This window comes from Paraburkholderia sp. RCC_158 (genome assembly GCF_041355255.1).
Taxonomy (GTDB): domain Bacteria; phylum Pseudomonadota; class Gammaproteobacteria; order Burkholderiales; family Burkholderiaceae; genus Paraburkholderia; species Paraburkholderia graminis.
On the sequence record NZ_JBFUPM010000002.1, the window covers coordinates 1 to 55010 of the forward strand.

The following is a 55010-nucleotide window of genomic DNA, read 5'->3' on the forward strand; positions in this document are numbered from 1 at the left end:
GGCGCGAACGGCGCGGGCAAGACCACGACGATGAAGGCGATCACGGGTCTCAAGCCTTACGCAGCAGGCGACATCGAGTATATGGGCCAGTCGATCAAGGGCGTGCCGCCGCACGAGCTTTTGAAGCGCGGCCTCGCGATGGTGCCGGAAGGCCGCGGCATTTTCGCGCGCATGTCGATTGTCGAGAACATGCAGATGGGCGCTTATCTGCGCACCGACACCGACGGCATCAAGGCCGACGTCGATCGCATGTTCGGCTTTTTCCCGCGTCTCAAAGAGCGCGCCACGCAATACGCGGGCACGCTGTCGGGCGGCGAACAGCAGATGCTGGCGATGGCGCGCGCGATCATCTCGCGTCCCAAGCTGCTGCTGCTCGACGAGCCGTCGATGGGTCTGTCGCCGATCATGGTCGAGAAGATCTTCGAAGTGGTGCGCGCGATTTCGGGTGAAGGCATGACCGTGCTGCTGGTCGAGCAGAACGCCCGTCTCGCGTTGCAGGCCGCGAATCGCGGCTATGTGATGGACTCGGGTCTCGTCACGATGTCGGGGGATGCGAAGCAGATGCTGGACGATCCGAAGGTGCGGGCGGCTTATCTGGGTGAATGAGCTGGGTGAATGAGCTGGGTGAATGAGTTGGGCGAATAAGCCTCGCAAACTAAAGCCTCAATAACAAAGGCCGCATGCGTAACTAACGCATGCGGCCTTTGTCTTTGCGCGGCGCGGCGCGGCGCAGCACAGCGCACCACGAAGCACTCACCCCCGCGAAGAATCCGCCAGCTCGCCAAGACGTTTGCCGAAACTCACGACTTCATCCGCGCGATAACCGAGCGCCTCATAAAACGCGCGCACGTCGTTCTTCGCGGACAGCACTTGCAGATTCAGCTTCGGGCAGCCCAGCGCGGTCAGCGCCGCTTCGACGTGCGCGACCAGACGCGAGCCGATGCCATGCCGCCGCAACGACTCATCGACGGCGAGCGAGTAGAGCCAGCCGCGATGGCCGTCGTAGCCGCCCATCACCGTGCCGACCACGCGTTCACCCAGCACGGCCACGAAGAACAATTCGGGCTGCGTCGCGAGCTTGTTTGCGATCGACAGACGCGGGTTGCGTTGCGGCTTCGTCGCGTCCCGGTACTCGGGAAACGCCTGTTGCCACAACGCGATCACGGCGTCGGTGTCGCGTGCGTCGAAACGGCGGATCGAAAGCGCGGCGATTGTGCTCATCATGCGTGGCCCGCTTCGATTACAGCGTGTCGAGGATCGAACGCAGCATCGCCATCATCTGGTCGATCTCTTCGTTCGTGACGTTCAGCGCCGGCATGAAGCGCAGCAGGTTCGGACGCGCCGCGTTCAGCAGCAGGCCATCGGGCTGCATGTCGCGCGCCTTTTCGACGATCTGGTTACCGATGTCCTTGCCGAGCAGCAGCGCGCGCAGCAGACCTTCGCCGCGCTCGCCCTTGAAGCCGCGCTCTTCCGACAACTCCAGCAGCTTCGCGCGCAGATAGTCGCCGCGCGCGCGCACGCCTTCGAGGAAACCCGGCGCGGTCAGTTGCGAGATCACCGAATAGCCGACGGCCGTCATCAACGGATTGCCGTTGTAGGTGCCGCCCTGATCGCCCGCTTCGAAGATCGCAACTTCGGCTTTCGAAAGCAGCGCAGCCAGCGGCACGCCGCCGCCGATACCCTTGCCGAGCGTCATGATGTCCGGCTCGATGCCCGACAGCTCATACGCGAACAGCGTGCCGGCGCGACCGCAGCCGCTTTGCACTTCGTCGACGATCAGCAGCAGGTTGTGCTTGCGGGTCAGCTCGCGCAGTTGCTGCATGAATTCGCGCGTGGCGGGAATCACGCCGCCTTCGCCCTGAATGGGTTCGAGCATCACCGCGACCGTCTTCGCGTTGATCAGTTTTTCCACTGACGCGATGTCGTTCAGATCCGCTTTCGGGAAGCCCGGCACTTGCGGCGCGTAGATCGTGTCCCAGCCCGGCTTGCCGCTCGCCGACATGGTGGCGAGCGTGCGGCCGTGGAAGCTGTGATCGAACGTGATGATTTCGAACGCGCCGTCCTTGTTCTTTTTGCCCCACTTGCGCGCGAGCTTGATCGCGCCTTCGTTCGCTTCCGCGCCGCTGTTCGCGAAGAACACCTTGTCGAAGCAGCTATGTTGCGTGAGCAGGCCGGCGAGCTTCGCCATCGGCTCGTTATAGAAAGCCGGCGACGGATTGATGAGCAGTTGCGCCTGCTTGTTCAACGCTTCGATCATGCCTTCGTTGCAGTGCCCGAGCGAGTTCACGGCCCAGCCCTGAATGAAGTCGAGATAGCGCTTGCCGTTGTTGTCGTAGATCCACGAGCCCTTGCCGTGCGTGAAAACGATGTCGGGCCGGTTCGTGATGTACATCAGCGACTCGATCGGATACTCATTGAAGTTCATGACGGCAGGCTCCAGGCAGCGGGTAACAAGTGGGTAAGGGAAAAACAAAAAAGCCACGGCATGCCGTGGCTTTCATGATTCGAACAGCTTGCGCTCTGTTGTAGCGCGAATCCGTGATGAAGCCGGCGGCGTCCCTAGGGAAGCGGCGAGCGGCGACGTCGAAGTTCGGACTGGATGCGGTTCATGCGCGAAAGAATACGACAAGGCAAGCGCCGGTGTAAACCATGAATTTGCAGACAGCGCGTCGCGTCGGCGTTTTGCTTAGACGGCGTTGGCGAGATCCGCCGCGCTCGTGAACGAATCCGCGTAGAACTCGTCTTCGGGCAGGCGATGATGTTGCGTGAAATCGCGCTGCGCCGATTCGACCATGACCGGCGCGCCGCACGCATACACCTGATACGCGGACAGATCGGGCAGATCCTCGATCACCGCGCGATGCACGAAGCCGACGCGGCCGGTCCACGCATCGCTCGCGTCCGGCTCCGACAGCACCGGCACGAACTTGAAATTCGGAATCTCGCGCGCCCATTGCTCGGCAAGCTCGAGCAGATACAGGTCTTTCTTGCGACGCGCGCCCCAGTACAGCGTCATCGGGCGATCCAGGTTCTTGAACACCGCATGTTCGACGATGGCCTTCAGCGGTGCGAAGCCCGTGCCCGACGCGAGCAGCACGATCGGCTTGTCCGATTCTTCGCGCAGGAAGAACGTGCCGAGCGGCGCTTCGAAGCGCAGAATGTCGCGCTCTTTCATCGTGTTGAATACGTGATCCGTGAAGGCGCCGCCGGGCATGTGGCGGATATGCAGCTCGATCGGGCCTTCGGCGTGCGGCGCGTTCGCCATCGAATAGCTGCGGCGCTTGCCGTCCTTCAGAATGAACTCGAGGTACTGGCCAGCCAGATACTGAAGGCGTTCGTTCGCGGGAAGTTGCAGCTTGAGCACGACGACGTCGTCGGCCTTGCGCTCGATCGCGTTCACGCGGCACGGCAGCTTTTTGACCTGCACGTCGCCCACGCCGGCCACTTCGCGGATGTCGATTTCCAGATCCGAGCACGCCGTCGCGCAGCAGAAGAGCGCCATGCCGCGAGTCTTTTCATCGTTCGACAACGCCGACGACGAGTGCGCGCGCTGCTCGACCTGGCCGTTCACCACGGCGCCCTTGCACGAACCGCATGCGCCGTTCTTGCAGCCGTACGGCAGACCGATGCCCTGACGCAAGGCCGCGGTCAACACCGGTTCGTCCTGTTCTACCTGAAACTGCCGGCCGCTTTGCCGGAGCGTGACGTTAAATGCCATATGTGTTCGGAAATGGAAAGTCGGTAATCGTTAATAAGTCACGGCGAGGCTACGGCGAAGCTACAGCGAGGAGCAGCAAGGGCTGCGCCCACTGCCGCCCGATGCGCGCGGCGCGTGGCGGCTACAATGCCTGCACCATGAAAGCGACACGAAACTTCCGCCGTCCGCGCGTGTTGATCGTAGGTTGCGGCGATGTCGGCATGCGCTGCGTGCCTCTGCTGCTGCCGCACGCTCACGTCTTCGCGCTCACCAGCCACGCCGGGCGCTGCGCCGAATTGCGCGCCGCGGGCGTCTCGCCGCTGGTCGGCGATCTCGACGAGCGCCGCAGTCTGAAACGGCTCGCGGGTCTCGCGCCGACCGTGCTGCATCTCGCACCCCCGCAGAAAACCGGCGACGACGACCGCCGCACCCGCGCGTTGCTTGCAACCTTGAGCATGCGCCGCGACTTTGCTTTGGCACGCGCAACACGCTATGCAACGTCCGCGCCGATCGGGCGCATGCGCCGCGCTCGCGCCTCGTGGGCAACAGCAGGCACAGCGGCAGAACCAGCCAATATTGTACCCGACGGCCTTCGCCGGACCGCGGCTTCGCGCGCGCCCGTGCGCTTGGTCTATGCGAGCACGACGGGCGTCTATGGCGATTGCGGCGGCGCGTGGATCGACGAAACGCGCAGCGTCGAACCGGCCAATGCGCGCGCGAAGCGCCGCGTGTCCGCCGAGCGCCAGTTGCGGCGCGCAACCGCGCGCGGCTCGATTGCCGCGAGCATCGCGCGCATTCCCGGCATCTATGCGGGCAATCGCCTGCCGCTCGCGCGGCTCGAAAAACGCACGCCCGCGCTCGTCGCTACTGACGACGTCTACACGAACCACATTCACGCCGACGACCTCGCCGCGATTCTCGTGCGTCTCGCGACACACGGCCGGCCCGCGCGCGTGATCCACGCGTCCGACGACTCATCGCTGAAAATGGGCGAGTACTTCGATCTTGTTGCGGATGCATTCGGTTTGGCTCGCCCGCCGCGCATCACGCGGGAGCAAGCCGAAGCGCAGATCGAGCCGACCTTGCTGTCGTTCATGCGCGAGTCGAGGCGGCTCGTGAATCGCCGTCTGAAAGAGGAACTGGGCGTGCGTTTGCGCTATCCGAGCGTCGAGGATTTTTTGCGGGAAGCGGGGCGTGGCGAGCAGCGCTCGAAGTGATGAACGACGCCAAACTGTGAAGCGCGATAGCCACGTCGCGTGGCCGCGGACAACAGAGAACCCGGCGCGACCGTTGCGCGCCATGCGCCGCTCGCTTCGCCGTTCAGGTCAGCGCGGGCAGCGCCTCCAGCAGCAAAAAGCACAGCATTGCGCCGACCAACGCGCCGATCAGATTGGGATCGTACTTGTGCCGCCGCCGCATCACTATCAGCAATCCGCCGATCAGCAGCACCCCGAGACACACAAACGCCACCATCACATATGAGTTCATGATTCCGTTATGGACGATCATGGCGCCTCCTTGAACTCTTTGTAGTCTTTGTTTAGACGAGTATAGGGCGAGCCATGAGCAACCGCATGCTGCGGCGCAGCGTTCAACGCATGCAGGGCGCGAGCGAATGTGCGTCCGCGCGCATCGAATGTCCTGCGTCGTCAGAGAGTTGCGTGCGCTGTAGCGGCGCTGTTGTCGTTTACCCAGTCCGTGAAGATCCCAACAACTTCAGCTCGGTTTCGTCGAGCCATTGCCACGCGCCGGGCGCAAGCGTCGCGGGCAACGCAAGGCCGCCAACGCGCTCGCGATGCAGCGCTTCGCAACGGTTGCCCGCCGCGGCGATCATCCGCTTGACCTGGTGATACTTGCCTTCCATCACGGTAAGCGCGAGCGAGCGCTCGCCGCGCGCCTGAGCGTCGATCGCGGCCACCGCTTTCGACTCGCCGTGCAACAGCACGCCATCGCGCAACGCACTCAACTGCTGGTCGTCGATAGCATGGCGCGTGGTCGCGACGTACACCTTCGGCACCTTGCGTTTCGGCGACGTGAACATGTGCACGAACTTGCCGTCGTCGGAGAGCAGCAGCAGGCCGGTCGTGTCCTGATCGAGCCGGCCCACGCATTGCACGCCGCGCTCGGCGAATTGCGGCGGCAGCAGACTGAACACGCTCAAATGATGCTGCGGATCGCGCGAGCATTCATAGCCCGCCGGCTTGTTGAGCAGCAGATACGCATGCTCGCGATACGGCCACGGCACACCGTCGACGCTGAAGCTGAACGACGCGTCGTCGGTTGCAAAGTCCGCATCCGGGTCCGTGCATACGATGCCGCCAATCGCGACGCGAGCGTCCGCAATCAGCGCGCGGCATTGACGGCGCGAGCCGAAGCCTTGGGAGAAAAGAATGCTTTCGAGATTCATGGCGAGCGAAGAATAACACCGCAAGAAGCGGGGCGTGCCGCGCGGCGATCGCGGCCACGATGGTCACTTCCTAATCCGTTGCAGGAGCCATCGATGCACGCCACGCCGTCCTCATCCCGTGTCGCTTTGCCGGCCGCTTTTCAGCGGCTTGCATGGTCGAATCTCGTGGCGCAATCGGCCGAGCAGATCAGCCTTGCCGCCGCGCCGCTCGTCGCAGTGTTCGCACTCGGCGCCGACGCGCGCGGCACCGGCCTGTTGCAGACAGCGCAGACGTTGCCGTTCCTGTTGCTGTCGATTCCGCTCGGCGTCTGGGCCGACCGCCGCTCGCGCCGCACGTTGATGGCGCTCGCCGAAAGCCTGCGTGTCGTCGCGATGCTGTTCGTTCTCATGCTTCTGCTGACTCATGCACTCAATCTTCCCTTGCTCGGCGCGCTCGGTTTCATTGCCGCGACGGGCACGGTCGCCTACAACGTTGCCGCGCCGTCACTGGTGCCGTCGATCGTCTCGCGCGAAGCGTATGCGAGCGCCAATGGACGCCTCGAACTGGCGCGCAGCGTTGCGTATTCGGCGGGACCGGCGCTCGGCGGGTTGCTCGTCGGCTGGATCGGCGCGGGCTGGGCATACGGCTGCGCGGCGGGCTTGTCGGCGCTGGCCGTGGCTTTGCTCGCGGGATTGCGCGAACCGCCTCGCGCGCCAGTGCCCGCGCGTCACTTCATGCACGAACTGCGCGACGGCACGCGCTTCGTTTGGCGCGATGCGTTACTGCTTCCGATGCTCGCAACCGCGGTCTTTTTCAACCTCGGCTTCTTCGTGCTGCAAGCGGTGTACGTGCCGTATGCGGTGCATCGGCTCGGGCTCAGTGCGTCGGCGGTTGGCATCACGCTTGGCGCGTATGGCGTCGGCATGGTGTGCGGCGCGCTGGCCGCGCCCGCCATCGCGCGACGCCTCGCGTTCGGGCGCGTGCTGATGATCGGGCCGTCGTGCGGACTGCTGGCTTCGCTCGTGATGGTGGCGACGCTCGTCGCGCCGTCGTTCTGGCTCGCGCTGCTCAGCTTCTTCCTGCTCGGCGTTGGGCCGATCCTCTGGGTGGTCGGCTCGACCACGCTGCGTCAGGCCATCACGCCGCAACGGATGATGGGCCGCGTCTCGGCGCTCAACAGCACGGCCACCTACGGCGCGCGGCCTGCGGGCGCATTGCTGGGTGCGTTGATCAGCGCGCATTGGAGCGTGGACGCGTGCCTCGTCGTAGCGGCAGTGGCGTTTCTCGTGCAGGCGTCGATCATTGCGATGTCGCCTGCCGCGCGGCTCGCCCGCATTCCCGAACAGCAACATGCCGCCGCTTGCTGAAGATCAATTCCATTGCGTGCAGGACGCCAGGGCAAACCCGTAAAAATGAAAATGAATGTTTTTCTAGGCCGATTCCATGTAAATATACTTTCATGCATTCCGCTTACACCACTAAAAACTCGCTGTTGCAAAGACACTACCGCGCTGCATCGCCCGCATGATTCATCAATCGTCCGTTGCATCCAGTCAGGCCGAGCAGGCTATCGCCGCGCGCATCGCGGCAGCCATGCCCACGCTCACGCCGATTCATCGGCGCATGGGCGAGTACGTGCTGGCCAATCTGTTTCGCGCGGCCACCATGCGGATCGACGAGCTTGCGAGCGTGGTCGGCGCGTCGGTTGCAACGGCGAATCGCTTCGCGCGCGCGCTCGGCTTCGACGGCTATCCGCAGTTTCGTGAGGCGCTCGTGCGCGGATTCGAGGCGACGCTCGCGCCGGTCGAGCGGCTACGCAGCGCGCAAGAGTCGCTCGCCGCGGGCGACGATGTCGTCGACGCTTCGCTCGAACAGGCGGCCAGCAATCTGCATTTGACGCGCACCGCGATCGACAGCGCCGCCGCCGAAGCCGTCGTCGAAGCCATTCTCGCGGCGCGCCGCGTGTTCGTGCTCGGCGCGGGCACGAGCGCGTTTCTCGCCGGGCTGATGGAGCACAACCTGATGGCCTATCACGACAACGTGCAGTCGCTCGCGTTCATCGGCGGACCGTCGCATGCCGCGCGGCGTCTGTTCAATTGCGATAAAGGCGACCTGGTGATCGGCATCGCCTTCCCGCGTTATGTCGACGACACCATCGAACTCGCGCGCCGTGCGGCGACGCGCGGGGCACGCGTGCTTGCGCTCACCGACGGTCCGCGCTCGCCGCTCGCGCAATTCGCCGACCTGTCGTTGTATGTGCGTTCCGAACGCCGGCTTGCGGCGAACGCGGACGCGGCCGTTCTCGCGGTGATCGAAGCGCTGTGCGACGCGGTTGCGTATCGCGCCAAACGCTCGGTGAAGGCGGCCGCCGAAGTCACCGAATTCGTCCTGCCGTGGCTTACCGATCCGCTCTCCGCGTCGGCGTCGGCGAGTACGGTCGCGCAGGCGGCCGGCGCTGCTGTCGCAAAACATCGCACTGCCAAAGCCCAACCCAAACTCAAACGATGAACACCAACGCAGTCATTGCCATTCACGGCGGAGCGGGCACGATCCTGCGCGCGTCGCTCACGCCGAGCGCCGAAGCCGAATATCACGCGGCGCTGCACGCGGTGCTGAGCGCCGGTCAACGCGTACTCGCGGACGGCGGCAGCGCGCTCGACGCGGTGAGCGAAGCGGTGCGGCTGCTCGAAGACTGTCCGCTGTTCAACGCGGGCCGTGGCGCTGTGTACACCGCGGCGGGCACGCACGAACTCGACGCGGCGATCATGGACGGCAGCACGCTCGAAGCCGGCGCGGTCTGCTGCGTGAAGCGCGTGCGCAATCCGGTTCTGGCGGCGCGCAGTGTGCTCGAGCGTAGCGAACATGTGCTTTTCACCGGCGAAGGCGCCGAAAGTTTCGCCGCCGCGCAGGGACTCGAATTCGTCGAGCCTGCGTACTTCGATACCGAGGCGCGTCATCGTCAATGGCTGCTTGCGCGCGATCAGCAACGTGCGATGCTCGACCACGACGGCGCGAGTCTCGCTGCTTCGTCGTCGTCATCGTCAACGGCTGCTCAGGAGCCCACGCCGCACGAACCGATCGATCCGAACCGCAAGTTCGGTACTGTCGGCGCGGTCGCGCTCGACCGGCACGGCCACGTGGCCGCGGCGACATCGACGGGCGGCGTCACCAATAAACAGTTGGGACGCGTGGGCGATACGCCGCTGATCGGCGCGGGCTGTTATGCGGACGACGCGACCTGCGCGGTCTCGACAACCGGCTCGGGGGAAATGTTCATGCGCATGGTCGCCGCCTACGACGTCGCCGCGCAAATGGCCTATCGCAACGTGTCGTTGCACGACGCCGCGCACGACGTTGTGATGAACCGCCTGCCGAAGATCGACGGCCGCGGCGGCCTGATCGCCGTCGACGCGCGCGGCAACATTGCGCTGCCGTTCAATACCGAGGGCATGTACCGCGGTTTCGCGCGCGTCGGCGAAACGCCGGTGACGGCGATCTACCGTTAGTTCGTCATCCAGAATAATATTGCAGAACCGCCCGCGCGTTCGAATTTAAAGGAACCACCGTGCCGACTTCATCGCACACCGCCAGCCCGCTTATTGAACCCTTGCCGCCGCAGCGCGTGCTGTCGGTCGACAACCTGTCGGTTGCGTTTCGCAGCGGCGAGACCACGTTTAACGCGGTGCGCGATCTGTCGTTCACGGTCGAGCGCGGCGAGACGCTCGCGATCGTCGGCGAATCGGGGTCCGGCAAATCGGTGACATCGCTCGCGTTGATGCGGCTGATCGAGCACGGCGGTGGGCGCCTTGCCGGCGGCAGCATCATGTTCCGGCGCCGCGACGGCAACGTGCTCGACCTCGCGAAAGCGTCGTCGGGCACGATGCGTTCGATTCGCGGCGCCGACATCGCGATGATCTTTCAGGAGCCGATGACGTCGCTCAATCCGGTCTTCACGGTGGGCGATCAGATCAGCGAGGCCATTTCGCTGCATCAAGGCAAGAGCCGTTCCGCGGCCTTCGCCGAGACGTTGCGCCTGCTCGAACTCGTGCGCATTCCCGAGGCGCGGCGCGTGGCCGCGCGCTTTCCGCATCAACTGTCGGGCGGCATGCGCCAGCGCGTGATGATCGCGATGGCGCTGTCGTGCAAGCCCGCGTTGCTGATCGCCGACGAACCCACCACCGCGCTCGACGTGACCATTCAGGCGCAGATTCTGCAACTGATCCGCGGCTTGCAGGACGAGATGAACATGGGCGTGATCTTCATCACGCACGACATGGGCGTGGTCGCGGAAGTCGCAGACCGCGTGCTCGTGATGTATCGCGGAGAAAAAGTGGAAGAGGGCGCGTCGGATACGATTTTTGCCGCTCCGTCGCATGCTTATACGAAGGCGCTGCTCGCGGCCGTGCCGCGTCTCGGCGCAATGCAAGGCACCGATCAGCCCGCGAAGTTTCCGATTCTGACCGTCGAGCAGGCGAGCTTGAGCGGCGCCGATGAACCCGTGCGCCCCGCGGCCGCCGTCGCGAAAGAAGAGCAGCCGCGCGTCGATGAAAGCACGCCGCCTATTCTGCGTGTGCGCGATCTCGTCACGCGCTTTCCGGTGCGAAGCGGTCTCTTTGGCCGCCTGACCGGCCGCGTGCATGCCGTCGAAAAAGTCAGCTTCGATTTGCGGCCGGGCGAGACGCTCGCGCTCGTCGGCGAGTCGGGCTGCGGCAAGTCGACCACGGGCCGCTCGTTGTTGCGACTGGTGCAAAGCCAAAGCGGCTCAATCGAATTCAACGGCCGCGAAATCAGTTCGCTGACCGGCGCGTCACTACAGGCATTACGCCGCGACATCCAGTTCATTTTTCAGGACCCGTTCGCGTCGCTCAATCCGCGGCTCACGGTCGGCTTTTCGATCATGGAGCCGCTGCTCGTGCACGGCGTCGCGCAAGGTGCCGAGGCGCAAGCGCGAGTCGCGTGGCTGCTCGAAAAAGTCGGCTTGCCGCCCGAGGCCGCGCGCCGCTATCCGCATGAATTCTCCGGCGGTCAGCGGCAACGCATTGCAATTGCGCGCGCGCTCGCATTGAATCCGAAAGTCGTGATCGCAGACGAATCCGTTTCCGCGCTCGATGTCTCCGTGCAGGCGCAGATCGTCAATCTGATGCTCGATTTGCAGCGCGAACTGGGCGTCGCGTATCTGTTCATTTCGCACGACATGGCGGTGGTCGAGCGCGTCAGTCATCGCGTGGCCGTGATGTATCTCGGACAGATCGTCGAAATCGGGCCGCGTCGTGCGGTGTTCGAGGCGCCGCAGCATCCGTACACGAGAAAGCTGATGGGCGCGGTGCCGGTTGCCGATCCGGCGCGCCGTCACGCGAAACGCATGCTCGCCGCCGACGAAATCCCGAGCCCGATCCGCGCATTGAACGATGAGCCCGTGGTAGCGCCGCTTATCGCGGTCGGGCCCGATCACTTCGTCGCGCAGCATCGCGTGGGCGGTGCGTATTGAACGAGTCATCAAAGCCGAACGATTAAAGCAGCAAAGCAAAAAGCAAAGCAAAAAAGCCTCGGCGCAACACGCCGAAGCAAGTCGTCAAACACAACCTAAACCGTTTCAACTCGCAGCCTGGAGCCAACTCATGAACCTGCTGGTCCCGTCTTCTCCGTTTCGTTTGCGCGCGCTGCTCGGCGGCGGCGCAGTAGTGTTCGCCATGCTCGCGGGCAACGCCGCGCACGCCGAAACGACTGCAGTGATGGCCGTCGCCACGAACTTCACGACGCTTGATCCCTACGATGCCAACGACACGCTCTCGCAAGCCGTCGCGAAGTCGTTCTATCAGGGCCTCTTCGGCTTCGACAAGGACATGAAGCTCGTCAACGTGCTCGCCGACAGCTATGAAGCGAGCCCCGATGCGCGCGTCTACACGTTCAAGCTGCGTCATGGCGTCAAGTTCCAGGACGGCACGGACTTCAACGCCAACGCTGTCAAGGCGAACTTCGACCGCGTGACCGATCCGGCGAACAAGCTCAAGCGCTACAACATGTTCAACCGTATCGAGAAGACCGAAGTGGTCGATCCGTACACGGTGAAGATCACGCTGAAGGCGCCGTTCTCGGCATTCGTGAACGTGCTCGCGCATCCGTCGGCGGTGATGATTTCGCCTGACGCGCTGAAGAAATACGGCAAGGACATCGCGTTCCATCCGGTCGGCACAGGTCCGTTCGAATTCGTGAAGTGGGACCCGGCAGGCGACCTGACGGTGAAGAAGTTTGCCGGCTACTGGAAGAAGGGCTACCCGAAGATCGACGCGATCGACTGGAAGCCGGTGGTCGACAACAACACGCGCGCCGCGCTGATGCGCACCGGCGAAGCGGACTTCGCGTTTCAGGTGCCGTTCGAGCAGGCTGCGCAATTGCAGTCGAGCCCGAAGGTCGATCTGATCGCATCGCCTTCGATCATTCAGCGCTATATCAGCCTGAACCTGAATCAGAAGCCGTTCGATAACCCGAAGGTGCGCGAGGCGCTCAACTACGCGGTCAACAAGGAAGCGCTGACGAAGGTCGTGTTCGCCGGTTATGCAACGCCGGCTGACGGCGTGGTGCCGCAGGGCGTCGACTATGCGGTGAAGCTCGGGCCGTGGCCGTACGATCCGGCGAAGGCGCGCGCGTTGCTGAAGGAAGCCGGCTATCCGAACGGCTTCGAAACTACGCTGTGGTCCGCGTATAACTACTCGACGGCGCAGAAGGTCATTCAGTTCGTGCAGCAGCAACTCGCGCAGGTCGGCATCAAGGCGCAGGTCGAAGCGCTTGAAGCCGGTCAGCGCGTCGCCCGAGTCGAAAGCGCGCAGGACGCCGCCACTGCGCCGGTGCGCATGTATTACGCGGGCTGGTCGTCGTCGACGGGCGAAGCCGACTGGGCGATCACGCCGCTGCTCGCAACGGTCTCGTTCCCGCCGAAGATGATGAACACGGCGTACTACAAGAACGATACCGTCGACAACGATCTGAAGCAGGCGCTCGAAACCACCGACCGCGCGCAGAAGGCCGCGCTCTACACGGACGCGCAAAAGCGCATCTGGGCCGACGCGCCGTGGATTTTCCTTGTCAAGGAAAAGGTCGTGTATGCGCGCAGCAAGCGTCTGTCGGGTGCGTATGTCGCGCCGGACGGTTCGTTTAACTTCGACGAAATCGCCATCAAGTGACGAGCCGGGCGCGCGGCGCTGCACGTCGATCAGGACGCTTCAGGACGCGCGGCGCCGCGCGCTCGCGTGTGCAGTACATGGTATTTCGTTGCCCGAATCATTGCCGGATTGAGCTTCAATGCTGAATTTCATCGTCAAACGTCTCTTTGGTCTGCTGCCGACGCTCGCGATCGTCGCGGTGCTGGTCTTTCTGTTCGTGCATCTGCTGCCGGGCGATCCAGCGCGGCTCGCGGCCGGTCCCGATGCCGACGAAGCGACCGTCGCTCTCGTGCGCGCCGACCTCGGGCTCGACAAGCCGATGCCGCAGCAATTCGCGCGCTTCTTCGTGAAGATCGCGCACGGCGACTTCGGCATTTCCACACGCAGCAAGCGGCCCGTGAGCGAGGAGATCGCCGAGCGCTTCATGCCGACGCTGCTGCTCACGCTCGCGAGCATGGTGTGGGCGGTGGTGCTGGGCATGGGCATCGGCATCGTGTCGGCGGTGTGGCGTAACCGTTGGCCGGACCGGCTCGGCATGACGCTTGCCGTGTCCGGCATTTCGTTTCCTGCCTTCGCGCTCGGCATGCTGCTGATGGAAATCTTCTCGGTGAAGCTCGGCTGGCTGCCTATCGTCGGCGATGGTTCGTGGCAGAGCTACATCCTCCCTTCGCTGACGCTCGGCGCGGCCGTCGCGGCAGTGATGGCGCGCTTCACGCGCGCGTCGTTCGTCGAAGTGATGAACGAAGACTTCGTGCGCACCGCGCGCGCGAAGGGCGTGCCCGAGCGGCTCGTGATCGTCAAGCACTGCCTGCGCAACGCGATGATTCCCGTCGTCACGATGATGGGCCTTCAGTTCGGCTTTCTGCTCGGCGGCTCGATTGTCGTCGAGGTCGTGTTCAACTGGCCGGGCCTCGGGCGCCTGCTGGTGGATGCGGTGTCGATGCGCGACTATCCGGTGATTCAGGCGGAGGTGCTGTTGTTCTCGCTCGAATTCATCATCATCAACCTGGTCGTGGACGTGCTGTACGCCGTGATCAATCCGACTATCCGTTTCAAGTGAGGCCCGCATGAGCACGACAGCCACCGAGCCGAATGCGGCCAAACCTACGAGCGCCGAGCGCACGATCCGCACGCCGTGGAGCGAATTCTGGCGCAAGTTCCGCAAGCAGCATGTGGCGCTCGCCGCCGGCATTTTCGTGCTGCTGCTGGTCGTGGTCGCGATTGCCGCGCCGCATATCGTGCCCTACGACCCGGAGAATTTCTTCGATTACGACGCGTTGAACGCGGGGCCTTCCGCTGCGCACTGGTTCGGCGTCGATTCACTGGGCCGCGATATTTTCAGCCGCATTCTCGCGGGCTCGCGCATCTCGCTCGAAGCAGGCTTTCTTTCCGTTGCGATAGGCGCGGTGATCGGCACGTTCTTCGGGCTGCTCGCCGGTTACTACGAAGGCTGGTGGGATCGCATCACGATGCGCGTGGCCGATGTGCTGTTCGCTTTCCCCGGCATTCTGCTCGCGATCGGCGTGGTCGCGATTCTCGGCAACGGCATGGTCAACGTGATCTGCGCGGTGGCGATCTTCAGCATTCCGGCGTTCGCGCGGCTCGTGCGCGGCAATACGCTAATGCTTAAGCAGCTCACGTATATCGAAGCGGCGCGCAGTATCGGCGCGTCGGACTGGACCATCATCGTGCGTCATATCTTGCCGGGCACGATCTCGTCGGTCGTCGTGTACTTCACGATGCGTATCGGCACGTCGATCATCACGGCCGCGAGCCTGTCGTTTCTCGGACTCGGCGCGCAGCCGCCGACGCCCGAGTGGGGCGCGATGCTCAACGAAGCGCGCGCCGATATGGTGACCGCACCGCATATCGCGCTGTTCCCGAGCCTCGCGATTTTCCTCACCGTGCTGGCGTTCAACCTGCTCGGCGACGGTTTGCGCGATGCGCTCGATCCGAAACTCGATCGCGCATGAGTTCGATGCAATCGCAACCTTCGCAGGCTGATAACAACGCGCCGCATATCGGCACATTGCCGAGCGGTGCGCTGGGCACGATCGCCGATGTAGAGGGCGTCACCGTCGGACATTGCACGCTCGCTGAAGGCGCGCTGCAAACCGGCGTGACCGTGATTCGTCCGCATGCGGGCGATCCGTTTATCGACAAGGTGCCCGCGGCTGTGTCGGTGATCAACGGTTTTGGCAAGAGCATCGGGCTCGTGCAGATCGACGAACTCGGCACGCTCGAAACGCCGATTGCGTTGACCAACACGTTCGGCGTGGCCGCGGTGGCGCAGGCGCAGATTCGCGCGGCGATTAACGCGAGCCCAGGCATTGGGCGCGAGTGGCCGACCGTCAATCCGCTGGTGTTCGAATGCAACGACGGATATCTCAACGATATTCAGGCGCTTGCGATCGGCGAACAGCATTTCAACGATGCGTACGCGGCAGCCGGAACTAAGGTGGCACGCGGCTCGGTCGGCGCGGGCCGCGGCATGTCGTGCTTCGATCTGAAGGGCGGCATCGGCACTGCATCGCGCGTGGTGAGCGTTGCGGGGCGAGAGTACGTCGTCGGTGCGCTCGCGCTCGCTAACTTTGGACGTTTGCCGATGCTGGTTGTCGACGGCCATCCTGTCGGGCGCATCCTGGCTGAACGCGCAGCGAAAGCGAAAGCGAAAGCCGATGCCGATGCAACAAAGCCCGAGCAAGGCTCGATCATCATGATCGTCGCCACCGATGCACCGCTCGACGCGCGTCAACTCAAGCGCCTTTCGTTGCGCGCGGCAGCGGGCCTCGCGCGGACGGGTTCGGTGTATGGCCACGGCAGCGGCGACTTAGCGCTCGCCTTTTCGACGGCCTACACGGTGCCGCATCTCGCGCAATACATTGCGCTGCCGCCGCTCGTCGCCGATCAATGCATGGACCCGCTTTTTCGCGCCTGCGCCGACAGCGTCGAGCAGGCGATTCTCGACGCGTTGTGGAGCGCGCAATCCGTCACCGGCCGCGATGGCCATCGACGTCTATCGCTGCGCGAGAGCGTCCCCGACCTCGCTCATTTACTCAAGCAAAGTCCCTGATGAAAGTCCTTATTTCCGCCGACATCGAAGGCATAGCCGGCGTATTTCACCCCGAGCAAACGCGTGCGGGCAACGGCGAATATGAGGCCGCGCGCCGCTGGATGACGCTCGAAGCGAACGCCGCAATCGAAGGCGCCTTTGCGGGCGGCGCGACGCAAGTGTGGGTCAACGACTCGCACGGCGGCTTTCGCAATCTGCTACCCGATCTGCTCGACGCGCGCGCCCAGGTGGTGCTCGGCAAACCGCGCACGCTCGGCATGATGGCGGGCCTCGAATATGGCGCGTCGCTGGTCTTCATGATCGGCTATCACGCGATGTCGCAAACGCGCGGCATCCTTGCGCACACCATCAACAGCTTTGCGTTCGCACGCGTTTCGCTGAACGGCGTGGAGGTGGGCGAGGCCGGGTTGTACGGTGCGCTCGCTGAAGAATATGGCGCACAGGTAGCGCTTTTATCGGGCGACGACGTATTCGCCGAGGAAACCGCGCCGCGTTTTCCAGGCGCGCGTTTTGTCGTGACGAAGAGCGCGACGGGGCACGCGAGCGGCGTCACGCAATCGCCGGCAAACGCTCGTGCGGCGATAGAGAGCGCGGCGCGCGAGGTCGTGCAGCAGCATCTCGCCGAAGGACGCGCGCCGCATGCAACGCGCGCCGCCGCAGCAAAACCCGTCGAGTGCGAACTGCGCGTGCAGACCAGCGCGCTCGCCGATCTCTTCTGTCAGTGGCCGACCATGACGCGCGTCGATGCGGTCACGCTGCGCTTTAGCGCGGCGTCGGCGGAACATGTGGTGCGCATGCTCAACTGCCTGTCCGCGATGTCGTTCATGCTGCGGTAGCGAGTGTGTTGCGGGCCTACGCCTACTGCTGCCGGCTCAATTCGCGCGCGGCGCGGTCGATCACGTCCGCAATCGCGCCCGCATGCGACACCGGCGCGAGATGGCTCGACGCAATCGGCACGATCTTCGCGCCCATCCGCTCGGCCATGAATCGCTCGACGTCCGGCGACACGGCGCGGTCTTTCGTCGTCAGCACGTACCACGAAGGCTTCTCTTTCCACGCGACCTGACTGACCGTTTCGCCGAAAGCCGTCGCGGCGATCGGCACCTGCGCCGCGGACAGCACGCGCGTCACGTTCTCGGGGACGTCGGCGGCAAAATCCGCGTGATACTTGCTGCGATCGAGCCACAGAAAGCCGCTTGCATCCTTCGTGATGCCTGCGCCCGCCGGCATCGGCGCGGCGCGCTTCAGCAGGTCCGTCGTCGACTCGTGCAGATCCGGCGCAACGGCCGCCACGTAGACGAGTCCCGCGACGTTCGGCGCATTCGCGCCCGCTTCGGTAATCACGACGCCGCCCCACGAGTGACCGACGAGTATCGTCGGCCCTTGCTGGCGAGCCAGCACGCGGCGTGTCGCGGCGACGTCGTCGGCGAGCGAGGTCAGCGGGTTCTGCACCGAGCTTACGTGATAGCCCTTTTGCTGCAGCTTCGCGACCACGCCGTTCCAGCTCGAACCGTCGACGAATGCGCCGTGGACCAGCACGACGTTGCGCACGGGACCGGTCATGGGCGCGGCGGCGGGCGGTGCGGCGGCGGCTTTGGCGTGCGGTGTGCTCGGCGCGCCTGAAGCGGGGGCGGGCACTGCGGCGGCGCTGGCTTCGGCGGCAGGCGCCTGGCCGGGCATCTGATCCCGTACCGCAGGCGCGGAAGATTCGGCAGCCGGGCCCGGCATGGGCAGCACGCCCGGTGCGGCAGACGTTGCAGGCTCGGGCGCCGGAGCCGGCGTGTAAGTCTGCGCGAACGCGCCGCGGCTCGCAAAACAAAGACACAAGACGGCAGCGCAAACGAGGCGTTTTTTGGGCGACATGCTGAATCTCCGGAGAGGGCCAACCCGACTACGGCAACATACCGAACCGGCGCCGCAGTGACAATCACATTCGGCGGGGGCAAGTGCGGCGCGGCACGAAGCGCGGGTTGACACCAGTATTTGGGCAATATCGGCCGGGGTAAAATTTTCGGTTCTGCCGGGGCGGGCCACAAGTCTGCTGTCGGGCGATCGAAATCCATACACTGGGGCGCAATTTGAACAATGCACTACAGCAAGAGGGCCTGAAGCGCGGGCTCAAGAATCGCCATATTCAACTCATTGCGCTCGGCGGCGCGATCGGCACGGGCCTTTTTCTCGGCTCGGCGAGCGTGTTGCAGGCCGCCGGCCCGTCGATGATTCTCGGCTACGCCATCGGCGGAATCATCGCGTTCATGATCATGCGGCAGTTGGGCGAGATGGTTGCGCAGGAACCGGTGGCGGGCTCGTTCAGCCACTTCGCGTACAAGTATTGGGGCGACTTTCCCGGCTTCCTGTCGGGCTGGAATTACTGGGTGTTGTACGTGCTCGTCAGCATGGCTGAGCTGACGGCGGTCGGCACCTATGTCCACTACTGGTGGCCCAGTGTGCCGACGTGGGTATCGGCGCTCGTCTGCTTTGCCGGCATCAACGCGATCAATCTCGCGAACGTGAAGGCGTACGGCGAAACCGAGTTCTGGTTTGCGATCGTCAAGGTCGTGGCCGTGATCGGCATGATCCTGTTCGGCGGCTACCTGCTTATTTCCGGCCACGGCGGACCGCAGGCGTCGATCACGAATCTCTGGAGCCACGGCGGATTTTTCCCGCATGGTTTTCATGGCCTCTTCACGATGCTCGCGGTCATCATGTTTTCGTTCGGCGGACTGGAGTTGATCGGCATTACCGCAGCCGAGGCCGACGAGCCGCAAAAGAGCATTCCGAAGGCCGTGAATCAGGTCATCTACCGGATTCTGATTTTCTACATCTGCTCGCTTGCCGTGCTGCTTTCGCTGTATCCGTGGAACGAAGTCGCGGCCGGCGGCAGCCCGTTCGTGATGATCTTTTCGCAGATCGGTTCGACGTTGACCGCCAACGTGCTCAACGTCGTGGTGCTGACCGCGGCGCTGTCCGTGTACAACAGCGGCGTGTATGCGAATAGCCGCATGCTGTACGGTCTCGCGGAACAGGGCAATGCGCCGCGCGCGCTGATGAAGGTCGACCGGCGCGGCGTGCCGTATATGGCGATCGGCCTGTCGGCGCTCGCCACGTTCACGTGCGTGATCGTCAACTATCTGATTCCCGCGGAAGCGCTCGGCCTCTTGATGGCGCTCGTGGTTGCCGCGCTGGTGCTGAACTGGGCGCTGATCAGCCTGACGCATCTGAAGTCGCGCCGGGCGATGGTTGCCGCGGGCGAGACGCTCGTCTTCAAGTCGTTCTGGTTTCCGGTGAGCAACTGGATCTGCCTCGCGTTCATGGCGCTGATCCTCGTGATTCTCGCGATGACGCCCGGTTTGTCCGTGTCCGTGTGGCTCGTGCCGGTGTGGCTCGTGGTGATGTGGGCGGGTTATGAGTTCAAGCGCAGGCGCGCGGCGGCGCATGGGAGTGCTGCGCGGGTGGTTGGGCGGCAGAGTTGACGATCAGATGGCGCGACGGGTTGCTGTCGCGCTGCTTGCGTTGGTGGTGGCGCGCTCGGTTCGTTTTTCGAAGCGAATCGGGCGGGCGCAAACCGCGCGACAAGATTGCGAAACCAAAAACGAAAAACCCGCGAAGCGTTCAGCCGGCGCGGGTTTTCTTTGTGTTGCTTGGGTATTGCTTGGAAACTTGATGGTGCCCAGGGCCGGAATCGAACCGGCACGCCTTGCGGCGGGGGATTTTGAGTCCCCTGCGTCTACCAATTTCACCACCTGGGCAGATCTTGCGGCACACGCGTTAAAAACTCTCGCGCGGCGAAGACGCAGATTATGGCCGAAAATCCGCCGACGGGCAAGCCGCCGCCATTCGCCAGTCGTTCAGACAGTGCGCGAAAACCGTTCGAGCGTCTGCTGGCCGAGATAGTGGTCGAACACCATCGCGATGTTGCGCACGAGCATGCGTCCGGCCGTCCGCACTTCGAGCTTGCCGTCCGTGACCGACACGAGGCCGTCCTGCTCGAAGCCGCGCAAGCGTTCGAATTCGGGCTCGAACGTATCGGCGAAGCGGATACCGTACATCGCTTCGAATTCGTCGAAGCGCAGTTCCAGATTGCACATCAACTGGGTGATGATGTCGCGCCGCAAACGGTCGTCGGCGGTGAGGCGCACGCCGCGCGTGATCGCGAGTCGGCCCGCGTCGATCGCGGCGCCATACGCCGGCAGATCTTTTGCGTTTTGCGCGTAGACGTCGCCGACCTTGCCGATCGACGACGCGCCGAAGCCGATCAGATCGCATTCGGCGCGCGTGCTGTAGCCCTGGAAATTGCGGTGCAAGGTCCGCTGTGCCTGGGCGCGCGCGAGTTCGTCGGTGGGCAGCGCGAAATGATCCATGCCGATGTACACGTAGCCGGCCGCGGTCAGACGCTCCACCACGCGTTGCAGGATAGCGAGACGCTCGGCAGGCGAGGGCAGCGCCGCGGCGTCCATCTGACGCTGCATCTTGAAGAGCTTCGGCATATGCGCGTACGCGAACACCGACAGGCGATCGGGCGCGAGCTCGATCATCGTGTCGAGCGTGCGGCTGAAGCTCGACACCGTTTGATGCGGCAGTCCGTAGATCAGATCGACGCCGATCGAATGAAAGCCCACGTGCCGCGCAGCCTGCATGACCGACGCGGTCATATCGAGCGGCTGGATGCGGTTGATCGCCTGCTGCACGAGCGGATCGAAATCCTGCACGCCGAGACTCAGCCGATTAAAGCCGAGCTTGCGCAGATGCACGATCGTATCCGGCGAGGCCTCGCGCGGATCGACTTCGATCGAATATTCGGCTTCGCTGTCGGGCAGCAAGGTAAAGTGGTCGCGGGCCGCGCTCATCAATTCGGCGAGTTCGTCGTTCGACATGAAGGTCGGCGTGCCGCCGCCCAGATGTAATTGCGACACCGGCCGGCGCGTGTCGAAACACGCTGCCTGCAAGGCGATTTCGCGCTTCAACTGGTCCAGATACGGGCGCGCGCGCCCGCGGTTTTTCGTTGCGATCTTGTTGCAGCCGCAATAGAAACAGACGGTGTCGCAGAACGGGATATGGAAGTACAGCGAGAGGTCCGCGGCGGACGCGCCGGGATCGGCTGCCGCGCGCAGATAGTCGGCGGAGTTGAAGTCGTCGCGGAACTGAAGGGCCGTTGGATAGGACGTATAGCGTGGGCCGTTCGCGCTGTATTTGGCGAGCAGGTCGGGGCGAAAGAGCGAATTGGCGTTGGTCATGAGTGGCTCGTGTTCGACGGCCGCGATAAGAGGCGGGAGTCGCGCCGGTTGCGCATGGTTTTTTGCGGACCGCGTGGAAACTGCGTGCGACGTACTCGGGCGCCTCGTGAGCGTGGCCTTTATTTAGATCCTTAAGATCGTTCAGATCCTCAGATCGAGAGCCAGTGTAGGGGAGCCGCCTCGCGCGCGATTGTGTAAAAAGGTCGCACGCGACACGGTGGCACAATGCGGGACTGGCGCTGCGGCGCCGTTGCTCGAATCCAGGAATTTTCGTCGTGAACGATGTATATGGGCGCGTTGCAAAACGCGAGTCTCTGACCGATCATGCGTGCCGGCCCGATTGCGGCGCGTGCTGCATCGCGCCGTCGATTTCGAGCCCGATTCCGGGCATGCCGAACGGTAAGCCGGCAGGCGTGCGTTGCGTGCAGCTTGCCGACGATTTGCGTTGCGCTATCTTCGGACGGCCCGAGCGCCCCGCGTGCTGTTCGGGATTGCAGCCGCAAGCGGAGATGTGCGCAGACGATCGAGGGCAAGCGCTTTTGTGGCTCACGCAACTGGAGGCGCAGACGCAGCCCGCGCGTTGAATCAAACAAGTGCGATGAAACAAGTGCTTTGACAGAGGGCTAAGCCCTCAACTGTGGTCGATTGGAGAAACCGTATGGCTCGATTGGTTGCGCCGGCCCGGCGCCGTTTTTTATTCGCCGCGCTGGCAGGCGCGAGCGCGCTTGGCGCCGTCTCGCTCGCGGCGTGCGCGACGTCGACTTTTCCGTTCATTCCGTCGCATTACACGTTCTCGCAGCAGCAGGTGCAGGACGCCGTGCAGCGGAAATTTCCGTATCAGCGCACGGTTTCCCAGGTGTTCGACGTCGCGTTGAGCCATCCGGTGGTCGGCTTGCTGCCGGACGCAAACCGCGTGTCGGTGAAGCTCGACGCGCACCTGGCGAGCCCCTTCATGCCGCAGCCGGTCGACGGTGTTTTCACACTGTCGAGCGAACTCGCGTACGATGCCGCGAGCCGGTCCGTCGTGCTTAAATCGCCGAACGTCGACAACGTCAGCGTGAGCGGCCAGGCGCAGGCGTACACGCAACAGATCAATGCTGCCGCCGCCGTCCTCGCGACGCAGTTGCTGAGCAACTACCCGATCTACACGTTCAAGCCGGAACAGTTGCAATTTGCCGGAGTGAACTACGAACCCGGTACAATCACGATCCTTACAAACGGTATACGCGTGCAAATCGTCGAGAAATGACGCTGTGCGCGGCCGGCAGGGCCGCGCGTCGCCGTGCTGCTCCTGCCAGTTCCGGCAATCGACAATCAATAGCGATGAGGGGCACGGATGGACTGGTTATTGGCTTGCAAGGCGTTGATTCTGGGCATCGTCGAAGGTCTGACGGAGTTTTTGCCGGTGTCGAGCACCGGGCATCTGATCGTCGCGGGCAGTCTGCTCAACTTCACCGACGAACACGCGAAGACCTTCGACGTCGTGATTCAACTCGGCGCGATTCTCGCGGTGTGCTGGGAGTTTCGCCGGCGCATCGCCAGCGTCGTGACCGGCTTGCCGAGCTGTCCTGAGGCGCGGCGCTTCACGCTCAATGTAATCATCGCAACCATTCCGGCGATCGTGCTCGGACTGCTGCTCGAAAAGTCGATCAAGGCGGCGCTCTTTTCGCCGGTGCCGGTCGCGTTCGCGCTTGTCGTCGGCGGCGTCGTCATCTTGTGGGCCGAGGCTCGGCAGCGCGGGCAAGGCGGCGAAGGCAAGGCCGCCCGCGTGCACGACGTGGACGACATGACGCCAATGGACGCGCTGAAAGTTGGCCTGGCCCAATGCTTCGCGCTCATTCCCGGCACGTCGCGCTCGGGGTCGACGATCATCGGCGGGATGCTGTTTGGTCTCGACCGCCGCGTGGCGACGGAGTTTTCGTTTTTCCTCGCGATCCCGATCATGTTCGGCGCGACGGCCTACGAGTTGTACAAGGACTGGCATCTGTTGTCCGTCGACGCGCTCGGCATCTTCGCGCTCGGTTTCGTGGCCGCGTTTGTCAGCGCGTTTCTGTGCGTGCGCTGGCTGCTTCGCTATATTGCCGGGCACGATTTCACGGCGTTCGCGTGGTATCGCATCGGCTTCGGATTGCTGATTCTGCTGGTCGGCTATAGCGGCGCGTTGAGCTGGACGGATTGACGCCGGCGCGCTCTTTTGCGCGAGACAAAAAAGAAGGTCCGCCAATTATGTTGGCGGACCTTTTTTATTGGCCGAGGCCGATGTCCAGGCCGTGAGCGCTTTCGCCTTTACGCGATCTCGCGCTTGCGGAACACGAGATCCCACACGCCGTGGCCGAGCCGCAGACCGCGCCGCTCGAACTTCGTCACCGGACGATAGTCAGGCCGCGGCGCATAGCCGTCGACGGTATTCTGCAACGACGGCTCGGCGCTCAGCACTTCGAGCATTTGTTCGGCGTAGTTTTGCCAGTCGGTCGCGCAATGCAGATAGGCGCCGGGCTTTAGCCGCGAGGCGAGCAGGGCGACGAACTTCGGCTGAATCAGGCGGCGCTTGTGATGGCGCGCCTTGTGCCACGGGTCGGGAAAGAAAATATGCACGCCGTCGAGGCTATCGGGCGCGATCATCTGTTCGAGCACCTCGACGGCGTCGTGCTGAATGATGCGGATGTTGGTGAGCGACTGCTCGCCCATCAGCTTCAGCAACGCGCCGACGCCCGGCTCATGCACTTCGACGCCGAGAAAATCGTCGGCCGGACGGTGTGCGGCGATCTCCGCCGTCGTCGCGCCCATGCCGAAGCCGATCTCGAGCACGCGCGGCGCTTCACGACCGAACACGCTGTTCCAGTCTGGCTGCTGCGGCGCGAACGGCACGACGAAGCGCGGACCGAGTTCGTCCATCGCGCGGCGCTGGCCGGTCGACACGCGGCCCGCGCGCGTGACGAAGCTGCGGATGCGTCGGCGGTGCAGGGTTTCGTCTTGCGGAGCGTTGGCGTCGGCGTTGGCCTCGGTCTCGGCTTGGTGCGCGTCGGTGTCGCTGGAGGGTGTCGGGAGTTCGTCGGGCAAGCCGGCGTCGTGGGTATCGTGGATCATGGTCGATGCTGCTACAAGGTGAAGGTCGCGGTTGGCGTGGGCATGGGGCATCGGGCGCTTGGGCGCTTTGTGACGCCGCCGCGGCGCGTAGGCCGCGTCGGCGGCATATTGTGCGCGCCGATTGCCGCGTCGGCTGCCATGCGATCGCGCCGGGTTGCCGCGCCGGCCAGCCGTCGCTATAAAAAAGCCGCCTTCGTCGAGGCGGCTCGTGCTTGATTTCCGCCGAAGGCTCGGCAGTCAGGTGGAGCGGGCGTTGCAAGTGCGCGTAAGGTAGCACAACGCAAAAGGGCGCGTCCAGACAGAGTCCACTTGGCAGCAACGGCGAACCGGGCGACATTACGTTTCGATAACGGAAGTCACCGGTTATGTGATTTAATCGTTCTGTAAGCCATTTCTTCTTTCCAACGATTAATTCACGCGAATATCCGTTATGAGTCAGCACTCACACAATCACCGCGAAGCAAAAGCAGCGAAAACCGGCTGGATTGCAATTGGGCCGAACCGAGTTCCGGCTACTTCACGCAATGCGCTTCGTAAAGCGATGCAGATTGAACGCGTGCCGCTAACGCAATTCAACGACCTGTTGTGGCTGATGGCGCAGGAGTCGGGCGGCGCGGTCAATCTGCGCAATTCGAAATCGGGCGCGCGTGGGCTTTTTCAATTGCTGCCGTCGCAATATGAATTGAATCCGGACGGCCTCGAATCATTCGGCGATGCCGTGGAAGAATGCCGCGGCGGTATTCGATATATTCTCGGCCGCTATCACCATGCGGCGTCCGCACGGTTGGTGTGGCAAGCGAATCACTGGATTTGAAGTTTTGGGGAATGCAGATACTTTCCACGGAACAGCGGCAACGATTGGGCAATTGCCGGAAAGTATCTGGAGCGGGCGATGGGAATCGAACCCACGGCTCTAGCTTGGGAAGCTAGGGTATTACCATTATACGACGCCCGCAGAGCGCGCTATTTTACTCGCGAAAGGGCAGCAAGCGCAAATTGCGCCGCTGCCTTGTTTAGCTCATGGGCCGCGCGAGCGCGCCTCAGATCACGAAGTAAGTGAGCTGAACCGCAGCACGCGTGACCACCATCAACAGAACCTGCACGATCACGAACAGCAGAATCGGCGAGAGGTCGATGCCGCCCAGTTGCGGGATCACTCGCCGCAGCGGGTTCAGAAACGGCGCGGTCAACTGGTACAGAATCGGCATGGCCGGCGAACGCGGATTGAGCCAGGACAGGAGCGCCATCAGAATCGTCAGCCAGATGATCAGGTTCAGCGCCCACTTGATCAGCGTCAGCACCGCGACGATCAGCAGCGTGGGCAGCAGCGTGAGCGGATCGGCGCCGGTCAGCACCACCATCAACACCACGTAGATGATTGCCGCGATCAGCGCTGCGACGAGACTCGCCCAGTCGACGTTGCGCGTGGTCGGCAGAATCCGCCGCAGCGGCAGAACGATCCAGTTGGTGGCTTGCAGCACGGCGTTCGTGACCGGGTTGTACGGCGGCATGCGCACGACCTGCAGCCACGCGCGCAGCAGCAGCGCCGCGCCGAACAACGTGAAGAGGGTATTGAGCAGAAAACGGGCGATATCGCCAAACATCTCGTGTCCTTATGCTTCTGATGGCAGCCGTTCAACGGCCTGGGCGCCGGCGCTTCGGTGGGGCGCACGGCGGTTTGTCATGTCGCATGCGCCGCCGATGCGGCCGCATGCATTGTGCAACCTTGCTGACGCAGCGATGCGGAACACGGTTGCCTCGACGTAAGCGCAACGACTGGCCGCACGAATCGGCCGCCAGCAGTGCCGCTCCGGCTCCGCGTCACGCGTCCGCGTCACTACACCGAAACCTTGATCTCGCTGATGAAAATCGCGCCGTTGCCGCCGTCGGTGTAATTCGGAATGTCGGCGAGAAGCCGCTCCGACGCCGGCTTGAAGACCTTGTAGAAATCCTCGGTGCTGTCGAACAGGAAATGGCCCGCGGCCACATACGGCGGCGGCGTGCCCGGCGGCCCGGCGTTGATGCCCACGTCGACGGACCAGCCCTTCAGCGACGGGCCGAACAGCTCCGCCGCAAGCGGCATGTGCGTGGCGCAGTAATACTCCACGTCGAAGTGGCCGTTTTCCCGGTACGGATAGAGGATGCTGACCTTGATCATTGTGCGTTCTCGTCTGTTGGTCCCGAAGCGAGGCGCCGGCGGATTGCGCGCGGCGCCGGACGTCACATTATCACGGCTTACTTGACGCTTGCACCTGCTGCCGCCTGATTGAGTGACCGTCCCAACGATTCTTCGACGGCGTCCGAGATGGCGTCGATCGCGGCGGGCGGCGTGGCGCGGCGTTGCGCCAGCGCGACCGCGCGCCGCGACAGCAAGCCGTACAGCGCGGCATGGTCGCCGCCGAGGCTCTCGAACAGCGCCAACTGTTTCTGCACGACCCCGGTGTCGCCACGCGATATGGGTCCGGCGAGCGCGTTCGACAGCCCCTTGTCGCGTGCGGTTTCGATGGTGCCCGCGAGCATCGGCAAGAGCGCACGCAACGCGTCGTCTTCGGCGAAACCGAGCGTGCGCCACAGCGCGACGCATTCGGCAAGGCTGCACAGCGCGAAGCTCGCCGCGTAGTGCGCGGCGCCGTGGTACAGCATGCGGCTGCCTGGCGGAATCGACAGCGGATGGCAGCGCAGCGCGAGGGCCAACGCGGTGAGCGTGTCCTTCAAGGCGCCGTCGGCCTCGATTGTTATGGAACAGCCGGCGATACGGTCGACGTCGCTCGCCTCGCCGCCAAAAAGATACAGCGGATGAAACCCGCCGATCGACGCCCCCTGGTCGCGCGCGGGCGCCAGCAGCTCGACCGGCGATGCGCCGCTGCAATGCACGAGCGCCTTGCCGCCGGCTTTGTCTCGGTCCTGGTCCTGGCCCTGTTCCGGGTCAAAACGCAGTATGTGCGCTGACGTACCGATGCTGTCGTCCGGAACGGCTAAAAAGACGACGTCGGCGTTGTCGATGACCTGCTGAGGGTCGTCGAGCGCCAAGCAGCCAGGAATCTGGCTGGCGAGCCGGGCGGCGGATGCCGCGGTACGGCTTGCCACCGCCGTCACGGGATAGCCCGCGTGGGAAAAACCGAGCGCGAGGCAACGCGCGAGCCGGCCCGCGCCGATAAAACCGAGGCGGGGCAGAGGACGGGACTGGGACATGTCGGCGGGCTCCAGACGGGGCTTGGACGGGAAAGCAGCAGTATCGCGCATCGGCCGGCGGGTGGAGCAAGCAGGTGGAGCAACTCGCGACGACTGTCGTCAGATGAGTTTGCCGGCGATATGACGCGCACAGCCGGTCATGGCGGCGCGCCGGCCCCGCGGGCTTGAAAACTGCTCACAATTTCCGCATGGCCGATGTGGCCGTGGCTGTTTCATGGGTACGCGCTTAGCAATGTTGCAATCGAACTCGGGGAGGTCACGATGAGCATTTTTTCTTACCGGAAGCATCTGCGGTTTCTGACGCATGCGCAGCGGCGTCGCTGGTGGGACCAGAAAAAACGTCTGAGTCCGCGCGTGCGGATCAGCGTCGCATACGTTCCGCCGAATGTGTCCCGCGAATTTGCCTACGTGAAAGTCGGCTGACGCCGCACCCAACCTCGGACAAGACAATGCCCGGCCTGCGCGCCGGGCTTTTTATTGCCTGTTGCGCGCCGCCCTCGGTATTAAAGCTAATTTGTAATTAAAGATTACCGGGGTGACGTCCGTTGAACCGGCATGCGCCTGTGGAAACCGTTCGCCGCGTGCGCGACACGCGCAATCGCTTGATTCTGCACGGCCTTCCCGCATATCCAACTGCGCCGCCGACGCGACGGCAATGCAATTTCTTTTCGCCTATTGCAATTTGCAACAAATGCGAACAGCGTCGCGCGGGCTTTTTAGATAAATTGATTTCGTAGCATGCAAGGCATGCGCAGTCGGCGACCTTGAGTGGGCCGCGCCAGGAGAACAAAGTGAAAAAGATCGTCCCGTTTGTTGTTGCTGCCGCACTCGGCGTGGGGCTTGCCTCCGTCGCGCAAGCGCACGTCTCTGTCGGTATCGGTATCGGGGTACCGGTCGCGCCGGCGTACCCGGTCTACGCGGCGCCTCCGCCGGTGTACTACCCGCCGCCGCCGCCCGTCGTCTATGCTCCGCCCGTTGTCTATGCGCCGCCGCCGGTGGTGGTCGGCGGATACGGTGGATACTATGGTTATGGCCGACCGTATTATCGCCACGGCTACTACCGCGGTGGATATGGCTACGGACACGGCTACTATCGGCGCTAAGCGAATCGGCTAGCGGGCTGAAGCCCGATGAACGGCGTAACGCCGGCTTGATTGCCGGGTTACGCCGTTTTGTTTTTTGACTAACTTTCGACGTGTTTTTTCATTGCCTCGCGCGAATGTTCGCCGGCGTTCCAAAGCGGCGGCGAAGCTGGGAGAATGGCCGTCTCGCCACCGCTCAGGAATCTCCGCCGATGCAGCCGAAGCAGCCACTCCCCGCTCCCACATTCGACGACGTACTCGACGCCGCCGCGCGCCTCGAAGGCGTCGCGCACCGCACGCCGGTCTTGACCTCGAGCACCTTCAACGAGCGCACCGGCGCGTCGGTGTTTTTCAAGTGCGAGAACTTTCAGCGGATGGGCGCGTTCAAGTTTCGCGGCGCCTATAACGCGATCTCTCATTTCGACGCCGAGCAGCGCAAGGCCGGCGTGCTGACCTACTCGTCCGGCAATCATGCGCAGGCCATCGCGTTGTCGGCGCGCCTCGCGGGCATCCGCGCGACGATCATCATGCCGCACGACGCGCCCGCCGCCAAAGTTGCCGCGACCAAGGGCTACGGCGGCGAAGTCATCACCTACGACCGCTACAAGGAAAACCGCGAGGAGATCGGCCGGCGGCTTGCCGAGGAGCGCGGCATGACGCTGATTCCGCCGTACGATCATCCGCATGTGATCGCGGGGCAGGGCACGGCGGCCAAGGAACTGATCGACGAAACCGGCCCGCTCGACCTGTTGTTCGTCTGCCTGGGCGGCGGCGGGCTGATTGGCGGCAGCGCGTTGTCGGCGGCGGCACTGAGCCCGGAGTGCGCGGTGATCGGCATCGAGCCGCAAGCAGGCAATGACGGTCAGCAATCGCTCGCGCGCGGCGAGGTCGTGCATATCGACACGCCGCGAACCATCGCCGATGGCGCCGCGTCCACCCATCTTGGCGACTACACGTTCGCGATTATCCGCAAGCTGGTCGCGCGCATCGAAACGGTCACCGACGAGCAATTGATCGAGACGATGCGCTTTTTCGCTCAGCGCATGAAGATCGTGGTCGAGCCGACCGGCTGCCTCGCGGCGGCGGCAGTGCTCAACGGCGTCGTGCCCGTGAAGGGTAAGCGGGTGGGCGTGATCGTGAGCGGCGGCAACGTCGACCTTGAGAAGCTCGCGCAGTATCTGGCGTGATCGCTTGATCGCCCGGCGGCGCCCGCCCGCCGTTGATGTTTGCGAAAACGGCCTCGCCTCGTTGCCGGCGCGCGCCGTTTTTTATCCGCTCGCTGCTTGCGCAACGGGCGAGTGCTGCGCCGTTTGCAATATCAGATCGCGATAGCCGTTCACGATCACGCTATATGAGAAGTACGCGAACAGCAGCGCGGACAGCACATGGCAGGCGCGCAGCAAACCGGTGCCGGCGCGTTTGCGGCCGTGACTGCCCAGACCGCAAATAAACACGGTCCAGCACAAGCCGCCCAGAAAGAAGCCGCCCAGGAACACTGGCGCGGTGGCCGCACTGGTCGCGCCGGCCTTGGCAATCAACGCGCCGCCGACTGCGGCGAACCACAGAATCGCCGACGGCGACGACACGGCGAGCAACACGCCGCGCAAGAAGCCGCGCCACGCCGAAAGATGCGGCGCGTTGACATCGGCCTCGCCGGCGACCGGCGGCGCCGACGCCGGGAACATCGCTTCGCGCGCCATCTTCCATGTGAGAAACAGCAGGATGGCCGCGCCGCCTATCCACACGACCCACCGCACCGACTCGAACTGCAGCAGCGCTGCCATGCCGGCGAGCGCGAGGGCCGCGTAAATCAGATCGCCGACACACGACCCGAGGCCGAGCCAGAAGCCGGGTTTGAAACCGTGCGACAGCGCCAGAGAAATCATCGCGACGTTCACGAGGCCGATGTCGAGACACAGCGACAACGACAGGAAAAACCCGTCGGACATCATCGAAAAGGCATGCATCCGCAGTAACTGCTCCATCGATCTCGTTAGTAGGTTGTTCGGTTATGCGGGGCGGCGCTCAGAGGCCCAGCTCGTTCCACAAACTGTCGATGCGCTGCTTGACCGCCGCGTCCATCTCGATCGGGCGGCCCCATTCGCGATCCGTTTCGCCGGGCCATTTGTTGGTCGCGTCGAGTCCCATCTTCGAGCCGAGTCCAGCGACCGGCGACGCGAAGTCCAGATAGTCGATCGGCGTGCGATCCACGAGCACGGTATCGCGCGTCGGGTCCACGCGCGTCGTGATCGCCCAGATCACTTCCTTCCAGTCGCGGATGTTGACGTCTTCGTCGACGACAACGATGAACTTCGTGTACATGAACTGCCGCAGGAAGCTCCAGACGCCGAACATCACGCGCTTGGCGTGGCCCGCGTAGCTCTTCTTCATCTGCACGATGGCCATGCGGTAGCTGCAGCCTTCGGGCGGCAGGTAGAAGTCGGTGATCTCGGCGAACTGCTTTTGCAGCAGCGGCACGAACACCTCGTTGAGCGCGACGCCGAGCACGGCCGGTTCGTCGGGCGGTTTGCCGGTGTACGTGGAGTGGTAGATCGCGTCGCGGCGCATCGTGATGCGCTCGACGGTAAACACGGGGAACCACTCCTGTTCGTTGTAGTAGCCGGTGTGGTCGCCGTAGGGGCCTTCCAGCGCGTGCTCGTAAGCCGCCGACGCGCCCTTCACTGGCCGCGGCGGCGCGCCAGCAGGAGCAGGCGAGGGCGCGCCTTCCTGCGGGTGGATGAAGCCTTCCAGCACGATCTCCGCGCGCGCGGGGACCTGCAGGCCATCAACGCCGGGCGTGAGGCACCTGGCGAGCTCGGTTCGTCCGCCGCGCAGCAGGCCGGCGAACTGATATTCGGAGAGCGTGTCCGGCACTGGCGTGACTGCGCCGAGGATAGTGGCCGGGTCCGCGCCGAGCACGACGGCGACCGGATACGGCTTGCCCGGGTTCTTCAGCGCGAACTCGCGAAAATCGAGCGCGCCGCCGCGATGCGCGAGCCAGCGCATGATCAGCTTGTTGCGTCCGATTAGCTGCTGGCGATAGATGCCGAGGTTTTGTCGGCTCTTGTTCGGGCCTCTCGTGACGGTCAGGCCCCAGGTGATCAGCGGGCCGGCGTCGCCTGGCCAGCAGGTCTGAATCGGGAGTTTTCCGAGGTCGATGTCATTGCCTTCCCACACGATTTCCTGGCAGGGCGGCGCGCTCACGGTTTTCGGCGCCATGTCCCAGACCGCCTTCGCCAGCGAGAACAGCTTGCCCGCGTCCTTCAGCCCTTTTGGCGGCTCCGGTTCCTTCAGCGCCGACAGCAAGCGGCCGACGTCGCGCAGCGATTCGAGCGCCGCGCCATCGCCTTCGCCGGCCTGCGCGTCGACGCCCATGCCGAGCGCGACGCGCCGCGGCGTGCCGAACAGGTTGCCTAGCACCGGGAACGCATGCGCCCCCTTGTTCTCAAACAGCAAGGCTGGCCCGCCGGCTCTCAGAACGCGGTCGCACAGTTCGGTCGTTTCCAGGACCGGCGATACCTTTTGCGGAATGCGGCGCAGTTCGCCGATCGTCTCGAGACGGCCGATGAAGTCGCGCAAGTCTTTGTATTTCATCTTTGCGGTTCAGTGCCGCGAACGGCGAAAAAAGGGAACGGCTGGAACGGCGTGACGCTATTGGCGGCGCCGAGGCGATTGTCGATTTTACCTGCGTTGGTTAGCGCACGTAGATCGGCCGAACGTCATAAGACTCGCGGACGCGGCAAAATCGCCCGAAAAGCGCTTCGCGCGGTGGTTCGCGGGCTCCGAAGGGCCGTCGTTATTACAATTAGTTATACATTTGCCTGTTTGTAGTGTTGACGATCTATAAAACCGTGCCCTAGAATCCGTCCACATTGGTTGCAGGGCGTGGAGTTTTTTACCGCCGCCCCCGGTCCCATCTGACGCAACGCGTCACCGCTTACCGAAGCCCTGCACGGTATTCGTCGGTCTTATTGATGTCCTCGCCAGCGCCATCTGACGCTGGTTTTTCGCGTGGGAGCCACCGCCCGCATGCTTTGCAGCCTGCCGCGGACCGCTTTCAAGATGGCTCCCCACAACGGTATTTGCCGTTTTCCCGACGTCGCTGCTGCCCTAACCAGACAGAGCGCGCGATGTCTTGACTCTGCGAATGTGTGTTGCCGCCTGTTTGTTCAGCGGAATTCGCGGATCATGCAACATGGGAGATCTGAATGAACGCCTGGTTATCGTGGCGTCCTGATGAACGTATCGCGCAGATCGTGCGCGGTGCCGTGCGTCGTGGGACGCAATTGAGTCATCACCTGTTCAGCATTGTCGGCGGCATGGCCGTCGTGCTGGCAATCGCGCTGTGGCTGATGCCGACGTGGCGCGGCACGCTCGCGGCCAAACTGATGCCGGTCCTCTCGGCCGCTGTCCAGGCCGGACCCGCGCGTCTGCTGCAGGGCAATCCGCTGCCGGCTTTCGGGCCGCCGGGGCGCACGTCGTCAGACGAAACGCTGTCTTCGAACACGAACACGAACGCCGCCGACGCGGCCAACGGCAACGGCGCCAGCAACGCCGGCGTGGCCGTCAGCAATACCAGCTACGACGGCGCGTTCGACGGCACCGGCTCGGCCGGCGGCATGGGGATCGCGGCGCTCAACGGCCTCGATCCGCGCACGATGCAAAGCGTCACCGCGCTTGCCCGGCTGATTCCGGCGCAACGCGTTTCCGCCGACGCCCGCGATGACCGCGTGCTGGTCTCGTCGCGTGAACAGGCGCTCGTCGCGTCATACCTTGCCCGGCGCTACCGTGTCGCTCAGGAGCCCGTCAGCGAGCTCGTGAAGGCCGCCTTCGACACCGGCCGCGAAGTCGGTCTCGACCCGCTGCTGCTGCTGTCGGTGATGGCGATCGAATCCGGCTTCAATCCTTACGCCGAGAGCGGCGTGGGCGCGCAGGGTCTGATGCAGGTCATGTCCAAGGTTCATTCGGACAAATTCCAGTATTTCGGCGGCGAGAGCGCGGCGCTCGAACCGGTCGCGAACATCAAGGTCGGCGCGCTGGTGCTGAAGGACTGCATCGCGCGCGGCGGTTCGTTGCCGGGCGGTCTGCGTCTCTATGTCGGCTCGACCTCGCCGGACGACGGCGGCTACGGCGCCAAGGTGATGGCCGAGCGCGGGCGTCTGCGCGACGTCGCGCGTGGCCGCAAGGTGCCGATCAATGCGCCGCAGGCTCCGGTAATCACGGCGTCGAACAATGCGTCGGCTTCTTCTGCGCCGGCTGCTGCGAATAGCAACAATGGCAAGCGCGTGCAGGTGACGCTCGAAGGAAGCCATCCTTTGAGCGCTGCTACGCCGCCGGGCAAGACGCCGGGTTCGTCGGAGCAGGACGATGCCAGCGTGAATGCGCCTAAGCATGTGGCTTCGAATGCGGAGCTGGGTGCGTGAGGGGTTGACGGCTTAAGTAGCTCTCGGCGAAAGCTGAGGGCAGAAAAAAGGACACTTGCGAGTGTCCTTTTTTGCGTTTGGAGGGCTGGTTGTGGGGTTGGCGGTTAGATGGCTGCTGCCACTGGCCTCGCAACTACGCGACCGACGCGCCTACATCAGCCGCCACATCTCGCTACTTTCGCCCAAAAAGCCCCGCAAGGCGCTCGACCGCTTCCTCGAGCTTCGGATACGCGGTCGCATACGACAGCCGGATATATTGCTTCGGCGCATGCGTGCCGAAGTCCATCCCCGGCACCAGCACGACGCCTGCGTCGTGCAGCATCGCCTTGGTGAGCGCCGAACTGTCGCCGGCGGCAGGGTGATTGACGGTCCCGCAGTCGGCGTACACGTAGAACGCGCCGTCGGGCATGACCGGCACCGTGAAGCCGAGCGATTGCAAGGCCGGCGCGATGAAATCGCGGCGTCGCTTGAACTCCAGACGGCGCGCTTCGTAAGTCGCGATGGTTTGCGGTTCGAAGCACGCGAGCGCCGCGTGCTGCGCCAACGCCGACGCGCAGATGAAAAGGTTCTGCGCCAACTTCTCGAACGCGCTCACCATGCCCGGCGGGACCACGAGCCAGCCGAGGCGCCAGCCTGTCATGTTGAAGTACTTGGAGAAGCTGTTGACGGTGATCACATCCTCGCCGTATGACAGCGCGGAGATTGGCTTCGCGTCGTAGCTCAAGCCCTGGTAGATTTCGTCGACGATCGTGAAGCCGCCGCGCGTGCGCACCGCCTTGACAATGCGCTCGAGTTCGGCCGGTTCGATCGAAGTGCCGGTCGGATTGGACGGCGACGCGAGCAGCACGCCGCGCGTGCGCTCGTTCCACAGCCGTTCGACGTCGGCGGCGGTCAACTGGAAGCGTTCGGCAGGGCCGCTCGGCACCATCACCGGCTTGCCTTCGGCGGCGATCACGAAATGGCGGTTGCACGGGTAGCAGGGGTCGGGCATCAGCACTTCGTCGTCGCGATCGACCAGGGCCGCGCACGCCAGCAGCAACGCCGCCGACGCGCCCGCGGTCACCACGATTCGCGCAGGATCGACGTTGACGCCGTAGACCTCCGCGTAGTGGGCCGAAATCGCTTCACGCAGTGTGTGCAGGCCGAGCGCGCTGGTGTATTGCGTGACGCCGCGGCGCAGCGCGTTCGCGGCTGCCTCGATGACCGGTTCCGGCGCGGTGAAGTCCGGTTCGCCGATCCCCATGTGAATGATGTCGCGCCCCTCGCGCTCGAGAAGCGCGGCCTCTTTGGCCAGCTCCATCACGTAGAAAGGCTGAATGGAGTCGACGCGTGCGGCGAGCCGCATAAGAGGTTCGGTCACGGAGTTCATTCGATTAAATCCAGTTCAAAAGCAGAAACCGGACGGCGCCTTGCGCGTTGACACATGCGCACGGCGGCGTCCTTACAGCGATTCGTTCCAATCCGGCCGATGCGCGGCTGCGGCAGCGGCGTTGCGCACCTGAGCCCGCCGCACTCTGACGCCTAGCGCTTGCGAGCCGCTTCGATCTCCGCCGCGCGCAGCTTGGCAGCCAGCTTGTCCAGCACGCCGTTCACGTACTTGTAGCCGTCCACGCCGCCAAACGTCTTGGCGAGCTCGACGGCTTCGTTGATCACCACGCGATAAGGAATGTCGACGTGATTCTTCAGCTCGAATGCGGCGACCAGCAGCACCGCGCGTTCGACCGGCGACAACTGCTCGATCGGACGGTCGAGACACGGAGCGATGTCGGCCGACAGCGCCTCCGAATCGCGGATCACGCCATGCAGAATCGCGTCCAGATGCTCATGATCCGCTTTGTCGAAGCCCTGCGCGCCGCGCAGTTGCGCGTCGATCTCACCGCCGGGCGAACCCGACAGCAGCCACTGATAAAGCCCCTGCGTGGCCAGTTCGCGGGAGCGTCGGCGTGCGCTCTTCATGCCTCTTCCTCTTCTTCGTCTTCTTCTTCGTCGTCGCCGCCCAACTGTTCGAGCGCGACCGCCAGATTCGCCATTTCGACGGCGACGCGCGCCGCGTCACGGCCCTTTTCGGTCATGCGGGCGACCGCCTGTTCGTCGTTTTCCGTGGTCAGCACGGCGTTGGCGACAGGGATGCCGAAGTCGAGGCCGATGCGCGTGATGCCCGCGCCGCTTTCGTTCGACACCAGTTCGAAGTGATACGTCTCGCCGCGAATGACCGCGCCGAGCGCGATCAGCGCGTCGAACTGCGCGCTCTCGGCGAGCTTCTGAAGCGCGAGCGGGATTTCGAGCGCGCCCGGCACCGTGACGAGCAGCACGTCTTCGCCCGTCACGCCGAGGCGCTCCAGTTCCTCGATGCACGAGTCCGCGAGGCCGTTGCAGACCGGTTCGTTAAAACGCGCCTGGACGATGCCGATGCGCAGTCCGTCGCCGTCGAGGTTCGGTTGGTATTGTCCGATTTCCATGTGAATTCCGTAGTGTTTGAGTGGGCGCGAGGCGCGTGAATGGCCGGATCAGCCTTGTTGCGGAGTCTCTGCGATACCGCCGGGCATGGGTACGAAACCGGTGACTTCGAGACCGTACCCCGACATGCTGCCCAGCTTGCGCGGGTTCGACAGCACCTGCATCTTGCCGACGCCGAGCTCGCGCAAAATCTGCGCGCCGATGCCGTATGTCTTGAAGTCGACTGGCCGCCGTTTGAGCGCGTCTGCTTTTTCCTTCGAATCGAACGCCTTGAACACGTCGATCAAATGCTCTTTCGAGTCGCCGCAATTGAGCAGCACGATCACGCCGAGTTCGCGCGAGGCGATCTCTTTCATGGCTGCGTCGAGTGTCCAGGAATGCGTGGATTCGCCGACTTCGAGCAGATCGAGCACCGAAAGCGGCTCATGCACGCGCACGGGCGTGTTCTGCTCGGGCGTCGGCGTGCCGCGCACGAGCGCGATGTGCGGCTGGCCGCTCGGCTGGTCCAGATACATGACCGCGCGAAACGCGCCGTGCGCCGTCTGCATGGTGCGCTCGCAAATGCGCTCGACGATCGACTCCGTGCGGCTGCGATAGTGAATCAGATCCGCGATCGTGCCGACTTTCAGGTTGTGCTGTTTTGCGAACTCCATCAGGTCGGGCAGGCGCGCCATTGTGCCGTCGTCGTTAATGACTTCGCAGATCACGGCGGCCGGCGTGAGACCGGCCAGCGCGGTCAGGTCGCAGCCAGCTTCCGTGTGGCCCGCGCGCACCAGCACGCCGCCCGGCTGGGCCATGATCGGGAACACGTGGCCCGGCTGCACGATGTGCTCGGCCTTCGCGTCCGGCGCGACGGCCGCGGCGATGGTGCGGGCGCGGTCGGCGGCCGAAATGCCGGTCGTCACGCCTTCCGCCGCCTCGATGCTCACGGTGAACGCGGTGCCGTACTGCGTGCCGTTGCGATACGTCATGAGCGGCAGATTGAGCGACTTGCAGCGTTCCTGCGTGAGCGTCAGACAGATCAGGCCGCGGCCGTAGCGGGCCATGAAATTGATCGCTTCCGGCGTGACGAATTCAGCGGCGAGCACGAGGTCGCCCTCGTTTTCGCGATCTTCTTCGTCGACGAGGATCACCATACGGCCGGCTTTGAGTTCGGCGATGATCTCTGGAGTGGAGGCGAGCGTCATGGTGGCGAGTTTTTCGGGAAAGCGCGTATTTTACGCCACGCGCGGTCCCAAGTCGCCTCCGCCGGATGGCATAGGCCGTTTGGCCGACTGGCGATGCGGCGTCGACAGTTGTTATGCTCGGCGAAACGATGGAAGACCGTCCTGGGGACCCTCTTTAGCGAGGCATACGTAGGTGCCAACGCTGAAAGGTTCACCATCCGCCAAATAATCGGTCTAGCGCCGACATGATTTCGTCTTGCCGATGTACGAGCGAGCTAACTGGCTTGGTCAGCGCGCTCCGTGGGACTGCAGCGAGTGTCGGCGTATCGAGCATGCACTCAATACCCTCGATGATGAACACGGGGATCAGATCCGGCGGAAGCGGTACCGGGGCAATCCGGTCCAAGCGGCGTAGCGGGACGACCACGCGGGTCGCCAATCCAGACAGATGATTTCCCTGGACCTCGACGACATATGGCGTACCCAAGTGTCCACTCGGGTTTGAGAAGACGTCGAAGCGGGCCATCAGAACGTCCGGTACTGCGCAAGCGGGAGGCCGTCGCGCTCGACCATGTCGTTATAAGCCTGAATAAAGTCCGCAAATTTGATCGCCCACTGGCGGTCCTTTTCGGCCTGTACCGCCTGCCGGATGGCTCGCTCGCATGTCTGCGAAAAGTTGATGCCCAGTTCCTTGGCGTCCTTGTAGACGTCTTCGGGGAGGCTGATGTTGGTGGCTCGGCGCGGGCTGGTGTCCGTTGTCATGTGTCGCATGTCGGTCCCTCTCATGTGGGAGTTTATGCGCATTGTAGCCCACACGAACGTGTTGTGCTCCCGGTGCTCATGCCGACTTGGCCAAGGTCCGCCGCGTAGCAACCAGCAGCCCTTCTTTCATCGCGACTTTGCACTGCACCAAAGTTAGTGGCCGAGCGGGTGAACAAAGGCTGGCGACGAACTTTTGAGCCTCGTGGGGCTAGAAAGCCGTATGGCTGCGCGAAGCCAACGTCGTGCTCGCCGGCCGTGCTCATCGTGATCCATGACGCCACTGCCACTTACTTCGGCGCGTTCAACATCCGCTCCACATACCGCGCAATCAGATCGATTTCCAGATTCACCGGCGTACCTTCACGCAGATGCTTGAGCGCGGTGACTTCCACCGTGTGGGGAATGAGATTGATCGAGAACTCGCAGCCATCGTCGCGATCTTTAACCGAGTTGACGGTCAGGCTCACGCCGTTGACAGTGATAGAACCCTTGTACGCCAGATAGCGGCCGATCTCGCGCGGCGCCAGCACGCGCAGTTCGTGAGACTCGCCGACCGGCGCGAAGTGGGTGACCGTGCCCAGGCCGTCCACGTGGCCGGAGACGATGTGGCCGCCCAGCCGGTCATGCGCGCGCAGCGCCTTTTCGAGGTTCACTTCGCCGACTTCGCCGAGACCCGCCGTGCAGTTCAGGCTTTCGCGCGACACGTCCACTTCGAACGAATGGTCGGTTTTCGCGACCACGGTCATGCACGCGCCCTGAATGGTGATGCTGTCGCCGAGCTGCACGTCGGCGAGGTCCAGGCCGCCGGCTTCCACGCTCAGACGCACGCCCGCGTCGCCGTTCGTGCCGAGCGGCTTGACTGACTCGATGCGGCCCACTGCCGCGACGATTCCTGTGAACATCGTACTAATCCTCGATCAAAACGAAACGGGTGGGGACGCGGCGTCGGTGTCGCTTGCCGTGGCGCCGGCGGGCACGAGGCGCGCGAGAATCCGCAGGTCCTCGCCGATCCGCTCGACGTTGTGAAACGCCAGCTTGACGCGGCCTTCCAGGGTTTCGGGCGCGCCCAGATTGAACATGCTCATGGAGTCGATGCCGAGCAGGCTCGGCGCGAGATACACGAGCAGTTCGTCGACGCAGCCTTCGCGCAGCAGCGAGCCGTTCAGCTTGTAGCCTGCCTCGACGTGCAGTTCGTTCACCTGGCGCTCGCCAAGCACTTTCAGCATGCCGGGCAGATCGACCTTGCCGGCTGCGTTGGCCATCTGGACGATCTCCGCGCCGCGCTCGCGCAGCGCCTCTGCGCGTTCGCGATGCCGTTCATCCAGGTTGCCGCAGAAAATCAGCGTCGGCGCGCCGGCGAGAATCTGCGCGTGCGGCGACACCTCCAGCTGACTGTCGATCAGCACGCGTTGCGGCTGGCGGGGCGTGTCGACGGCGCGCACCGTCATGCGCGGATCGTCTTCCCTGACCGTGCCGATGCCCGTCAGAATCGCCGACGCACGCGCACGCCACGCATGGCCGTCGGCACGCGCTGCTTCGCCGGTGATCCACTGGCTGACGCCGGAAGGCAAGCCGGTGCGGCCGTCGAGCGAGGCCGCCACTTTCATGCGCACCCACGGCCGGCCGCGCGTCATGCGCGACACGAAGCCGATGTTCAACTCATGCGCTTCGTTGGCGAGCAGGCCGCAGCGCACCTCGATGCCCGCATCGCGCAAAATCGCGAGGCCGCGTCCCGACACCTGCGGATTCGGGTCTTCCATCGCGGCGACCACGCGCGCGACCTGCGCTTCGATTAGCGCGTTCGCGCAAGGCGGCGTGCGGCCAAAATGGCTGCACGGCTCGAGCGTGACGTAAGCGGTCGCGCCGCGCAGATCGTGACCGCGCGAACGCGCGTCTTTCATCGCGCGGATTTCAGCGTGGTCCTGGCCGGCCGGCTGCGTGAATCCTTCGCCGATGACTTCGCCGTTCTTGACGATCACGCAACCCACGCGCGGATTCGGGTCGGTCGTGTACATGCCGCGCCTGGCCAGCGCGAGCGCACGTTCCATGTGGACGAAGTCGGTTTGCGAGAACATCGGTGCCTGGTTGAGTGCGGGTGACGGGGCGGTGGCGTGTGCGGTCAGTACGTTCAGCTCAGGCAGTCAGCGACGCAAATGCGCCACGCGCTGCTTCGATCGTGGCGTCGACGATAGCGTCGTCGTGAGCAATCGAAACGAAGCCCGCCTCATATGCGGACGGCGCGAAGTAGACGCCCGCGTCGAGCATCTTGTGGAAGAACGCGTTAAAGCGCGGCACGTCGCTCTTCGTGACTTCGGCGAAGCTCGTCGGAATGGACTCGGTGAAGTAAAGCCCGAACATGCCGCCGAGCGAATCCGCCGCGAACGGCACATTGGCTTCGCGCGCGACTTTCGTCAGACCTTGCGCGAGACGGGCAGTGCGCGCGGCGAGCGTGTCGTAGAAGCCCGGCGCCTGGATCAGTTGCAGCGTTTTCAGGCCCGCGGCCACCGCGATCGGATTGCCCGACAAGGTGCCCGCCTGATAGACGCCGCCGAGCGGCGCGAGGTGAGCCATGATGTCGCGCCGTCCGCCGAAGGCCGCCGCCGGCATGCCGCCGCCGATCACTTTGCCGAGGCACGTCAGGTCCGGCGTGATGCCGTAGACCTGTTGCGCACCGCCGAGCGCGACACGAAAGCCGCACATCACTTCGTCGAAAATCAGCACCGAGCCGTACTCTGTGCACAGGCGCCGCAATGCTTGCAGGAACTCGGGCGTCGCGCGCACGAGGTTCATGTTGCCCGCGACCGGCTCGACGATCACCGACGCGATTTCGTTGCCGAACGCCTTGAACGCTTCTTCGAGCGCCGCGACGTTGTTGTATTCGAGAACCGTGGTGTGCTTCGCGATGTCCACCGGCACGCCCGCCGACGTCGGATTGCCGAACGTCAAAAGGCCCGAGCCGGCTTTCACGAGCAGGCTGTCCGCGTGGCCGTGATAGCAGCCTTCGAATTTGACGATGCGGCTGCGATTCGTGAAGCCGCGCGCGAGACGCAGTGCGCTCATGGTTGCCTCGGTGCCGCTCGACACCATGCGCACCTGTTCGATCGACGGCACGAGCTTGCAGATTTCCTCGGCGATTTCGATTTCCGATTCGGTGGGCGCGCCGAACGAGAAGCCATTGGCCAGCACGCGCTGCACGGCTTCGAGCACTTCCGGGTGAACATGACCCAGGATCATCGGGCCCCAGGAGCCGATGTAGTCGATATAACGCTGGCCGTCGGCGTCCCAGAAGTAAGGCCCTTGCGCGCGTTCGATGAAGCGCGGCGTGCCGCCGACGGAGCGGAATGCCCGGACCGGCGAATTCACGCCGCCGGGAATGGTGCGTTGCGCGCGCTCGAAAAGGGTTTGATTTTTGGACATGGCGATGACTGGATTGGGTTGCGCGGCGGCGCGGTTTGCTTGCGGGCGAGTCGCGCGGCGCCGGAGTAGGTGAGGAAATTGTACCGGAGTCGGTGTCTGAAGGCTTTGGGCGGCTGTGCGGACTTTGCGCGGCTTTTGCGCGCGGGCGCGGCGTTCAGGCGCACTCTCAGCGCTGCGACGGGCGCTTACGGGCCGGCGCCCTGGCAGGCTCGCTGGCAGGCGGCGCGTTGGCGCCGGCTAGCTTCGCGTGCGCAGCATGCGCCGTTACCTTGCTCGAACGCACTGGACCGGATGGCGCGTCGACTGCAGGCGGCTTGCGCTTTCCCGTGAGTTCGGCCCAACGCTTCTCGAGCGCGCCTTCGGCAATCGGTTTGATCACTGTGCCGGAACTTTGCGCGTCCCACGTCTGCACTGAGAATGGATGTACGCGCAACATGTCGCGAGGAATCACCACGTTCTGATGCGCATCCACAAGCCAGTCATACACGAAGTCGATGCACAGACGATAGCCGCGCTTCGTCGCGGAATCGGGGACCTCGTAGGGCGCGCGCGTCACGTAGCCCGAGCCGAAAATGCCCTTCGGTTCCATCGCGACGCGATGCAGAAACACGCGATCGCCACGCAGGATGCCGCGGGCAAATCCGCAGCCCCAGACGTCGGCGACCGCGATGCCCGCGGCGACGCGTTTCGCCACGTCGGGCAACTCCGGCCACGGCCATTTTTTGGGGCTCCAGATCAACAGAAAGGCAGTCATTTCAGCGTTGCAGATCAGTCACGTTTTGAAGGCGTCGAGGGAATTTCGTACGACGCTCAAGGGTTCACGCGGCAGCTTAACCGATCGGCGGCACGCTTGCCGCGAGGCTTCGTCGAGTGCGAATTGCCGCGCGCTTCGTTTGCCAGGCGCGGCACACGCGGTAAGCGTCGCGTACAATTCATCCGGTCAATGCCGGTCTTTCGTATCACCGCGCCGCCTCGTTAAGGACGCGCGCTTCACCTGGATTCCCATGTCTCATGTCACCGGACGCCGGCCAGATGGCCGGCTGATTCTGTTGCTCGGCGCGCTTGCCGCCTGCGGACCGATTTCGATCGACATGTATCTGCCGAGCTTGCCCACCATCGCGCAGGCATTTGCGATCGGCACGAGCGCGGCGCAGACCACGCTCACCAGTTTCATGTTCGGCTTTTCGATCGGCATGCTGCTTTATGGGCCGCTGTCGGATACCTATGGCCGCCGGCCCGTGCTGCTCGGCGGCATCATCATGTATGCGCTCGCGAGCATTGCGTGCACGCTGTCGTTCTCGATCGGCGCGCTGGTCATCTTTCGCTTCGTGCAGGCGCTCGGAGCAGGCGCGGCCTCCGTGCTCGCTCGCGCCATTGCGCGCGATGCATATGGTCCGACCGACGCGGCACGCGTGTTGTCGATGCTTGCCATCGTCACGTCGATCGGTCCGTTGCTCGCGCCGCTGATTGGCGGGCAATTGCTGCTGCTTGGCGGCTGGCGCATCGTGTTTATCGCGTTGACGCTGTTCGGCACCGTCTGCGCGATAACCGCGTTCCTCAAGGTGCCGGAAACCTGGCCGCGCGAGAAACGCGCGCACTCGGTGCTTCACAAGTCGTTTGCCGCGTATGGCCGACTGTTGCGCGATCCCGTCGCGTGGGGGCACATGTTGTGCGGGGGCATGGCGTTCGCGTCGATGTTCGCGTACATCACGGCGACGCCGTTTGTGTACATCGAATATTTTCACGTGTCGGCGCAGCACTATGGCTTTTTGTTTGCGCTGAACATCGTCGGCATCATGTTCGGCAACTTCATGAATACGCGGCTCGTCGGCCAACTCGGGTCATTGCCGATCATTTCGTTTGCCGCGACCGTGAGTTGCATCGCGTCGCTGTTCGTCTGCCTCGTCTCGTTGACGGGCTGGGGCGGGTTGTGGTCGATCGTAGCGGGGCTCTTCTTCGTGGTCGGCGTGGTGGGTTTGCTGTCGGCCAATTGCACGACCGATCTGATGCATCGCTATCCGGCCAACGCGGGCGCGGCGGCCGCGGTGTTCGGCGCGATGCAACTGGCGCTCGGCGCGCTGTCGAGTCTCGCGGTCGGCCTCTGGACCGATGTCTCGCCGAAGGGCATGGGCATTGTGGTCGGCGTGGCGGGGACGCTGTGTTATGTCGGCCGCATTCTGGTCGTCAGATGGCATGGAACGAAGGCACCCGTGGCTGTCGTTTGAATGCGGCGTGCATCTAGCGGAAAACACCAGGTGTTGCGCGCACGCGACCTTGCGTTTGAATTTGCATTGCTATGATGAGGTCACTGTTCCTCGGAGCGGCAATCATGGCGATCAGAGATTTGATGAACGGCGAGCGGCAACATGCGGCATTCGCCGAAGCGCAGAAGCTGGCGGACAGCGGCGCCTATCACGATTACACGGACATCGAATACGTATTGCGCTTTGATTATGGCTTGACCGATGTATCGACGCTGCTCGACAGCCAGTTGATGCATCGCGATCTCAACCGGCGTTGTGCGGATGCGCGGGAGAGGGTGGAGGCGGTGAGTGTTTGATGCGAGGATGACGCGAGGCGGCTTCAATCAGATCTACGCGCGTTGGATCGGCGGGTGCTGGAGGCGACGGCGGTGGTGCAGCAAGTGACTGCTAGAGCCGCTCGCCGAGCGACTTGACCGCTGTATCTCCCAGCGACTATAGTGATGCCATAAATGGGTTGCGACTACGCGGCCGGCGCTAGGCTCCAAGGACTACCTTGGGGCCTTTCGCTTTTCTAAGGGAAGATTTTCAAACCGTTCCCGTGAACGGCTCCATAAGCTCCGGAGAACAGCTTCTTCTGGAGAATTTCGAAAGCGCGGTTGTATTGGCCAGGTCTGAGTACTGACAGGCCGATTGGCCGTGCGATCAGATCGCAAAGTTGAAGACCTTCTGAATTCGACCTCTTGTCACAGATAACGATGTCGAACATATAAGGCACGCAAGAGCGATTGGCGCCATCGCACACTCTGCGAAAGGCGAGTTCGAGATCAGTGTCTTCCTTGGCGCCGCGTGCCTCGCATACGATATGGGTCAACGAGTCTTGCTGAGTCTTCATTCGCAGATATTGACGCACGCGTTCCAGGCCGTACTGAATGCCGATGTGATAAGGATTGTACGGATTGGTGTATCTGTCCTTCAATTTACGTTTGTCGATAACGACACCAATCACCGTTAAGGGTAAGTCGTCGATTATCGAGGTCAAACGTTCAAGGAACGTTTCTCGTGGCTCCTTGCTGAGTCGGGCAAACGCCCCGCGCTTGCGGCGAATGTCGGACTCATGCAGAACGACGCAATCGTGGCCGAACGTCTCGAACTTCAACCTCTTGATCCGCGGAACCAGGATGTCTGCATAGTCACTTTTCTTGATGAGCAGAAACACAGCACGAATAGTGGGTAATCCGTGTCGATAGACGTACGGCTGTGGTCCCCGCTTTCGTCAACGAAAACGATATAGTCGCTATGCATTCGGCAATGAGATCTTTTATCGGCGCAAACGAAAAACGGGCCTGGCGGCCCGTTTCGTATAAGACAAGTCCTGGCGGAGGCGGTGAGATTCGAACTCACGGAAGGATCACTCCTTCGCCGGTTTTCAAGACCGGTGCCTTAAACCACTCGGCCACACCTCCAAGCCGCAAATTGTAACCTGAAAAAACCTCGCTGCGGCGCTCGAGCCATCCGCATTCACTGCGGATCTTTCAGAAACAACGCCTGTAGATCGTTCAGAAACGCTTGCCCAAGCGGCGTCGGCGCAATCTTCTCGTGATCGCGCGTGATCAGCTTGCGGCGCTCCGCTTCCTGCAAAGCCGGCTCGATCGACGTCATCGGCAAACCCGTGCGTTCGATAAACCGATGCACCGGAAAACCTTCCACCAGCCGCAGCGCATTCAGCATGAATTCGAACGGCAGATCGCGCGGTCCGACTTCATGTTCTTCCTGCACCGCCGCGCCGGCTTTGGCCTGCTCGATAAACGTAGCCGGATGCTTATAACGCGCCTGCCGCAGCACGCGATTCGGAAACGACAGCTTCGTATGCGCGCCGGCGCCAATGCCCAGATAGTCGCCGAAACGCCAGTAGTTCAGGTTGTGCTTGCTCTGCCGATGTGGCTTCGCATACGCGGACACTTCGTAGCGCTCATATCCCGCAGCCGACGTGCGTTCCTGAATCCAGTCCTGCATATCGGCGGATGCATCGTCGTCGGGCAGGGCGGGCGGAAACTTTGCGAACAGCGTGTTCGGTTCGAGCGTCAGGTGATAAAGCGAAAGATGCGGCGGCGCGAACGACAACGCGGTATCGATATCGGCCTGGCACTCGGCAAGCGTCTGCTGCGGAAGCGCGAACATCAGATCGAGATTGAAGTTATCGAACGTAGACGCGGCCACCTCGACGGCACGACGCGCTTGCGTCGAATCGTGAATCCGGCCGAGCGCCTTCAGATGCGCTTCATTAAAACTCTGAATGCCCACCGACAACCGGTTCACACCGCTCGCGCGAAACTGAGCGAACTTCGCGGCCTCGAAGGTGCCGGGATTGGCTTCGAGCGTGATCTCGGCATCGGCGTCGAGCGGCAGCAGCGCGCGAATGTCCGACAGCATGCGGTCGAGCCCCGCCGCCGACAGCAAGCTCGGCGTACCTCCGCCGATAAACACCGTATGCACCTGCCGCCCCCACACCAGCGGCAGCGCCATCTCGAGATCGGCGCGCAACGCATCGAGATAATCGTTCTCGGGGAACGTGTCGCCCTTCCATTCGTGCGAGTTGAAATCGCAATACGGACACTTGCGCACGCACCACGGAAAATGCACATACAGCGAAAGCGGCGGCAGCGACGTCAGCCGTATGCTGCCTGGCGACGTGAATGCCTTGATGACGCCATTGCCGACATCGGCGGGCGTCGGCTTGATCGGAATCACGCTTCCTCCGTCAGACGCGCGAGCAGTTGGCGCAACGCAATCGCGCGATGGCTGCTGGCGTTCTTCGCCGATGGCTCGAGCTCGGCGGCACTCGCGTTCAGCGACGGCAGGAAGAAGTACGGGTCGTAGCCGAAGCCATTCGAGCCGCGCGGCGCATCGAGAATCTCGCCGTGCCAGCGGCCTTCGGCGATCAGCGGCTCGGGGTCGTCCGCGTGACGCACGAGCGCGAGAACGCAGTAGTAATACGCGCGTCGATCGCTCTCGCCTTGCAATGCCGAAACCAGCCGCGCGTTATTCGCCGCGTCGCTTTTCTCGCCGCCGGCTAGCTGTGCGTAACGTGCCGAATAAACGCCCGGCGCACCGCGCAGCGCGCGCACGCAAAGACCGGAATCGTCGGCGAGGGCGGGCAGGCCCGTGAGCTTCGCGGCATGCCGCGCCTTGGTCAAAGCGTTTTCTACAAACGTGGGATGCGGCTCTTCCGCTTCCGGCACGCCCAACGCGCCTTGAGCAATCAACTCGATGCCGGCCGCGTCGAGCAGCGCTGCGAACTCGCGCAGCTTGCCCGCGTTATTCGACGCGAGCACGACCTTGTTCAACGACGAACTGGAACTAGCCGCGCCGTTGGCTTCACGAACTTCATTCACCTCGATACTCCAATGCTTCTTTCTGCTTCGCGATCAACGTGGCAATGCCGTCGCTCGCTAGATCGAGCAGCGCGTTCATTTCATCGCGCGAAAAAGGTACGCCTTCCGCGGTTCCCTGAATTTCCACGAAGCCGCCCGCGCCGGTCATGACGACGTTCATGTCGGTGTCGCATTGCGAGTCTTCGTCATAATCGAGATCGAGAACCGGCAGACCGTCGTACACTCCGACCGAAATGGCCGCGACGTAATCGCTGATCGGCGAGCTTTCGATGCGGCCCGCGGCCAGCAGTTTGCTCACCGCGTCGTGTGCGGCGACGAAAGCGCCGGTGATGCTCGCCGTGCGCGTGCCGCCGTCGGCCTGGATCACGTCGCAGTCGATATGCAGCGTGCGTGCGCCGAGTTTTTCCAGATCGAACACCGAGCGCAGCGCGCGGCCGATCAGACGCTGGATTTCCTGCGTGCGCCCGGTCTGTTTGCCGCGCGCGGCCTCGCGGTCGCTGCGCGTATGCGTGGCGCGCGGCAGCATGCCGTATTCGGCGGTGAGCCAGCCCTGGCCGCGATCGCGCAGAAACGAAGGCACGGTCTCGGCGATGCTCGCCGTGCAGATCACCTTGGTGTCGCCGAATTCGACCAGCACCGAGCCCTCCGCGTGCTTCGTGTAGTGGCGCGTGATGCGCACGTCGCGCAACTGATGGGCGAGGCGTCCGCTGGGGCGTTGAGTGGTGTCGGTCATGTGGATTGGGTCAGGAAGAAAGCGGGAGGGGAAAGCAGGATTTTACAGCCGATCGGGGCGCGCATGCGTCCGGCGGCTGGGCGCGTCGGCCGGGGCTCTACAAGGGGTCTCATCGACAAAAATGGGATAATGCCTGTTCACCGCCTCGCGTCTCGTACACGCCGGGCGATTCGACTCTTCGGCCATGCTTTTACGCAAGGCCACCATCGCGAGAAATACGATGATCTACAGCATGACTGGCTATGCGAGCGCGACACGCGAACTCGTCGCGGCTTCGGGCACGGGCGGCGTGAGCGTGTCGGTCGAACTGCGCACGGTGAATTCGCGCTTTCTCGACCTCAACTTCCGTATGCCGGAAGACGTGCGTGTGTGCGAACCCACGCTGCGCGAAATGCTGATGAACAAGCTGTCGCGCGGCAAGGTGGATATTCGCATCAATCTGCAGCGCAGCGAACAGACGGCGAACGCAGGCTCGATCAATCATGACGCACTGACGCAACTGGCGCTGCTCGAGCGCACCGTGCTCGCGACGTTTCCGGAAGCGGGCCGTCTGCGCAGCGGCGAAATTCTGCGCTGGCCGGGCGTGCTCGCCGAGACGGGCGTGGCACCGGACGTGTTGCGCGACGCCGTGCTCGCGTGCGGCAAGCAGGCGATTACCGATCTGATCGACGTGCGGGCCCGCGAAGGCGCGCAACTCGCGACGATGCTGCTCGCCAACGTCACGGAAATGGAAGCGATCGTCACGAAGATCACGCCGCTCGTGCCGGAGTTGATTACGAAGCATCAGCAGAAGATCGTCGAGCGCTTGCAGGAAGCGCTCGGCATTGCGGCGCCGGATACGGCCGCGACCATCGTGTCGCGCGAAGAGATCAACGAGCGGATTCGCCAGGAAGTGACGATGTACGGCATCCGCATCGACATCGCCGAAGAACTGTCGCGCCTCACGGCTCACCTGAACGAAACGCGTCACGTGATCCAGAAGGGCGGCAAGGTCGGCAAGCGGCTCGACTTCATGATGCAGGAGCTGAATCGCGAAGCGAACACGCTCGGCTCGAAGGCGGCGGCGAAAGAACTGGCGGATTCGTCGATGACGCTCAAGCTGCTCATCGAACAGATGCGCGAGCAGGTACAGAATCTGGAATAAGGCGGGAGCATCACAACATGACCGATCATCACACACGCGACAGCGGCGCGCCGCGCAACCCGTATGCCGGCGCATATCCCGGCAACCTGTTCATGGTCGTCGCGCCTTCGGGCGCCGGCAAGTCGACGCTCGTGAATGCGCTGCTCGCCCGCGACGAAGCGATCCGTCTGTCGATCTCGTACACGACGCGCCCGCCGCGTCCGAAGGAGCAGGACGGCGAGCACTATCACTTCACCACCGTCGACGATTTCATGCAGCGTCATGATGCCGGCGAGTTTCTCGAAAGCGCAGAAGTGCACGGCAACTACTACGGCACGTCGCGCGTGTGGATCGAGGAGCAGATGAAAAGCGGCCATGACGTGCTGCTCGAAATCGACTGGCAGGGCGCGCAGCAGGTGAAGAAGCAGTTTCATAACGCGGTCGAGATTTTCATCTTGCCGCCGTCGCTCGAAGCGCTCGAAGAGCGCCTGAAAAAGCGCGGCCAGGATGAGCCGAACGTCATCACGCGACGTCTGCTTGCGGCGGGCAGCGAGATGGCGCATGCGGCCGAAGCGGAGTACGTGGTGATCAACGAGAACTTCGATCGCGCGCTCAGCGAACTGCAGTGTCTCGTGGCCGCGACGCGTTCACGCTTCGCCTCGCAATACGCGCGTCATACGCAGCTTTTTGTGCAACTCGGCATTCACCTTCCGCACCCCTGAGCGCGGCGGCGATTCGAGCACATAAGGTAGAATAAGCAACATACTGAGAAGGAACCCAACATGGCCCGCATTACCGTCGAAGACTGTCTCAAACAGATCCCGAACCGTTTCGAACTCGCGCTTGCCGCGACCTATCGCGCGCGTCAGCTCGCTCAAGGTCACACGCCGAAGATCGAAAGCCGCGACAAGCCCACGGTCGTCGCGCTGCGCGAGATCGCTGCCGGCCAGGTCGGTGTCGAAATGCTGAAGAAGGTGCCGGTTTAAGGCGCGCTTTCCCCGCTTCTGATTATCGATTCGCCACATGTTTCTGGCGCGTTTTCCAGTCACACCTGCTTTACCTGATTGCATCAACGTGCAGACCGGCGTCCACTCCTAACCGCTACGGAGGCGAACATGAGCACCACCCCGCCCACCGCCACGGAAGCGGAGCACGACGCCGATTCACCTTCGTCCGCACGCAAGTACATCGACGCGGTCCTCGAACAGTCGTTTCGCCATCTGTTCGGCCCGACCGCCACGCCGGAGCAACCGCGCCGGCATGACGTCGTTTCCATTGCCAAGCTGACGTCCGCTTTGTCCGGCTATCTGCAGCCGGAGGAAATCAAGGACGTCAAGGCGGCCTTCCATTTCAGCGACGAAGCTCACCTCGGCCAGTATCGCCAGAGCGGCGAGCCTTACATCACGCATCCGGTTGCCGTCGCGGAAATCTGCGCCGGCTGGAATCTGGACGGCCAGGCCATCATGGCCGCGCTGCTGCATGACGTGATGGAAGACCAGGGCGTGACCAAGGCCGAGCTCGCCGAGCGTTTCGGCGCGAAGGTCGCTGAACTGGTCGACGGTTTGTCGAAACTCGACAAGATGGAGTTTCGCAATCGCGAGGAAGCGCAGGCGGAAAACTTCCGCAAGATGCTGCTCGCAATGGCGCGCGACGTCCGCGTGATTCTGGTCAAGCTCGCCGACCGGCTGCACAACATGCGCACGCTCGGCGCGGTGCCGCCGGAAAAGCGCCGCCGCGTGGCGCGCGAAACGCTCGATATTTACGCGCCGATTGCACACCGGCTCGGTCTGAACAATACGTATCGCGAGCTGCAAGACCTGAGCTTTGCGAACTTCAATCCGCATCGGTACGCCACGCTCGAAAAAGCCGTCAAGGCCGCGCGCGGCAACCGGCGCGAAGTGGTCGGGAAGATTCTGGAATCGGTGCAGCGCGCCATCGCCGACGCGAAGATCGACGCGGAAGTCACCGGCCGCGAGAAAACCATCTTCAGCATCTATAAGAAGATGCGCGACAAGCAGTTGTCGTTCTCCCAGGTGTTGGATGTGTACGGCTTTCGCGTGGTGGTCGACAGCGCGCTCGAGTGCTACACCTGCATCGGCGCGCTGCATGCGTTGTACAAGCCCGTGCCGGGCAAGTTCAAGGACTACATCGCCATTCCGAAGGTGAACGGCTATCAGTCGCTGCACACCACGCTCGTCGGCCCGTTCGGCGCGCCGATCGAGTTTCAGGTGCGCACGCGCAAGATGCACGAAATTGCCGAAGCCGGCGTGGCCGCGCACTGGCTGTACAAGAACGGCAGCGCCGATCTCAACGACGTGCAAAAGCGCGCGCACCAGTGGCTGAAGTCGCTGCTCGACATTCAGAGCGAAGCCGGCGATTCGAGCGAATTCCTCGAACACGTCAAGATCGATCTGTTTCCGGATGCGGTCTACGTGTTCACGCCGAAGTCGAAAATCATGGCGCTGCCGCGCGGCGCCACCGCGCTCGACTTCGCGTATTCGATCCACAGCGACCTGGGCAACCAGTGCGTCGCGGTCAAGATCAACAACGAATTGCTGCCGCTGCGCACGGAGTTGAAGAGCGGCGACATCGTCGAAGTCATTACGGCGCCGTATTCGAAGCCGAATCCCGCGTGGCTCGGTTTCGTGCGCACCGGCAAGGCGCGCTCGGCGATTCGCCATTATCTGAAGACGATGCGCCTGAACGAATCGGTTCAGCTTGGCGAGCGCCTCGTCGATCAGGCGCTGAAGGGCTACGGTCTCGCGCTGTCGGACGTGACGCCCGAGGCATGGGAAAAGCTCGTTCAGTGGACCGGCAACAAGAACGGCCAGGAAATCTTCGCGGACATCGGTCTCGGCCGGCGCGTGGCGGCGGTCATGGCCAAGCGCATCGAAGTGCTGATGAGCGGCCGCGACGCCGACGACGACTCGCGCTCCGATTCGGGCTCGGCGCCTCATGCGCCGCCGGTCGTGATCACCGGCACCGAGGGCATGTCGGTGCAACTGTCCGCCTGCTGCCGTCCGATTCCCGGCGACGACATCATGGGCTACATCGGCATCGGCCTCGGCATGGCGATCCACACCACCGACTGCCGGGTTGCCCAGCGCATTCACCGGCGCGATCCGGCGCGCTGGATCGACGTGGCCTGGGCGCCGCAGCCGGGGCGTCTGTTCGACGTCGCGGTGAAGGTGCTGGTCAAGAACACCAAGGGCGTGTTCGCCCGCGTGGCCGCGGACATTACGTCGGCGGACGCCAACATCGTGCACATCGCGATGGACGAAGATCTGTCGCAGGAATCCACGGTTCTGCGCTTCGTGATCCAGGTCAGCGACCGCGTCCATCTTGCCAACGTCATGCGCCGCGTGCGCACGAATCCCGACGTGATGCGCATTGCGCGCGAACGGCCGAGCGACGACGGGCATCATCGGCATGACGGCGGCAGCGGCATGCGGATCGAGCGCGAGCGGGCCGATTACTGATCCGGCGCGTGCTGGTGAAGCAAATGTCGTTTCTTCTGCAGGAACACACCGGCGATAGGCGAGTCTGACCTGAAAACTCAGGGAGAACGCTGATGAAAGTAGCTGACCTAGAGGGCCTCGCACTCGACTATTGGGTGGCCCGCAGCCTGCACGACTTCGTGCGCGAAATCCAGTTCACCGACAGCGGCGAAACCGTCTCGATTCGCGGCAACGACCGCGGTCGTCCGTGGGACGGCCGCTTCACGCCGAGCAAGTCGTGGGATGCCGCGGCAGTGGTGCTGGAGCGCGCGCGTCGGATCGAAATGCGCGAACGCAGCGAAGAGGGGCCGGCACAGTGCGTCGCGGAATTCGAAGGCGGTCGCGGACCGGTGGAAGGGCGCGCGGACTCGGTGCGCGTGGCACTGCTGCGGGCGTTTGTCGAAAGCCGGTTTGGCGATAGCGTCGGCGACGTGCTGCATGAACCGCAGTTGCTGATGGGCGTTAGCGCGCGGCGCATTGCCGAGGCGACGGCGGGCGATACGTTCGAAGACGTTCCTAGCCCGGACGGACATATCGGCGATATTCAGTCGCCGCCGCGGCCGTAAATAAGCGCGCCGCGGCCACGAGTGGCTGGTCGAATCGAATAATCGGAGTAAAACGGCGGCGTCGAAAAACGTCGTCGAAAAAACAAAGGGCCTTCCGATTGGAAGGCCCTTGAAAAGTGGTGCGGCTGGCAGGATTCGAACCCACGACCCCTTGGTTCGTAGCCAAGTACTCTATCCAACTGAGCTACAGCCGCACGCAGAAACGAGATTATAGCAAAGGTTTCAAAAAAGGGAAGCGTGTAACTGCGATTTGTCTCATTGCCATGATCGTGTACCCTAGTGAGGCAGTCGTTTGCTGCAGCTTATGGATCATCATGAACAAGGCCTTTGTCAAAGAGTCGAGCGAAGATAACGACGACGATCTCGACGTCGCCCAGCCGGACATCCCAGCGGGTACCAAGAACTACATCACGCCGGCGGGCTACCGCCGCATGCGCGACGAACTGCTGCATCTGATCGACGTCGAGCGGCCGGAAGTGGTCAAGCTTGTGTCGTGGGCGGCGTCGAATGGCGACCGCTCGGAGAACGGCGATTACATTTATGGCAAGCGCCGCCTGCGTGAGATTGATCGGCGCATTCGTTTTCTGACGAAGCGTCTCGATCTCGCGGAGATCGTGGACAGCAGCAAGCAGGAGAATGTCGATCAGGTCTTTTTCGGCGCCACGGTCGAATATGCGACGCAAGACGGCGACGAGCATACGGTGACGATCGTCGGTATCGACGAGGTCGATCTGGACATCGGGCACGTGAGCTGGATTTCTCCGATCGCGCGAGCGCTGCTGAAGGCCAAGGTCGGCGATACGGTGACGTTGTATACGCCTGCCGGACCGCAGCCGATCGACATACTCGACGTCAAATATCCGCCGCCCGATAACGGCGGCTAGTCTTCCATCCCGGACGCGTCCGTTCGAGCCTGCCGCGTCCATCGCCTTCGCGCGGCGTTCCGCGTAGGCAATAAAAAAGGCGCCGCAAGCGGCGCCTTCCATGTCGCGAGTCCTGCCTGCCGCTTTAGAAGCGGTGACGCAGGCCTGCCGTGACAGCGATCTGCTTGTTGTTGCTCGAAGCAGCCAGACCATTGATGTCCGCGTTAACAACCGCGTTCTCGTTGACTTGCTGGTATTCACCCTGCAGATAGACGTCCGTGCGCTTGGACAGTGCGTATGCCGTTTGCAGGTTGAACTGGTTCCAGTGCGGACGGGTGCCGGCGAGGCTGGCGCGCGTGTACGTGTACGAACCGGCGATGCTGACAGCCGGCGTCAGAGCGTAGCGAGCGTTAGCTTCGAAGTTCTGGAAGTGCGCGCTGTCACCACCGAAGGCGACGCCGCCCGTCTGGCCCGACGCGCCTGCGCCGATGCCGG

56 protein-coding genes and 4 tRNA genes (1 of these 60 running past the window's edge) are annotated in these 55010 nt (G+C 63.4%); 28 read left to right on the plus strand and 32 right to left on the minus strand.

Annotated elements, in window-relative coordinates; genetic code table 11:
* Positions 1 to 606: ABC transporter ATP-binding protein (locus AB6809_RS04330; protein WP_371026042.1), on the plus strand; the 606-nt coding region annotated here is incomplete at its 5' end.
* 147 nt (positions 607 to 753) lie between these two features.
* On the opposite strand, the gene AB6809_RS04335 is transcribed toward AB6809_RS04330, so the two are convergent.
* From AB6809_RS04335 to AB6809_RS04345, 3 genes are all read right to left on the minus strand, one after another.
* Positions 754 to 1221 (minus strand): GNAT family acetyltransferase, encoded by a 468-nt coding sequence (locus tag AB6809_RS04335; protein ID WP_044021325.1) that lies wholly within the window; start codon positions 1219 to 1221, stop codon positions 754 to 756.
* Positions 1222 to 1240: 19 nt separating this feature from the next.
* Entirely contained in the window at positions 1241 to 2425 is a 1185-nt protein-coding gene (locus tag AB6809_RS04340) for an acetylornithine transaminase (protein WP_006050127.1), read from the minus strand.
* A 261-nt stretch (positions 2426 to 2686) separates the two neighbouring features.
* Positions 2687 to 3718: a CDP-6-deoxy-delta-3,4-glucoseen reductase gene (locus AB6809_RS04345; RefSeq protein WP_053858651.1), complete on the minus strand. Its 1032-nt coding sequence runs from the start codon at positions 3716 to 3718 to the stop codon at positions 2687 to 2689.
* Positions 3719 to 3855: 137 nt separating this feature from the next.
* On the opposite strand from AB6809_RS04345, the gene AB6809_RS04350 reads away from it, so the two are divergent.
* A complete protein-coding gene (locus tag AB6809_RS04350) occupies positions 3856 to 4914 on the plus strand; it encodes an NAD-dependent epimerase/dehydratase family protein (RefSeq protein WP_029968025.1) in 1059 nt (352 codons plus the stop codon).
* 103 nt (positions 4915 to 5017) lie between these two features.
* Here AB6809_RS04350 and AB6809_RS04355 read toward each other — a convergent pair whose 3' ends face one another.
* Both AB6809_RS04355 and AB6809_RS04360 read right to left on the minus strand, forming a co-directional pair.
* Positions 5018 to 5206: a hypothetical protein gene (locus AB6809_RS04355; protein WP_006050130.1), complete on the minus strand. Its 189-nt coding sequence runs from the start codon at positions 5204 to 5206 to the stop codon at positions 5018 to 5020.
* 178 nt (positions 5207 to 5384) lie between these two features.
* Positions 5385 to 6104, minus strand: a complete 720-nt coding sequence (locus AB6809_RS04360; RefSeq protein WP_029968024.1) for a pseudouridine synthase — start codon at positions 6102 to 6104, stop codon at positions 5385 to 5387.
* Between the two features lie 93 nt (positions 6105 to 6197).
* On the opposite strand from AB6809_RS04360, the gene AB6809_RS04365 reads away from it, so the two are divergent.
* From AB6809_RS04365 to AB6809_RS04405, 9 genes are all read left to right on the plus strand, one after another.
* The gene (locus AB6809_RS04365; protein WP_029968023.1) at positions 6198 to 7451 is read left to right on the plus strand and encodes an MFS transporter; all 1254 of its coding nucleotides are present in this window, start codon (positions 6198 to 6200) and stop codon (positions 7449 to 7451) included.
* A 157-nt stretch (positions 7452 to 7608) separates the two neighbouring features.
* Positions 7609 to 8592 carry a MurR/RpiR family transcriptional regulator gene (locus tag AB6809_RS04370; RefSeq protein ID WP_029968022.1) on the plus strand — a complete coding sequence of 328 codons (984 nt, stop codon included), beginning with the start codon at positions 7609 to 7611 and terminating at the stop codon, positions 8590 to 8592.
* Positions 8589 to 9590 carry an isoaspartyl peptidase/L-asparaginase family protein gene (locus AB6809_RS04375; RefSeq protein ID WP_029968021.1) on the plus strand — a complete coding sequence of 334 codons (1002 nt, stop codon included), beginning with the start codon at positions 8589 to 8591 and terminating at the stop codon, positions 9588 to 9590. Before AB6809_RS04370 ends, AB6809_RS04375 begins: the two co-directional genes overlap by 4 nt.
* 59 nt (positions 9591 to 9649) lie before the next feature.
* Positions 9650 to 11572, plus strand: coding sequence for a dipeptide ABC transporter ATP-binding protein (locus AB6809_RS04380; RefSeq protein ID WP_006050135.1), 1923 nt, complete (start codon positions 9650 to 9652; stop codon positions 11570 to 11572).
* Between the two features lie 130 nt (positions 11573 to 11702).
* Positions 11703 to 13265, plus strand: a complete 1563-nt coding sequence (gene gsiB / locus AB6809_RS04385) for a glutathione ABC transporter substrate-binding protein GsiB (RefSeq protein WP_029968019.1) — start codon at positions 11703 to 11705, stop codon at positions 13263 to 13265.
* A gap of 118 nt (positions 13266 to 13383) precedes the next feature.
* Complete coding sequence (gsiC, locus tag AB6809_RS04390) at positions 13384 to 14304, plus strand: glutathione ABC transporter permease GsiC (RefSeq protein ID WP_006050137.1); 921 nt, start codon at positions 13384 to 13386, stop codon at positions 14302 to 14304.
* A 7-nt stretch (positions 14305 to 14311) separates the two neighbouring features.
* Positions 14312 to 15217 carry a glutathione ABC transporter permease GsiD gene (gsiD, locus tag AB6809_RS04395; protein ID WP_029968017.1) on the plus strand — a complete coding sequence of 302 codons (906 nt, stop codon included), beginning with the start codon at positions 14312 to 14314 and terminating at the stop codon, positions 15215 to 15217.
* Complete coding sequence (locus AB6809_RS04400; protein WP_051153927.1) at positions 15214 to 16317, plus strand: P1 family peptidase; 1104 nt, start codon at positions 15214 to 15216, stop codon at positions 16315 to 16317. The genes gsiD and AB6809_RS04400 overlap by 4 nt, the downstream gene beginning before the upstream one ends.
* Positions 16317 to 17153 carry a M55 family metallopeptidase gene (locus AB6809_RS04405; protein ID WP_029968013.1) on the plus strand — a complete coding sequence of 279 codons (837 nt, stop codon included), beginning with the start codon at positions 16317 to 16319 and terminating at the stop codon, positions 17151 to 17153. The genes AB6809_RS04400 and AB6809_RS04405 overlap by 1 nt, the downstream gene beginning before the upstream one ends.
* A 22-nt stretch (positions 17154 to 17175) precedes the next feature.
* Here AB6809_RS04405 and AB6809_RS04410 read toward each other — a convergent pair whose 3' ends face one another.
* Positions 17176 to 18180 carry an alpha/beta fold hydrolase gene (locus tag AB6809_RS04410; protein WP_029968011.1) on the minus strand — a complete coding sequence of 335 codons (1005 nt, stop codon included), beginning with the start codon at positions 18178 to 18180 and terminating at the stop codon, positions 17176 to 17178.
* 215 nt (positions 18181 to 18395) lie between these two features.
* Between AB6809_RS04410 and AB6809_RS04415 the strand changes: the two genes are divergently transcribed.
* Positions 18396 to 19790 (plus strand): amino acid permease, encoded by a 1395-nt coding sequence (locus AB6809_RS04415; RefSeq protein WP_029968008.1) that lies wholly within the window; start codon positions 18396 to 18398, stop codon positions 19788 to 19790.
* Positions 19791 to 19981: 191 nt separating this feature from the next.
* Here the strand turns inward: AB6809_RS04415 and AB6809_RS04420 are convergent.
* Together AB6809_RS04420 and hemN are read right to left on the minus strand one after the other, a co-directional pair.
* Positions 19982 to 20066: transfer RNA gene (locus tag AB6809_RS04420), tRNA-Leu, on the minus strand.
* Between the two features lie 99 nt (positions 20067 to 20165).
* Positions 20166 to 21551 (minus strand): oxygen-independent coproporphyrinogen III oxidase, encoded by a 1386-nt coding sequence (hemN, locus tag AB6809_RS04425; RefSeq protein ID WP_029968006.1) that lies wholly within the window; start codon positions 21549 to 21551, stop codon positions 20166 to 20168.
* A gap of 275 nt (positions 21552 to 21826) precedes the next feature.
* Between hemN and AB6809_RS04430 the strand changes: the two genes are divergently transcribed.
* From AB6809_RS04430 to AB6809_RS04440, 3 genes are all read left to right on the plus strand, one after another.
* Positions 21827 to 22135: a YkgJ family cysteine cluster protein gene (locus AB6809_RS04430; protein ID WP_029968005.1), complete on the plus strand. Its 309-nt coding sequence runs from the start codon at positions 21827 to 21829 to the stop codon at positions 22133 to 22135.
* A 74-nt stretch (positions 22136 to 22209) separates the two neighbouring features.
* The gene (locus AB6809_RS04435) at positions 22210 to 22800 is read left to right on the plus strand and encodes a DUF1439 domain-containing protein (RefSeq protein ID WP_006050146.1); all 591 of its coding nucleotides are present in this window, start codon (positions 22210 to 22212) and stop codon (positions 22798 to 22800) included.
* Between the two features lie 87 nt (positions 22801 to 22887).
* On the plus strand, positions 22888 to 23730 hold the full coding sequence (locus AB6809_RS04440) for an undecaprenyl-diphosphate phosphatase (RefSeq protein WP_371026043.1): 843 nt from the start codon (positions 22888 to 22890) through the stop codon (positions 23728 to 23730).
* Between the two features lie 107 nt (positions 23731 to 23837).
* Here AB6809_RS04440 and trmB read toward each other — a convergent pair whose 3' ends face one another.
* Positions 23838 to 24638: a tRNA (guanosine(46)-N7)-methyltransferase TrmB gene (trmB, locus tag AB6809_RS04445; protein WP_029968000.1), complete on the minus strand. Its 801-nt coding sequence runs from the start codon at positions 24636 to 24638 to the stop codon at positions 23838 to 23840.
* 556 nt (positions 24639 to 25194) lie between these two features.
* Between trmB and AB6809_RS04450 the strand changes: the two genes are divergently transcribed.
* Positions 25195 to 25452 carry a hypothetical protein gene (locus AB6809_RS04450; RefSeq protein WP_307258023.1) on the plus strand — a complete coding sequence of 86 codons (258 nt, stop codon included), beginning with the start codon at positions 25195 to 25197 and terminating at the stop codon, positions 25450 to 25452.
* A gap of 67 nt (positions 25453 to 25519) precedes the next feature.
* Here AB6809_RS04450 and AB6809_RS04455 read toward each other — a convergent pair.
* From AB6809_RS04455 to AB6809_RS04470, 4 genes are all read right to left on the minus strand, one after another.
* Positions 25520 to 25593 (minus strand) — tRNA-Gly (locus AB6809_RS04455).
* Positions 25594 to 25678: 85 nt separating this feature from the next.
* A complete protein-coding gene (locus tag AB6809_RS04460; RefSeq protein ID WP_006050150.1) occupies positions 25679 to 26242 on the minus strand; it encodes a YggT family protein in 564 nt (187 codons plus the stop codon).
* A 233-nt stretch (positions 26243 to 26475) separates the two neighbouring features.
* Positions 26476 to 26796, minus strand: a complete 321-nt coding sequence (locus tag AB6809_RS04465; protein ID WP_006050151.1) for an EthD family reductase — start codon at positions 26794 to 26796, stop codon at positions 26476 to 26478.
* A 77-nt stretch (positions 26797 to 26873) separates the two neighbouring features.
* Positions 26874 to 27830, minus strand: a complete 957-nt coding sequence (locus tag AB6809_RS04470; RefSeq protein WP_029967996.1) for a Rossmann-like and DUF2520 domain-containing protein — start codon at positions 27828 to 27830, stop codon at positions 26874 to 26876.
* A 261-nt stretch (positions 27831 to 28091) separates the two neighbouring features.
* Between AB6809_RS04470 and AB6809_RS04475 the strand changes: the two genes are divergently transcribed.
* From AB6809_RS04475 to AB6809_RS04485, 3 genes are all read left to right on the plus strand, one after another.
* Positions 28092 to 28253: a hypothetical protein gene (locus AB6809_RS04475; RefSeq protein WP_165919826.1), complete on the plus strand. Its 162-nt coding sequence runs from the start codon at positions 28092 to 28094 to the stop codon at positions 28251 to 28253.
* A 368-nt stretch (positions 28254 to 28621) separates the two neighbouring features.
* Positions 28622 to 28933: a hypothetical protein gene (locus AB6809_RS04480; protein ID WP_006050154.1), complete on the plus strand. Its 312-nt coding sequence runs from the start codon at positions 28622 to 28624 to the stop codon at positions 28931 to 28933.
* A 191-nt stretch (positions 28934 to 29124) separates the two neighbouring features.
* Positions 29125 to 30099, plus strand: coding sequence for a threo-3-hydroxy-L-aspartate ammonia-lyase (locus tag AB6809_RS04485; RefSeq protein WP_006050155.1), 975 nt, complete (start codon positions 29125 to 29127; stop codon positions 30097 to 30099).
* A gap of 81 nt (positions 30100 to 30180) precedes the next feature.
* Here AB6809_RS04485 and AB6809_RS04490 read toward each other — a convergent pair whose 3' ends face one another.
* Together AB6809_RS04490 and AB6809_RS04495 are read right to left on the minus strand one after the other, a co-directional pair.
* Entirely contained in the window at positions 30181 to 30879 is a 699-nt protein-coding gene (locus tag AB6809_RS04490; RefSeq protein WP_006050156.1) for a LysE family translocator, read from the minus strand.
* 58 nt (positions 30880 to 30937) lie between these two features.
* Positions 30938 to 32506 carry a UbiD family decarboxylase gene (locus tag AB6809_RS04495; RefSeq protein WP_371026044.1) on the minus strand — a complete coding sequence of 523 codons (1569 nt, stop codon included), beginning with the start codon at positions 32504 to 32506 and terminating at the stop codon, positions 30938 to 30940.
* A 614-nt stretch (positions 32507 to 33120) separates the two neighbouring features.
* Here AB6809_RS04495 and AB6809_RS04500 point away from each other — a divergent pair.
* Complete coding sequence (locus AB6809_RS04500) at positions 33121 to 34335, plus strand: lytic transglycosylase domain-containing protein (RefSeq protein WP_006050158.1); 1215 nt, start codon at positions 33121 to 33123, stop codon at positions 34333 to 34335.
* 172 nt (positions 34336 to 34507) lie between these two features.
* Here AB6809_RS04500 and AB6809_RS04505 read toward each other — a convergent pair whose 3' ends face one another.
* The 10 genes from AB6809_RS04505 to AB6809_RS04550 all read right to left on the minus strand — a co-directional run bounded on the left by AB6809_RS04505 (position 34508) and on the right by AB6809_RS04550 (position 42891).
* The gene (locus AB6809_RS04505; RefSeq protein ID WP_006050159.1) at positions 34508 to 35704 is read right to left on the minus strand and encodes a pyridoxal phosphate-dependent aminotransferase; all 1197 of its coding nucleotides are present in this window, start codon (positions 35702 to 35704) and stop codon (positions 34508 to 34510) included.
* A gap of 152 nt (positions 35705 to 35856) precedes the next feature.
* Positions 35857 to 36291 (minus strand): transcription antitermination factor NusB, encoded by a 435-nt coding sequence (gene nusB, locus AB6809_RS04510; protein WP_006050160.1) that lies wholly within the window; start codon positions 36289 to 36291, stop codon positions 35857 to 35859.
* Positions 36288 to 36794, minus strand: a complete 507-nt coding sequence (gene ribH, locus AB6809_RS04515; protein ID WP_006050161.1) for a 6,7-dimethyl-8-ribityllumazine synthase — start codon at positions 36792 to 36794, stop codon at positions 36288 to 36290. Before ribH ends, nusB begins: the two co-directional genes overlap by 4 nt.
* A gap of 48 nt (positions 36795 to 36842) precedes the next feature.
* Complete coding sequence (gene ribBA, locus AB6809_RS04520; protein WP_006050162.1) at positions 36843 to 37979, minus strand: bifunctional 3,4-dihydroxy-2-butanone-4-phosphate synthase/GTP cyclohydrolase II; 1137 nt, start codon at positions 37977 to 37979, stop codon at positions 36843 to 36845.
* Positions 37980 to 38169: 190 nt separating this feature from the next.
* Positions 38170 to 38484 (minus strand): CcdB family protein, encoded by a 315-nt coding sequence (locus AB6809_RS04525; RefSeq protein ID WP_006050163.1) that lies wholly within the window; start codon positions 38482 to 38484, stop codon positions 38170 to 38172.
* Positions 38484 to 38720, minus strand: coding sequence for a type II toxin-antitoxin system CcdA family antitoxin (locus AB6809_RS04530; RefSeq protein WP_149029194.1), 237 nt, complete (start codon positions 38718 to 38720; stop codon positions 38484 to 38486). The genes AB6809_RS04525 and AB6809_RS04530 overlap by 1 nt, the downstream gene beginning before the upstream one ends.
* A gap of 287 nt (positions 38721 to 39007) precedes the next feature.
* Positions 39008 to 39622 carry a riboflavin synthase gene (locus tag AB6809_RS04535; protein ID WP_006050165.1) on the minus strand — a complete coding sequence of 205 codons (615 nt, stop codon included), beginning with the start codon at positions 39620 to 39622 and terminating at the stop codon, positions 39008 to 39010.
* A gap of 15 nt (positions 39623 to 39637) precedes the next feature.
* The gene (ribD, locus tag AB6809_RS04540; RefSeq protein ID WP_029967988.1) at positions 39638 to 40795 is read right to left on the minus strand and encodes a bifunctional diaminohydroxyphosphoribosylaminopyrimidine deaminase/5-amino-6-(5-phosphoribosylamino)uracil reductase RibD; all 1158 of its coding nucleotides are present in this window, start codon (positions 40793 to 40795) and stop codon (positions 39638 to 39640) included.
* Between the two features lie 58 nt (positions 40796 to 40853).
* Positions 40854 to 42137: a glutamate-1-semialdehyde 2,1-aminomutase gene (gene hemL, locus AB6809_RS04545; protein WP_006050167.1), complete on the minus strand. Its 1284-nt coding sequence runs from the start codon at positions 42135 to 42137 to the stop codon at positions 40854 to 40856.
* 166 nt (positions 42138 to 42303) lie between these two features.
* The gene (locus AB6809_RS04550) at positions 42304 to 42891 is read right to left on the minus strand and encodes a hypothetical protein (RefSeq protein ID WP_006050168.1); all 588 of its coding nucleotides are present in this window, start codon (positions 42889 to 42891) and stop codon (positions 42304 to 42306) included.
* A gap of 250 nt (positions 42892 to 43141) precedes the next feature.
* On the opposite strand from AB6809_RS04550, the gene AB6809_RS04555 reads away from it, so the two are divergent.
* Both AB6809_RS04555 and AB6809_RS04560 read left to right on the plus strand, forming a co-directional pair.
* A complete protein-coding gene (locus AB6809_RS04555; RefSeq protein WP_006050169.1) occupies positions 43142 to 44362 on the plus strand; it encodes a Bcr/CflA family multidrug efflux MFS transporter in 1221 nt (406 codons plus the stop codon).
* Between the two features lie 104 nt (positions 44363 to 44466).
* Positions 44467 to 44697, plus strand: coding sequence for a hypothetical protein (locus AB6809_RS04560; RefSeq protein WP_006050170.1), 231 nt, complete (start codon positions 44467 to 44469; stop codon positions 44695 to 44697).
* A gap of 215 nt (positions 44698 to 44912) precedes the next feature.
* Here AB6809_RS04560 and AB6809_RS04565 read toward each other — a convergent pair whose 3' ends face one another.
* From AB6809_RS04565 to rph, 5 genes are all read right to left on the minus strand, one after another.
* Positions 44913 to 45497 carry a DUF3800 domain-containing protein gene (locus AB6809_RS04565; protein WP_307258005.1) on the minus strand — a complete coding sequence of 195 codons (585 nt, stop codon included), beginning with the start codon at positions 45495 to 45497 and terminating at the stop codon, positions 44913 to 44915.
* Between the two features lie 217 nt (positions 45498 to 45714).
* Positions 45715 to 45804, minus strand: a tRNA-Ser gene (locus AB6809_RS04570).
* Between the two features lie 55 nt (positions 45805 to 45859).
* Complete coding sequence (hemW, locus tag AB6809_RS04575; RefSeq protein ID WP_006050172.1) at positions 45860 to 47089, minus strand: radical SAM family heme chaperone HemW; 1230 nt, start codon at positions 47087 to 47089, stop codon at positions 45860 to 45862.
* A complete protein-coding gene (gene rdgB / locus AB6809_RS04580; RefSeq protein ID WP_006050173.1) occupies positions 47086 to 47733 on the minus strand; it encodes an RdgB/HAM1 family non-canonical purine NTP pyrophosphatase in 648 nt (215 codons plus the stop codon). The genes hemW and rdgB overlap by 4 nt, the downstream gene beginning before the upstream one ends.
* Complete coding sequence (gene rph, locus AB6809_RS04585) at positions 47726 to 48466, minus strand: ribonuclease PH (protein WP_006050174.1); 741 nt, start codon at positions 48464 to 48466, stop codon at positions 47726 to 47728. The genes rdgB and rph overlap by 8 nt, the downstream gene beginning before the upstream one ends.
* Before the next feature lie 220 nt (positions 48467 to 48686).
* Between rph and AB6809_RS04590 the strand changes: the two genes are divergently transcribed.
* The 5 genes from AB6809_RS04590 to AB6809_RS04610 all read left to right on the plus strand — a co-directional run bounded on the left by AB6809_RS04590 (position 48687) and on the right by AB6809_RS04610 (position 53652).
* Positions 48687 to 49610: a YicC/YloC family endoribonuclease gene (locus AB6809_RS04590; protein WP_006050175.1), complete on the plus strand. Its 924-nt coding sequence runs from the start codon at positions 48687 to 48689 to the stop codon at positions 49608 to 49610.
* Between the two features lie 17 nt (positions 49611 to 49627).
* Positions 49628 to 50311, plus strand: coding sequence for a guanylate kinase (gene gmk / locus AB6809_RS04595; RefSeq protein ID WP_006050176.1), 684 nt, complete (start codon positions 49628 to 49630; stop codon positions 50309 to 50311).
* A gap of 60 nt (positions 50312 to 50371) precedes the next feature.
* The gene (rpoZ, locus tag AB6809_RS04600) at positions 50372 to 50575 is read left to right on the plus strand and encodes a DNA-directed RNA polymerase subunit omega (protein ID WP_006025620.1); all 204 of its coding nucleotides are present in this window, start codon (positions 50372 to 50374) and stop codon (positions 50573 to 50575) included.
* Between the two features lie 129 nt (positions 50576 to 50704).
* Positions 50705 to 53068 carry a bifunctional (p)ppGpp synthetase/guanosine-3',5'-bis(diphosphate) 3'-pyrophosphohydrolase gene (locus AB6809_RS04605; protein WP_006050177.1) on the plus strand — a complete coding sequence of 788 codons (2364 nt, stop codon included), beginning with the start codon at positions 50705 to 50707 and terminating at the stop codon, positions 53066 to 53068.
* Between the two features lie 92 nt (positions 53069 to 53160).
* Entirely contained in the window at positions 53161 to 53652 is a 492-nt protein-coding gene (locus AB6809_RS04610; RefSeq protein ID WP_006050178.1) for a phage protein NinX family protein, read from the plus strand.
* Positions 53653 to 53769: 117 nt separating this feature from the next.
* On the opposite strand, the gene AB6809_RS04615 is transcribed toward AB6809_RS04610, so the two are convergent.
* Positions 53770 to 53846 (minus strand) — tRNA-Arg (locus tag AB6809_RS04615).
* A 120-nt stretch (positions 53847 to 53966) separates the two neighbouring features.
* Between AB6809_RS04615 and greB the strand changes: the two genes are divergently transcribed.
* Positions 53967 to 54536 carry a transcription elongation factor GreB gene (gene greB / locus AB6809_RS04620; RefSeq protein WP_029967984.1) on the plus strand — a complete coding sequence of 190 codons (570 nt, stop codon included), beginning with the start codon at positions 53967 to 53969 and terminating at the stop codon, positions 54534 to 54536.
* A gap of 124 nt (positions 54537 to 54660) precedes the next feature.
* On the opposite strand, the gene AB6809_RS04625 is transcribed toward greB, so the two are convergent.
* A protein-coding gene (locus AB6809_RS04625; protein ID WP_006050180.1) for a porin crosses the window boundary here: on the minus strand, positions 54661 to 55010 show its final stretch. The gene runs 796 nt beyond the window's last position; 350 of the gene's 1146 nt are visible here — the last part of the coding sequence; its start codon lies beyond the right edge, outside the window — the gene reads right to left on this strand; it ends in the stop codon at positions 54661 to 54663.

Excerpts from the sequence above, each read along its gene's own strand:
- AB6809_RS04335 (WP_044021325.1), bottom strand. The coding sequence starts at position 1,221 with ATGAGCACAATCGCCGCGCTTTCGATCCGCCGTTTCGACGCACGCGAC.
- AB6809_RS04340 (WP_006050127.1), bottom strand. The coding sequence starts at position 2,425 with ATGAACTTCAATGAGTATCCGATCGAGTCGCTGATGTACATCACGAAC.
- AB6809_RS04345 (WP_053858651.1), bottom strand. The coding sequence starts at position 3,718 with ATGGCATTTAACGTCACGCTCCGGCAAAGCGGCCGGCAGTTTCAGGTA.
- AB6809_RS04350 (WP_029968025.1), top strand. The coding sequence starts at position 3,856 with ATGAAAGCGACACGAAACTTCCGCCGTCCGCGCGTGTTGATCGTAGGT.
- AB6809_RS04355 (WP_006050130.1), bottom strand. The coding sequence starts at position 5,206 with ATGATCGTCCATAACGGAATCATGAACTCATATGTGATGGTGGCGTTT.
- AB6809_RS04360 (WP_029968024.1), bottom strand. The coding sequence starts at position 6,104 with ATGAATCTCGAAAGCATTCTTTTCTCCCAAGGCTTCGGCTCGCGCCGT.
- AB6809_RS04365 (WP_029968023.1), top strand. The coding sequence starts at position 6,198 with ATGCACGCCACGCCGTCCTCATCCCGTGTCGCTTTGCCGGCCGCTTTT.
- AB6809_RS04370 (WP_029968022.1), top strand. The coding sequence starts at position 7,609 with ATGATTCATCAATCGTCCGTTGCATCCAGTCAGGCCGAGCAGGCTATC.
- AB6809_RS04375 (WP_029968021.1), top strand. The coding sequence starts at position 8,589 with ATGAACACCAACGCAGTCATTGCCATTCACGGCGGAGCGGGCACGATC.
- gsiB (WP_029968019.1), top strand. The coding sequence starts at position 11,703 with ATGAACCTGCTGGTCCCGTCTTCTCCGTTTCGTTTGCGCGCGCTGCTC.
- gsiC (WP_006050137.1), top strand. The coding sequence starts at position 13,384 with ATGCTGAATTTCATCGTCAAACGTCTCTTTGGTCTGCTGCCGACGCTC.
- gsiD (WP_029968017.1), top strand. The coding sequence starts at position 14,312 with ATGAGCACGACAGCCACCGAGCCGAATGCGGCCAAACCTACGAGCGCC.
- AB6809_RS04400 (WP_051153927.1), top strand. The coding sequence starts at position 15,214 with ATGAGTTCGATGCAATCGCAACCTTCGCAGGCTGATAACAACGCGCCG.
- AB6809_RS04405 (WP_029968013.1), top strand. The coding sequence starts at position 16,317 with ATGAAAGTCCTTATTTCCGCCGACATCGAAGGCATAGCCGGCGTATTT.
- AB6809_RS04410 (WP_029968011.1), bottom strand. The coding sequence starts at position 18,180 with ATGTCGCCCAAAAAACGCCTCGTTTGCGCTGCCGTCTTGTGTCTTTGT.
- hemN (WP_029968006.1), bottom strand. The coding sequence starts at position 21,551 with ATGACCAACGCCAATTCGCTCTTTCGCCCCGACCTGCTCGCCAAATAC.
- AB6809_RS04435 (WP_006050146.1), top strand. The coding sequence starts at position 22,210 with ATGGCTCGATTGGTTGCGCCGGCCCGGCGCCGTTTTTTATTCGCCGCG.
- AB6809_RS04440 (WP_371026043.1), top strand. The coding sequence starts at position 22,888 with ATGGACTGGTTATTGGCTTGCAAGGCGTTGATTCTGGGCATCGTCGAA.
- trmB (WP_029968000.1), bottom strand. The coding sequence starts at position 24,638 with ATGATCCACGATACCCACGACGCCGGCTTGCCCGACGAACTCCCGACA.
- AB6809_RS04460 (WP_006050150.1), bottom strand. The coding sequence starts at position 26,242 with ATGTTTGGCGATATCGCCCGTTTTCTGCTCAATACCCTCTTCACGTTG.
- AB6809_RS04465 (WP_006050151.1), bottom strand. The coding sequence starts at position 26,796 with ATGATCAAGGTCAGCATCCTCTATCCGTACCGGGAAAACGGCCACTTC.
- AB6809_RS04470 (WP_029967996.1), bottom strand. The coding sequence starts at position 27,830 with ATGTCCCAGTCCCGTCCTCTGCCCCGCCTCGGTTTTATCGGCGCGGGC.
- AB6809_RS04475 (WP_165919826.1), top strand. The coding sequence starts at position 28,092 with ATGAGCATTTTTTCTTACCGGAAGCATCTGCGGTTTCTGACGCATGCG.
- AB6809_RS04485 (WP_006050155.1), top strand. The coding sequence starts at position 29,125 with ATGCAGCCGAAGCAGCCACTCCCCGCTCCCACATTCGACGACGTACTC.
- AB6809_RS04490 (WP_006050156.1), bottom strand. The coding sequence starts at position 30,879 with ATGCATGCCTTTTCGATGATGTCCGACGGGTTTTTCCTGTCGTTGTCG.
- AB6809_RS04495 (WP_371026044.1), bottom strand. The coding sequence starts at position 32,506 with ATGAAATACAAAGACTTGCGCGACTTCATCGGCCGTCTCGAGACGATC.
- AB6809_RS04500 (WP_006050158.1), top strand. The coding sequence starts at position 33,121 with ATGAACGCCTGGTTATCGTGGCGTCCTGATGAACGTATCGCGCAGATC.
- AB6809_RS04505 (WP_006050159.1), bottom strand. The coding sequence starts at position 35,704 with ATGAACTCCGTGACCGAACCTCTTATGCGGCTCGCCGCACGCGTCGAC.
- nusB (WP_006050160.1), bottom strand. The coding sequence starts at position 36,291 with ATGAAGAGCGCACGCCGACGCTCCCGCGAACTGGCCACGCAGGGGCTT.
- ribH (WP_006050161.1), bottom strand. The coding sequence starts at position 36,794 with ATGGAAATCGGACAATACCAACCGAACCTCGACGGCGACGGACTGCGC.
- ribBA (WP_006050162.1), bottom strand. The coding sequence starts at position 37,979 with ATGACGCTCGCCTCCACTCCAGAGATCATCGCCGAACTCAAAGCCGGC.
- AB6809_RS04525 (WP_006050163.1), bottom strand. The coding sequence starts at position 38,484 with ATGGCCCGCTTCGACGTCTTCTCAAACCCGAGTGGACACTTGGGTACG.
- AB6809_RS04530 (WP_149029194.1), bottom strand. The coding sequence starts at position 38,720 with ATGACAACGGACACCAGCCCGCGCCGAGCCACCAACATCAGCCTCCCC.
- AB6809_RS04535 (WP_006050165.1), bottom strand. The coding sequence starts at position 39,622 with ATGTTCACAGGAATCGTCGCGGCAGTGGGCCGCATCGAGTCAGTCAAG.
- ribD (WP_029967988.1), bottom strand. The coding sequence starts at position 40,795 with ATGTTCTCGCAAACCGACTTCGTCCACATGGAACGTGCGCTCGCGCTG.
- hemL (WP_006050167.1), bottom strand. The coding sequence starts at position 42,137 with ATGTCCAAAAATCAAACCCTTTTCGAGCGCGCGCAACGCACCATTCCC.
- AB6809_RS04550 (WP_006050168.1), bottom strand. The coding sequence starts at position 42,891 with ATGACTGCCTTTCTGTTGATCTGGAGCCCCAAAAAATGGCCGTGGCCG.
- AB6809_RS04555 (WP_006050169.1), top strand. The coding sequence starts at position 43,142 with ATGTCTCATGTCACCGGACGCCGGCCAGATGGCCGGCTGATTCTGTTG.
- AB6809_RS04560 (WP_006050170.1), top strand. The coding sequence starts at position 44,467 with ATGGCGATCAGAGATTTGATGAACGGCGAGCGGCAACATGCGGCATTC.
- rph (WP_006050174.1), bottom strand. The coding sequence starts at position 48,466 with ATGACCGACACCACTCAACGCCCCAGCGGACGCCTCGCCCATCAGTTG.
- AB6809_RS04590 (WP_006050175.1), top strand. The coding sequence starts at position 48,687 with ATGATCTACAGCATGACTGGCTATGCGAGCGCGACACGCGAACTCGTC.
- gmk (WP_006050176.1), top strand. The coding sequence starts at position 49,628 with ATGACCGATCATCACACACGCGACAGCGGCGCGCCGCGCAACCCGTAT.
- rpoZ (WP_006025620.1), top strand. The coding sequence starts at position 50,372 with ATGGCCCGCATTACCGTCGAAGACTGTCTCAAACAGATCCCGAACCGT.
- AB6809_RS04605 (WP_006050177.1), top strand. The coding sequence starts at position 50,705 with ATGAGCACCACCCCGCCCACCGCCACGGAAGCGGAGCACGACGCCGAT.
- AB6809_RS04610 (WP_006050178.1), top strand. The coding sequence starts at position 53,161 with ATGAAAGTAGCTGACCTAGAGGGCCTCGCACTCGACTATTGGGTGGCC.
- greB (WP_029967984.1), top strand. The coding sequence starts at position 53,967 with ATGAACAAGGCCTTTGTCAAAGAGTCGAGCGAAGATAACGACGACGAT.